The sequence below is a fragment of the Streptomyces sp. NPDC041108 genome (genome assembly GCF_055592645.1).
Window position 1 is genome coordinate 866345 of the sequence record NZ_JBVIYK010000001.1, and the last position, 56966, is coordinate 923310.

Consider the following 56966-nt stretch of genomic DNA (forward strand, 5'->3'; position numbering starts at 1 on the left):
CTGCCACCGGCGGAACAAGTCGTAGATCCGGCCCCACGGCCCGTACTCGACGGGCACATCCCGCCACGGAACACCGGTCCGAACACGGAACCGTATGCCGTCGATCAGCTGCCGCCGCGGCCAGACGGGCGGCCGCCCCACCTTCGTCCCCGTCGGCAACAACGGCTCCAGCACAGCCCACTGTTCATCCGTGAGATCTCCCCGCCCCATGAAACACGATCATGCATAGGTCAAGATCCACTTTCGATACACGGCCTAGGCGCCGCGGGAGCCGCGGCCCCCGCCCGGAACGTACGCCGGTACGTCAGCGGAGACACCCCGATCGCCGCGTGCAGATGCTGGCGCAGCGACGTGCCCGTGCCGAAGCCGACGAGTCCGGCGATCTCGTCGACCGGGAGGTCGGTGGACTCCAGGAGGTGACGGGCGCGGGACACGCGCTGCTGGACGAGCCAGCGGCCGGGGCTCATGCCGACCTCGTCGCCGAAGCGGCGGGCGAAGGTGCGCAGGCTCATCCGGGCGTGCCGGGCGAGGTCGGCCAGCGTCAGCGGAGCGTCCAGGTGTTCGAGCGCCCACTGCCGGGTGGCGGCGGTGCCGCTGGCCGGGTCCTGGGGGACCGGCTGCTCGATGTACTGCGCCTGGCCGCCCTCCCGCCACGGCGGCACCACGCACCGGCGGGCGACCCGGTTGGCGACCTCGCTGCCGTGGTCCCTGCGCACGAGGTGCAGACAGAGGTCGATGCCGGAGGCGGCGCCGGCCGAGGTGAGGACGTCGCCGTCGTCGACGAACAGGACGTCCGGGTCCAGGTCGACCTTCGGGAAGCGTTCCCGGAACGCCTTGACCAGCGCCCAGTGCGTGGTGGCGGGCCGGCCGTCCAGCAGCCCGGCCGTGGCCAGCACGAAGGCGCCCGTGCAGATGGACACCAGCCGGGTGCCGGGCCGGATCCGGGCGAGCGCCGCCGCCACGGGCTCCGGCAGTTCCGGCGACAGCAGCTGCGCCGCGGCCGGGGAGAGCCCGAAGGACGCGACGATCACGGTGTCGGCCGTCTCCAGCACCTCGGGGCCGTGATCGACGGCGATGGCGAAGTCGGCCGCCGAACGCACCGGGCGCCCGTCGGCGGTGCAGGTCAGCACCTCGTACAGGCCCTCGGTCGCGTCGAAGATCCGGCTCGGCACGCCCAGTTCGAAGGGGTAGACCCCGTCGAGAGCGAGGACCACCACACGGTGCGGGGATGTCATGCCGACCAGTGTGGCACGATCCCATCGAATGATGGCCATCGTGCCATTGTCGTGATCGCCGGCGCGCCGCAGGCTGGAGCGCATGACCGAAACCACCGAGCAGAACAGCGGCGCCGCCACCATGCGGGCCATGACCCAGGACACCTTCGGCGGCCCCGAGGTGCTGAGGGAGGCCGAACTGCCGCGCCCCGCCCCGCGCATGAGCGAGATCCTCGTCCGGGTGCACGCGGCCGGCGTCAACCCCACCGACTGGAAGAACCGCGCCTTCGGACTGTGGCGGCCGGAACCGCTGCCCGTCCTCGGCTGGGACGTCTCGGGGGTCGTGGAGCAGGTCGGCCTCGGGGTCACCCTCTTCAAGCCGGGCGACGAGGTGTTCGGCATGCTGCCCTACCCGCACCTCGCGGGTGCCTACGCCGAGTACGCCACGGCGCCCGCCCGGTCCTTCGCGCACAAGCCGGCCGGCCTCGACCACGTCCGGGCCGGTGCCCTGCCGCTGGCGGCGCTCACCGCGTACCAGGCGCTCGTCGACACCGCGGACGTACGGCCGGGGCAGCGCGTCCTGATCCACGCCGCCGCCGGGGGAGTGGGCCACCTCGCCGTGCAGATCGCCAAGGCACGCGGCGCGTACGTCATCGGCACCGCCAGCGCGGGCAAGCACGACCTGCTGCGCGAGCTGGGCGCGGACGAGCTGATCGACTACCGGACCACGGACTTCACCGAGGCCGTCGCCGACGTCGACGTGGTCCTCGACACCCTCTCCGGTGACGTCCGCAGCCGCTCCCTGGAGGTCCTGCGCGAGGGCGGAGTCCTCGTCACGATCCTCCCGCACGGCTACGAGGAGGACCGCGAGCGGGCCGAGGAGCTGGGCGTACGGCTGGAGCCGATGCTCGTCGAGGCGGACCACGCGGGGATGCGGGCCATCGCCGAACTGGTGGAGAAGGGGCAGCTGCGCCCGCTCGTCGACGCAACCTTCCCGCTCGCGGAGGCGGCCGAGGCGCACGCCCACGGTGAGACCGGCCGCACCACCGGGAAGATCGTCCTCACGGTCGGCTGAGTCCCCACCGCGCCGCGGTCCGGCGGGTCACGGTCCACCGGGTCACGGCCGCGATGGTCTCGTGCGCGGGCCCCTGAGCCGGGCCCCGCACGGGAGGGGCTCGCGGCGAGCCCGTCGGACGGCGGTCAGCTCGAGACGAGTTCCGGGGTCCGGCGCCCCGAGGGGGCCACCACGGCCACGCTCACCGGCTCGGAAACGGTCACCGTGGCCGGCCCCGTCTCGTCCCGGACCTCCCGGTTGCGGAACAGCCAGGCGACGTCCCGGCCGAACGACCAGAGCAGCGAGCCCAGCGCCAGCGCGACCAGGGCGAAGCCCGCCGCGTACGGCAGCAGACCGGAGGCGGCGACCAGCAGGAAGACACCCTGGACGGCGGCGACCGTCTTGCGGGCCATGCTGTGCGGGAGGGAGTTGTTCAGCCAGGGCGCCACCTTGGCGGCGGCGACGAAGACGTACCGCATGAGACCGATCAGCATCACCCACGGGCCCATCGACATGGCGACGTACACGCTCAGCACCAGGATCAGGAACGCGTCGACCTCCATGTCGAAGCGCGCCCCCAGCGCGGTCGAGGTGTTCGTGCGCCGGGCCACCTGGCCGTCGACGCCGTCGAGGATCAGGGCCGCGGCGGTCAGGGCGACGAACAGCGAGACCGGCGGCGAGCTCTGGAAGGAGTCGGCGACCAGCGCGGTCACGGCGCCGACGAGTATCGCCCGGCCGAGCGTGACGCGGTTGGCGGGGCCGAAGGTGCGGGTCCGGGTGCGCAGCAGCGCGCGGTTGAGGACGGCCCAGGTGGCGAGGCCGAAGGCCAGCCCGGTCAGCCAGCCCGCCGGGCCCAGTCCGATCGCCGTGCCCAGGAAGGCGAGAAGCAGCACCTGGGCGCCCGCGCCCACAGTCGTCTCCGAGAGCAACAGCCGGCCGTCGTATGTGTTGATCAGGGCCACCGCATACCTTCCGAACGTGTGACAAGTGGATCATCGCCGCGTACCGTGTCCGCGACTCCCACCGCTGCGTACGTGGCGAACCGCTCGACCGTTCACGGAGACGCACATGAAACCGACAGCCCGAGCCTTCTGGCTACGCTCCCCCGGGCACGGCGAGATCCGCGAGGAGACCCTCGCCGCCCCCGCTGACGAGGAGGTTCTCGTCCGCGCGCTCTACTCGGGGGTCAGCCGGGGCACCGAGACGCTCGTGTTCCGCGGCCAGGTGCCCGAGAACCAGCGCGCGGCCATGCGCGCGCCCTTCCAGGACGGTGACTTCCCCGCCCCCGTGAAGTACGGCTACCTCAGCGTCGGACGGGTGGAAGAGGGGCCGGACGCACTGCTCGGCAGGACCGTCTTCTGTCTGTATCCGCATCAGAGCCGCTACGTCGTTCCTGTGAGCGCCGTCACCGTGGTGCCGGAGTCGGTGCCCGCCGCGCGGGCCGTTCTCGCCGGGACCGTGGAGACCGCCGTCAACGCCCTGTGGGACGCGGCGCCCCTCGTCGGGGACCGGATCGCGGTCGTGGGCGGCGGCATGATCGGCTGCTCGGTCGCCGCGCTGCTCGCCCGCTACCCGGGCGTGCGGGTCCAGCTCGTCGACGCCGACCCGGCACGCGCCGGCATCGCCCGCGCCCTCGGCGTCGACTTCGCACTGCCCGGGGACGCGCTCGGCGAGTGCGACCTCGTCGTGCACGCCAGCGCCAGCGAGCAGGGGCTCGTCCGCTCCCTCGAACTCCTCGCCGCCGAGGGCACGGTCGTCGAACTGAGCTGGTACGGCGACCGCCGGATCGCCCTGCCGCTCGGCGAGGCCTTCCACTCGCGCCGGCTCACCGTCCGCAGCAGCCAGGTCGGCACCGTCTCCCCGGCCGGACGCGCCGGGCGGACGTACGCGGACCGGCTGGCGCTCGCGCTCGAACTCCTCGCCGACGCCCGTTTCGACGCGCTCGTCACCGGAGAGTGTGCCTTCGAGGAGCTCCCCGACGTCCTGCCGAAACTGGCGAGCGGAGAGCTGCCGGGGATGTGCCACCGGGTCCGCTACGACGCGGAGTGAGGCGAGGTCGTTCGTTCCGGGTTGTCCCACCCGCCCCTGAACTGCCCGAACGGAACACCGACCTCCAAAGAAACAGCAAAACTCGGCTGAACAACGGGTAGGGAGCAGCCGTACTACACGGCATGCCCCGGCCCGGGGGCAGACGTACCGCACTGGAGGGTCGTCCGTTGTTCAGCATCACCGTCCGCGATCACATCATGATCGCCCACAGCTTCCGCGGGGAGGTCTTCGGACCCGCGCAGCGCCTCCACGGCGCCACCTTCCTCGTGGACGCCACCTTCCGGCGCGCCGAACTGGACGACGACAACATCGTCGTAGACATCGGGCTGGCCACGCAGGAGCTGGGCGCCGTGGTGAGCGAGTTGAACTACCGCAACCTCGACAACGAGCCCGCCTTCGCCCACACGAACACCTCGACGGAGTTCCTGGCGAAGGTGATCGCGGACCGTCTCGCCGAGCGGATCCACAAGGGGGCCCTCGGGGAGAACGCCAAGGGCATCGCGGGCATCACGGTCACCCTGCACGAGTCGCACATCGCCTGGGCGAGTTACGAGCGTGCTCTGTGACCGACGTGACCATCGACCGGGCGGCCGTCGGCACCGCCCAGGCATACGGCAGCGCTGTCCAGGCAGACGGGGGAGAGCAAGTGCGGCTCGGCTACGTGCCCGTGCAGAACGCGGCGCTGAAGAACGCGGCGATCGTCCCCATGTCGCTGCGTTCGCTGCACTTCGTGATGCCGGGCGGCGTGGACGACCCGGCCCGCCCCAGCGGCGGCAACGCCTACGACCGCCGGATCTGCCTCGACCTGCCCGGCTTCGGCTGGCAGGTGCACAAGCACGCCGTCGACGGCGACTGGCCCAGCCCGTCCGAGGCGGCACGCGCCGAACTCGCCCGCACGCTGCGTGAACTCCCCGACGGCACGGTCGTCCTGCTGGACGGCCTGGTCGCCTGCGGGGTCCCCGAGATCGTCCTCCCCGAGGCCGAACGCCTGTGCCTGGCCGTGCTGGTGCATCTGCCGCTGGGCGACGAGACGGGCCTGGAGCCCGAGGTCGCCGCCGAACTCGACGCCAAGGAGCGGGCCACCCTGCGGGGCGTGTCCGCCGTGATCGCGACCAGCGAATGGGCGGTCCGCAGACTCGTGTCCCACCACGGGCTCGCGCCCGAGCGGGTCCATGTCGCCGCCCCGGGCGCCGACATCGCGCCCCTCGCCTCCGGCACCGACGGCGTCTCCCGGCTGCTGTGCGTGGCCGCGGTCACCCCGCGCAAGGGCCAGCACCGGCTGGTGGAGGCCCTCGCGACCGTCACGGAACTGCGCTGGAGCTGCGTCCTGGTGGGCAGCCTCGACCAGGATCCCGAGTACGTCGACCACATCCGCACGCTGATCGCGAAGTTCGGCCTGGAGGACCGCTTCCACCTGGCCGGACCGCAGGCCGGCGCCGAACTCGACGCCAGCTACGCCGCCGCCGACCTCATGGTCCTCACCTCCTACGCCGAGACCTACGGCATGGCGGTCACCGAGGCCCTCGCGCGGGGCATCCCCGTGCTGGCCTCGGACGTCGGCGGTCTCCCCGAGGCCGTCGGCCGCGCCCCCGACGGCGGCGTCCCCGGCATCCTCGTGCCGCCGGAGAACCCCGCGGCCATCGCGGCGGAGCTGCGCGGCTGGTTCGGGGAGGCCGACGTACGGCGCCGGCTGAAAGCCGCCGCGCGCGGCCGCCGGGCCGCGCTGGACGGCTGGGCGACCACGGCCCGCAGCCTCGCCCATGTACTGGGACGGCTGCGGCACGAACCCCGGAGGGCGGCATGACCACGTCCGCCGACATGACCGCGTCCGCGGGCGGCCCCCTGTCCGGGGGGCCCACCGCCGCGGCCGGCGCGTCCGCCGCCGGGACCGCGCTGAGCATGGCGGGGCGCGGCGGTGACACACCGGCGCCCGAGGGCCACCAGTACGCGCCGCAGTGGCTGGAGCTGCGCGAGAGCGCCGACGCCGACGCCCGCGCGGCGGAGCTGCTGGACCCGCTGCGCATCCGCCTGGCGAACCTGCCCGGGCGGGCCACCGCGCTGACCGTCCACGACCTGGGCTGCGGCACCGGCTCGATGGGCCGCTGGCTCGCGCCCCGGCTCGACGGCGCCCAGCGGTGGGTGCTGCACGACCAGGACCCGAACCTGCTGCGGCTGGCCGTCGCGCGGGCGCCCCGTGCGGCCGCCGACGGCAGCCCGGTCACGGTCACCACACGGCGCGGTGACATCGGGCGGCTGACGGCCCACGACCTGGCCGGTGCCTCGCTGGTCACCGCGTCCGCGCTCCTCGACGTCCTCACCCGTGAGGAGATCGAGGCGCTCGCCGCGGCCTGCGCGGGCGCCGGGGTCCCCGCGCTGCTGACGCTGTCGGTCGTGGGCCGGGTGGACGTCGCCCCCGCCCATCCCCTGGACGCCGAGATCGCCGAGGCGTTCAACGCCCACCAGCGCGCGAGCGAGCTGCTCGGCCCGGACGCCATCAACGTGGCCTGCGAGGCCTTCGCCCAGCAGGGCGCCACGGTCCGCGTCCACCCGAGCCCCTGGCAGCTCGACGCGCGCCACCCCGCCCTCATCGAGGAGTGGCTGCGCGGCTGGGTCGGCGCGGCCTGCGAGCAGCGCCCCGATCTCACCGCGCGCGCCGACGCCTACCTCCGCGACCGCCTGGACGCGGTCGCGGCCGGCGACCTCCGGGTCGTCGTCCACCACAGCGACCTGCTGGCCCTGCCCCGGCCCACGGGCGGGGTCTCATGACAGCGCCGGTGCAGGAGACGGTCCAGGCCCGCGTGTTCACACCGGGCGCCGGCCCGCGCGGGGCGGCCGCGGAGCCGATCGCCGTCGCGGCGGCCGGCTCCGGCTCCACCGTCCAGGACGGGCCCACGGCCTCGAAGGCCGGCGGCTCCGCGTTCACCCGCGTCCTGCGCACCCACTTCGGCACCCTCGCCGGAACGGTCATCCTCGTCGTCGTGTTCTGGCGGATGGGGACCGGCGTCTTCGTGGACGGGCTGCGGCGGATCGACGGCGGGACGCTGGCGGCGGCCGTCGCGATCGGGGTGTTCACCACGGTGTGCAGCGCGTGGCGCTGGTGCGCGGTGACGCGGGCGCTCGGCCTCGATCTCCCCCTCAGACCGGCCGTCGCGGACTACTACCGCGCGCTGTTCCTCAACGCGGCCCTGCCCGGCGGTGTCCTCGGCGACGTGCACCGCGCGGTGCGGCACGGCCGGGACTCCGGGGACATGGGCCGGGGCGTGCGCGCGGTGGTCATCGAGCGCACCGCGGGCCAGCTGGTGCTGGCGGTGGTGGGCGTAACGGTTTTGCTGGTGCTGCCCTCGCCGGTCCTGGAGCAGACCCGCCACGCGGCCGGCCTGGCCGGGCTCGTGGCGCTGGGCGCGCTCGCGATCCGGGCGGTGGTCCGGACGGTCCGGGGGCCGAGCACGGGCGAAGGCCGGGGCGGCCGGGTCCGGGCCGCCCTCACCGAGGCGCGCGGCGCGCTGCTGAACCGCGACAGCGGCCCCGCCGTGCTGCTCTCCTCGGTGGCGGTGCTGGCCGGATACGTGGCGACGTTCCTGCTCGCCGCACGCGTCGCCGGGTCCGCCGCGACCTCGCTGGAACTGCTGCCCCTCGCGCTGCTGGCCCTGATCGCCATGAGCCTGCCGCTCAACGTCGGTGGCTGGGGCCCCCGCGAGGGCGTCACCGCCTGGTCCTTCGGCGCCGCGGGCCTCGGCGCCTCCCAGGGCCTGACCGTGGCCGTCGTCTACGGTGTGCTCAGCTTCGCGGCCGCCCTCCCGGGGGCCCTCGTACTCGTCGGACGCTGGTACGGCTCCCTGCGGGCCCGCCGTCAGACGGCGGACGAGGCGGTCGCCGAGGACTCCCCGGGCGGAACCGTTCCCGTGTCCCAGGCGTCCGAGGTGACCAACGAGAAGTACGCGCCGAAGGAATGGACGAACCCTGCCAGCAACTCCTTCCCCTTCGCGGCGGATGCCAGGGACGGACGGCCGATGACACCGGAATCGGTGTAGGCCGACATACCGAGGGAGAGGAGATGACGGCGGTCGTCGGCAAGGAAATCGGTGGTCTCGTGACCGGGCCGGACCAATTCGGGATGGCAATGCAGAAGTATGGAGGTCTCTATTTCTCCCGCATGCATATCACTGAGCAGCGAGGTCTGTACGCCCGCCCGTTCACGGGCGGCTTCCCAGTCCTCCATCGCCGGGAAAAGCGCCATTCGATGTCCCGCCGCGGTGGATTCCTGGACGACGTTGCCCAGGACATAATTCCCGCCGTGACCGTTCACCACCACCAGAGCCTCGACGCCCGAGCGGCGCAGGGAAGCGGCGATGTCGCGGACCATCGCGTGCAGGGTCGTCGCGGAGATGCTGACGGTGCCGGGCCAGGCCGCGTGCTCGTGCGAGCAGGCGATGGTCACCGGCGGCAGGAGATGCACCGGATATGCGGCCGCTATCTCCCGGGATATGGCGCAGGCGACGAGCGTGTCGGTGGCCAGCGGCAGATACGGGCCGTGCTGCTCGTAGCTGCCCACGGGAAGCACCGCGACCTGTCGGCCGGCCGCCCGTGCCCCCCTCGCCCGGACGTCCGCGGTGGTGTCCGTCGGAACAAGACTCGAACTGCTCATCTTTTCACGGCCTTTCGTCTCTGCTGATGCTCCGTCATTTTCGCATGGCGCCAGGGCTTACCAGATTGGAACAGATCATGACAGAAAATGTTGGTGTACTCGGCACGAATGCCCAGTCCTCCGGCGCCGTACGTGTGGTGAACGCCCCCCTGCCCACGACGTACGGCGACTTCGAGGCCGTAGGTTATCTCGACCAGGACCGCGGCGAGGAACAAGTGGCACTGGTGTACGGCGACATCAGCGACGGTGAGGGAATTCTCATACGGCTGCACTCGGAGTGCCTGACCGGTGACGCGTTCGGTTCCCAGCACTGCGAATGCGGTGAACAGCTCGACAGCGCCCTGCGGTCGATCGTCGCCGAGGGCCGTGGCGTCCTCGTCTACCTGCGCGGCCACGAGGGCCGCGGCATCGGTCTGCTCGCCAAGCTGCAGGCGATGAAGCTCCAGGCCGAGGGCCTGGACACCGTCGAGGCCAACCTCGCCCTCGGCCTGCCGGTGGACGCCCGCGACTACCGGGTGGCCGCCGAGATGCTGCACGACCTCGGCGTACGGTCGGTCCGGCTGATGTCGAACAACCCGCGCAAGCGGGAGGCGCTGCTGCGCCACGGCATCACGGTCGCCGAGCAGGTGCCGCTGCTGATCACGCCGTGCGAGGACAACATCACCTACCTGCGCACCAAGCGGGAGCGGCTCGACCACTACCTGCCGCACCTGGACGCCGTGGTCCACTCCTCCTGAGCGCCGGGGTCCGCGCGGCGGCCGTCCCGGAGGGCGGCCCGAGGCTTCGGCAGCGGCCGCCGCGCCCGCCCGGACCGCCCCACGAACGGCGTCCCCGCACCGCCGGTACACGGGTGTTCCGCATGAACGTTCGCCCGTGGTGGAAGACCTGACTCGGTCGGGTCGTCCGGCCGGGGTCGGGCGAAGGGAGCGTTCGTGATCCGCAGCGCACGGGTCGTCGTCATCGGCGGAGGGGTCATCGGGACGAGCATCGCCCACCACCTGGCCGCCGCCGGAGTGGAGGACGTCGTCCTCGTCGAACGCGACGAACTGGCCTCCGGGTCGACCGCGAGGGCCGCCGGCGGCGTCCGCGCGCAGTTCTCCGACGAACTCAACATCCAACTCGGCGCCCGCAGCCTGGAGGCGTTCGGCCGCTTCCGGCAGGAACTCGGCCACGACATCGGACTGCACCGGGTCGGCTACCTCTTCCTCCTGACGACCCCCGACGAGGTCGCCCAGTTCGAGGCGGGCGTCCGGCTCCAGAACGACCTCGGCGTGCCCAGCCGCATGCTCGACCCGGCCGAGGCCCGGCGGCTCTCCCCACTGATCTCCACCGAGGGCCTGCTCGCCGCCGCGTTCTCGCCCGACGACGGACACTGCACGCCGGAGTCCGTGGTCCACGGCTACGCCGCCGGGGCCCGCCGCAACGGGGCGACCGTGCTGCGCAACTGCGAGGTCCTGGGCATCGAGACCTGGCGGGACACGATCACCGCCGTGGTCACGAGCAAGGGCCGGATCGTCACCGACACGGTCGTGTGCGCGGCCGGCGCCTGGTCCCGGTCCATCGGCGCCATGGTCGGCGTGGACCTCCCCGTGGAGCCCCTGCGCCGCCAGATCGCCGTCACGGAACCGGTCCCCGGCCTCCCGCCCGGCCTCCCCATGACGATCGACTTCACCAGCAGCCTCTACTTCCACACCGAGGGCCCCGGCCTCCTCGTCGGGATGTCCGACCCCGACGAACGGCCCGGCTTCGCCACCGACACCCACGACCGCTGGATCCCCCGTCTGTACGAGGCCATGGAGCGCCGCGCGCCCGCCCTGCTCGACCTCCGCCGCACGGGTGGCTGGGCGGGTCTGTACGAGATCACCCCGGACCACAACGCCCTGATCGGCGAGGCCGGTTCGTGCTCGCGCTTCCTGTACGCGACCGGGTTCTCCGGCCATGGGTTCCTCCAGGGCCCGGCGGTCGGAGAGGTGGTCCGCGACCTGTACCTCGGACGCGTACCCTTCGTCGACATCAGCCCGCTGAGCGTCGACCGGTTCACGGCCGACACCCTGCGCCCGGAGGCCAACCTCGTATGACCGCTCTCCACTTGTGGCTCCGCCACGAGACCCGCACCACCGAACGCCGCACCCCGATCGTGCCGTCCGACGCCCGGCGGCTCGTCGGGAGCGGAGTACGGATCACCGTCGAGGAGTCCGCCCGGCGGATCTTCCCCGTCGAGGAGTACCAGGAGGCCGGCTGTGCGGTGGCCGGCCCCGGCTCCTGGGTGTCCGCGCCGGCCGACGCGGTGATCGTGGGCCTCAAGGAACTCCCGGACGAACCGGCCGAGCTGACCCATCGTCACATCTTCTTCGGGCACGCCTACAAGGGTCAGCCCGGAGCACAGGCGCTGCTGCGCAGGTTCGCGGCCGGCGGCGGAGCGCTGCTCGACCTGGAGTACCTGGTGGACGAGCAGGGGCGCAGGCTCGCCGCCTTCGGCTTCTGGGCCGGCTATCTGGGCGCCGCGCTCGCCGTCCTGCACCACCGGGGCGCCCTGCGTGCGCCTCTCCGGCCGACCTCCAAGGAGGCGATGGAGGCCGAACTCCGGGCGTCGGAAGGCGACTTGACCGCACTGGTGATCGGCGCGCTGGGCCGCAGCGGGCAGGGCGCCCGGGCGGCGCTGGGCGAGGCGGGCGTCGAGCCGACCTGCTGGGACCTGGCCGAGACCCGCGACCTCGACCGGCGGGCCCTGCTCGCCCACGACCTGATGGTCAACACGGTGCTGACGACGAGCCCGGTTCCGCCGTTCCTGACGGACAAGGACCTCGACGGCCCGGACCGCCGCCTGAGGACGCTCTCGGACGTCACCGTGGACGTCGGCTCGCCCCTGAACGTGCTGCCGGTGTACGACACCACCACGGAGTGGGACCACCCCGTACGGCGACTGCGCGAGCACCCTCCGCTCGACCTCATCGCCATCGACAACCTGCCCTCCCTGCTGCCCCGGGAGGCGAGCACCGACTTCTCGGCCGCGCTGCTGCCGCAGCTGTCGGCCATCGGCACCGGCGGGGCGTGGGGCCGGTGTCTGGACCGATTCCGTGAGGTGAGCGCCGGACTGGGGCTCACGGAGAGGTAGGTGCCCCGATGACCGCCGAGGTGGTTCCCGCGAGCGGTACCGTCCACTGGGTCGGAGCCGGACTGTCCACGGGCAGCGGCCTGGCGGCGCTGTGCGACACCGCCGCCGGGGTACGGCTGTGGCACCGCAGTCAGGAGCGCGCCGGGCAGGCCCTGGCCGCGCTGGGGCTGACGGGCCGCGCCGAGCCCCGCGCGTACACCCTGCCGGCCCTCGCGGCCGAGCTGGCACCCGGCGACACCGTGGTCTCGATGCTCCCGGCGCCGGACCACGGACCCCTGCTCGGGGCCTGCGTCGGGGCGCGGGCCCACTTCGCCTGCTCCAGCTATGTCTCGGACGCGATCCTGGAGCGGGTCCCGGCGGCCCGTGCCGCCGGGGTCACCGTGCTCACCGAGGCGGGCCTGGACCCGGGCATCGACCACCTCTTCGCGCACAGCCTGATCGCCCGGGCCACCCGTGCGATCGGGCCGCAGACGCCCGCCTCCTACACCCTGACCTCGTACTGCGGCGGCGTCCCGGCCGTACCCAACGACTTCAGGTACCGCTTCAGCTGGGCACCGGCCGGTGTGCTGAACGCCCTCCGCTCGCCCGCCCGTTACATCGAGGACGGCGTCGAGACCACGGCCGACCGCCCCTGGACGGCCACCCGCCCCCATGTCATCGACGGCGAGACCTTCGAGGCGTACCCCAACCGCGACAGCGTGCCCTTCGTCGCCCAGTACGGACTCCCGCCGGCCTGGAAACCGCGGACCTTCGTCCGGGGCACCCTCCGCCTCGACGGCTGGCTGACGGCCTGGGCGCCGGTCTTCGCGGAGCTGGAGGCGGGCGACGACCGGCGCATCGCCGCCCTGGCCGGCGAACTGGCCGCGCGCCATCCGACCACCGACGCCGACCGCGACCGGGTCGTCCTCGCCGTCTCCCTCGACGTGCGGGCCGCGTCGGGCGCGCGCTGGTCCGGCCGCCACCTCCTCGACGCCGTCGGCACGAAGGAGGAGAGCGCGATGGCCCGCCTGGTGTCCCGCCCGCTCGCCCTCGGGGTGGGACACATCCTGGACGGATCACTTCCGGCGGGCCTGAGCCGGGCCGCGGAGACGGGAGAGCGGGCCCGGGCGTGGCTGGCCGAACTGGCGCGTGCCGGTGTGGAGTTCACCTAGTGACGTGAGTCGGGGATTCGCCGGCGGTGGGCAGCGCATCTCCGACTCACGTCACTGGCGGGGTGACGAGGGCCGAGGAGAGCCCGAGCGCCGGCCCGCGGTCAGTGCACCGCCTCGTGCACCAGTTTCCGCAACTCCGGATACACCGAGAACGACGACCGGCGCCGTACCTGCGTCATGAACTGCACCGTGAGGTCCCGCCGCGGATCCACCCAGAAGATCGTCGTCGCGGCCCCGGTCCACCCGAACGTTCCCGCCGAGGACGGGTACTCGGTGGTGGCGGGGTCGATGACGACGGACACACCGAGCCCGAAGCCGACGCCCGCGTTGCCCGGCTGCCGGTGGAAAGGACTGCCGTAGGTGTGGATGTCGACCCCTCCCGGCAGCTGGTTGGCGGTCATCAGATCGACGGACGCGGCGGAGAGCAGCCGTACGCCGTCGAGTTCGCCGCGCCGGCGCAGGAACTCGGCGAAGCGGTGGTAGTCCCGGGCGGTGGCGGCGAGGCCGCCGCTGCCGGAGAGGAAGCGCGGCCGGCCGCCGCGCAGCGGCAGCCCCGGCACGGGCGCGATCGAGCCGTCCTCCTGCTCGCCGTACAGCTCGGCCAGTCTGCCCGCCTGCTCGGGACCGACCTGGAAACCGGCGTCCGTCATGCCGAGCGGTCCGAGGATGCGTTCGGCGAAGAACGTGTCGAGGTCCTGCCCCGACACCACCTCGACGATCCGGCCGAGGACATTGGTGGAGACGGAGTAGTTCCACTGCGAGCCCGGCTCGAACTGCAGGGGCAGGCGCGCGTACTCCGCGCACGTCTGCGCGAGGGTCGCGCCCGGCCGGACGGAGTTCTCCAGACCCGCGTCGCGGTAGAGCGCGTCGACGGGGTGGTCGTAGTAGAAGCCGAACGTCAGGCCCGAGGTGTGGGTCATCAGATGGCGGACGAGGATCGGGCCCTCGGCGGGACGGGTCCGGACGTCGGCGCCCGACCCGGACTCGTACACGCGCGGCTCGGCGAACTCCGGGAGGTGGCGGGAGACCGGGTCCGCGAGCGACAGCTTGCCCTCCTCGACCAGTATCAGCGCGGCGACCGACGTGACGGGCTTGGTCATGGAGTAGACCCGCCACAGCGTGTCCGTCTCGACGGGGAGTCCCGCCTCGCGGTCGCGCTGCCCGTACGTCGTCAGATGGGCTACGCGACCGCCGCGTGCCAGGGACAGCAGATAGCCGGGCAGGCGGCCCTCGTCGACCTGCCGGGCCAGGTAGGTGTCCAGACGGGCCAGGGTCTTCGGGTCGAGGCCCGCCTCGTGCGGCTCGACCTCTCGGCGCAGTCGTTCCATGGTGGTTCTCCTCCGGTCGCCCGGGTCACGGCCCTTGTTCATCGCTGTTGTCCTCATCGTTCCGTACTGATCGCGTTCCATCCCTGGCGGGGCGGGCGGGTCGGGGCATTCGTAGGGCGAGAGGCGCGCCGAGCGCGGCCACGCCGGCCAGGAGCAGCAGGGCGGGGCCCGTACCGAGCGGCATGAGCGAGGTCGCGGCCGCCACCCCCAGCGCGGGGCCGACGTTCATCGCGGTCTGCTGCAGGCCGCCCGCCACCCCCGCCGACTCCGGCGGCGCCTGCCGGACGACGACGGCGGTCGCGGTGACCATCAGCGCGCCGAAACCGGCGCCCAGCAGCAGGAACCCGCCCCCGGTCACCACCGTGGACGAGCCCGGGCCGAGCCGGGACAGCGACAGCACACCGGAGGCCAGCAGCACCGTGCCCGTCAGGGCCGTGGGGCGGGCGCCCCACCGGCGCAGTGCGACGGCCGACAGCGGCGCCCCGAGGACCATCGTCACGCCGCCGGGCAGCGCGACGAGGCTCGTGCGCAGCGGGTCCAGGCCGAGTACGTCCTGCAGGACGAAGCTGCACACGAACAGCGCGCCGAGCATCGCCGCCGACGCGGCCACCAGCGCGCCGAGCGCCGCCCGCACGGGCGCCGCGCCGAGCACGGCAGGCGGCAACAGCGGGTCGGGCGTACGCCGTTCGCGCCGGACGAGGGCGAGGGCGGCCGCGGCCGCGATCAGCAGACCGAGCACGCCGGCCACGGTCCAGCCGTGCTCCGGCACCCCGGTCAGCGTGTGCACGAGCGCCGCCAGGACCACCGCGAGCAGCGCGGCGCCGGGCAGGTCGAGCCCGGGGCTCGGAGCCCTCGTCGTGTCCGGCACCCGCGGGGGGCGGACCGTCAGCGCCAGCAGGCCCATGACCAGCGCCGGAACGACATTGAGGAAGAACACCGCCCGCCAGCCCAGCTGGGCGACCAGCACACCGCCGACCAGCGGACCGGCGGCGACCGCCACACCGATCGCGCTGGTCCGCAGCGCGATGGGCATCCCCAGCCGGTCGGGGGGATACGCGGCCCGCAGCATCCCGAGGGTGGCGGGCTGCAGCAGCGCGCCGAAGACACCCTGGACGACCCGCAGCCCGATCACCCAGCCCACGCCGGGCGCGAACCCGATGGCGGCGGAGGCCGCGCCGAACCCCAGCACGCCCCAGGCGAAGACGCGTCGATGTCCGAACCGGTCGCCCAGCCGCCCCGCGAACACCAGCAGCCCCGCCACGGCGATCAGATAGCCGGTACTGGTCCACTGCACCTCGGTGAGGGTGGCGTCCAGATCACGGCGCAGCGTCGGCTGGGCGATGGTCAGGACGGTGCCGTCGATGGCCACCAGCACGGCACCGAACACGCTGTTGGCGAGGGTGAGACGACGGTGGGGTACGGATACCGGTGTGTCCGGTCCGGCGCCGGTCCGCGCGGTGGTCGCCGTCATCGGTCCTCGCTCCCCAGGTGCGCGTCCAGCGCGGTGCGCAGCAGGGGAGCGACGGCGTCGGCGCCCGTGGTGAGTTGCAGGCTGCCCCAGGTCCACAGCTGGGCGATGCCGTAGAGGTTCGCCAGCAGTGCCCCCGCGACCAGCCGGGCGTCGGCGTCGGGCCGGGCACGCCCGACGAGGTCCACCAGCAGGCCGAAGATCGGCAGGCTGGTGTCGCGCAACCCCAGCCCGTCGCTCTCCAGTAGATCGTGACGGAACATCAGCTCGTGCATGCCCCGCCGGGTGAGTGCGAAGTCGAGGTACACGCGGCCCAGCGTGGCGATCTGCTCGCGCGGGCTCGCCGTGCCGTCCCCGAGCGCGGCCGCCCCCCGGGCTGCGAGGTCCTCGAAGCCCCGGCGCGCGATGGCGGACAGCAGCTCCAGATGGGTGGGGAAGTAACGGCGGGGCGCCCCGTGCGACACCCCCGCCCGCCGCGCGATCTCCCGCAGGGAGAGCGCCTGGACGCCCTCCGTCGTCACCAGTTCGACCCCGACCTCGACCAGCCGGGACCGCAGTCCCGTGTTCGGCTCGCTCATAGACACTGTCTACCAGCAGGTTGTAGACAGTGTCTACTTGTACTTGTACTTCTACTTCTGCCTCTGCCCCTGTCTCTGGTTCTCGCCGTCCGTCGCGGAGCCGCCCGCCGTGTCGTCCGGCCCGTGGCTGGCCGCCGCGCCGGTGCCCGCCTTCTCCAGGACGCAGAGCCGGCCTTCGTCGGGATCGCCGATGTAGGTCCACAGGACCGGGTCCTTCGACGTGCCCCGGGCCTCGTAGCGGGCCCAGATCCCGGAGGGGGCGAACGTGAGGTGGACCGTCGAGACGGGATCTCCCGTGTCGATGTCGTCCCCGGTGTCGTCGTGTTCCCAGCCGCCCTCGCCGGGGACCGGGGCGGCGACCTCCTCGAAATGGTCGTCGTCGTTGTCGCCGAAGTCGCCGCAGACCGCGTCCGACCCGAACGTCCCGTCCTCCCTGAGCGTCAGCCGCCCGCCCCGCTCGTCGACCCAGGTGCCGGTGACCTCGGCCCGGCTCAGCGCGAGCGGCTCCCCGTCGGGAACGGGGACCGACAGGCGGCTCACCACCAGCAGCAGGGTGAACGCGCCCGCCACGACCAGCAGAGGCAGACCGCAGCCGACCACCCCGGCCAGCGGCACGAGCAGCGCGATCCTCCAGCGCCGCCGGCTCGTTTCGGCCGACGGCCATCCCTGCCACGGAGGAGGTGTGGCTCTGTACGGATCCTCGGTACGTCTCATCCTTGCCCCCGGTAGCGGTGCCGCGCGGTCGCGGCGGTGCGGCCATCATGCCCCCGACCTGCGAAGCTCCCCGTGCAGGGGTCGCTCTCGCGGAGTCCGGGGGCCCGGGAGTCCGGGAGTCCGTAGAGCGCACGCGTCCCCGGACACCTCGGGGGTGTCCGGGGACGCGGGGGCGCCTTCCTGGGCCGGGCTCAGGCCGCGACGCGCTCCCGGTCGTTCTTCTCGCGCGGGGTGCGGACACCGAGGAGGTCGGTCGGGATCCGGTGGGTCTCCCGGGCGGTGAGGGCGGCGATGACCGGCGGGACGCACAGGGCCGCGGTGAACAGGGCCACGGCGAACCAGTCGTCGCCGTCCGGGCCTGCGATCTGCGCGGCGAAGGTGACGGCGAAACCGGCGACGGCGAAGCCGATCTGGGTGCCGATGGCCATGCCGGACAGCCGGACGCGGGTGGAGAACATCTCGCCGTAGAAGGAGGGCCAGATGCCGTTGGCGGCGCTGTAGACGACGCCGAAGGTGATGATGCCGAGGACCAGGACCAGCGGGTAGGCGCCGGTCGAGATCGCCCACAGGTAGACGAACATCATCACGGCGCTGCCGCCCGCGCCGATCGCGAAGACCGGGCGGCGGCCGATGCGGTCGGAGAGCGTGGCCCACAGCGGGATCGCGGCGAGCGCGACCAGGTTGGCGAGCGCGCCCACCCACAGCATGGAGGAACGGGACAGGCCGACCGACTCGCTCGTGCCGTACGCCAGCGCCCACACGGTGAAGATCGTGGAGACCGAGGCGACCAGCGCCCCCGCGACGACCCGCAGCACGTCCGCCCAGTGTTCCCGCATCAGGATGGCCAGCGGCAGCTTCGCGACGCCCTCGGACTCGGTCTGCTGCGTGAAGGCCGGGGTCTCCTCCAGGGTGCGGCGGATGACGTAGCCGGCGACGGCGACCGCGATGCTCATCCAGAACGGGACGCGCCAGCCCCAGGACAGCAGCTGGTCCTCGGGGAGCGCCGCGATCGGGATGAAGACCAGGGTGGCGAGCAGTTGCCCGCCCTGGGTGCCGCTGAGGGTGAAGCTCGTGAAGAAGCCGCGCCGGTCCGACGGCGCGTGTTCCAGCGTCATGGAGTTCGCGCTGGCCTGCTCGCCGGCCGCCGAGATGCCCTGCAGCACGCGGCAGAGCACCAGCAGGACCGGGGCGAGGGTGCCGACCTGGTCGCGGGTGGGCAGGCAGCCGATCAGGAAGGTCGACACACCCATCAGGATCAGTGTGAAGACCATGATCTTCTTGCGGCCCAGCCGGTCGCCGAAGTGTCCGAGGACCAGCGCGCCGATCGGCCGGGCCGCGTACGCGACGCCGAACGTGGCCAGCGACAGCAGCGTCGCGGTGGCCGGGTCGGACTCGTCGAAGAAGACCGTCGGGAAGATCAGGGCGGCGGCGCTGCCGTAGATGAAGAAGTCGTAGTACTCCAGGGCGCTGCCGATCCAGGCGGCCGTGGCGGCCTTCCGGGGCTGGCCGGGCGGTGCGGCGGGGACGGACACGGCGTACTCCTTCGAGGGCTCTCCACCGTAGGCGGAGTGGGGCGGAGGAAAACAGGGGGTGCTGGCGGGGGGAGAGGTGCCGGATCCCTGGGGGTGACGGGGCGGCCGCGCCGGGTGCGACCCGGGCTAATTAACCCACTGGGTAGTTAGTAGCGGTTGGCTACGGATGTTGCGCCGACGTTTCCCGGGTGTCAAGAGGTCGCGCCGAAGGATCTTCCCGGCGTGGGGCGGACGCGGACCGGCGCGGGCCGACGGGAACCGGGCCGAGATCGGCCGTGAGTCGGGCCGCGACCGGTCGGGAACGGGCGAGATCGGCCGTGAGCCGAGCCGAGCCGTGACCGGCCGCGAGCCCGCGGGGGCCGTTGCCCCGGCGGGGCGGCCTCAGTCCGCCGCGCGGTCCGCCGTCAGATACGCGATCACCATGTCGCCGAGCATCGTGCGGTAGTGCTCGCGCTGACCGGGATCGACCAGGTCGCGCCCGAAGAGGGCGCCGAAGGTGTGCCGGTTGGCGACCCGGAAGAAGCAGAAGGCGCTGATCATCGCGTGCAGGTCGACGGCGTCGACATCGGCCGTGAACAGGCCCGACTCACGGCCCGACGCCAGGATCCGGCGGATCACGTCCAGCGCGGGCGAGCCGATCCTGCCGAGCATCTCGGAGGAGGCGATGTGCTCGGCCTCGTGGATGTTCTCGATGCTCACCAGGCGGATGAAGTCGGGGTGCGCCTCATGGTGGTCGAACGTCACCTCGGCGAGCCGGCGGATGGCCGCGACCGGGTCCAGGTGCTCGACGTCCAGCTCCTGCTCCGTCTGCCGGATCACGGAGTACGCCCGCTCCAGCACGGCCGTGAAAAGCTGCTCCTTGCCGCCGAAGTAGTAGTAGATCATCCGCTTGGTGGTGCGGGTCCGGGCGGCGATCTCGTCGACGCGTGCACCGGCGAACCCGGAACGGGCGAACTCCGCGGTCGCGACGTCGAGGATCTCGGCCCTGGTGCGGACGGCGTCACGGATGCGCCCGTTCGGTCGTGCCGGTTCTTCGACGCTGGTCATCGCGTTCCTTCGGGCAAGGGGCCAGTCTCCGCGATTGTAGAAGCCCGCGTCCTGCGGCCCGGCGCCGAGTTGCCGTCCCGCCCCCGGTCCGCCAGCCGCGTTCGTGGCCGGGCCTTCCCAGGGTCGGCCCGAGATGCTATGACTAACGTACTAGTTCGTACATTAGCCAGCTCAGGAGGCCCCGCCGTGCCCCAGGACTCGAACCCTGCCGCCGAGCAGGACTCGTATCTCGTCGGCCTCATCGGCTCAGGTATCGGGCCCTCGCTCAGCCCTGCCCTGCACGAGCGGGAGGCCGACCGGCAGGGCCTGCGCTACGTGTACCGCCTGATCGACATCCACGAGCTCGGGGTGGGGCCGGAGGCGGTCGGCGACCTCGTCCGCGCCGCCCGCGACCTGGGCTTCGACGGGCTGAACATCACCCACCCGTGCAAGCAGCTCGTCATCGAGCACCTCGACGGCCTCGCCCCCCAGGCCGCCGCCCTCGGCGCGGTCAACACCGTCGTCTTCGAGGACGGCCGCGCCGTCGGCCACAACACGGACGTCACCGGCTTCGCCGCCTCCTTCGCCCGCGGCCTGCCCGACGCCCCGCTGGAGAAGGTGGTGCAGCTGGGTGCCGGGGGAGCGGGCGCGGCCGTCGCCCACGCCACGCTCACCCTCGGCGCGGAGCACGTCACCGTGGTCGACGCGATGCCCGACCGGGCCACCGGCCTCGCCGCCGCCCTCAACCGCCACTTCGGCCCGGGACGGGCCGCCGCGTCGACGCCGGACGCGCTGCCCGGACTGCTCGGGACGGCCGACGGGATCGTCCACGCGACGCCGACGGGGATGGCCGCGCACCCCGGACTTCCGTTCGCCGCGCAGCTGCTGCGTCCCGGGCTGTGGGTCGCGGAAGTGGTGTACCGGCCGCTGGAGACCGAGCTGCTGCGGGTCGCCCGGGGGCTCGGCTGCGCCACCCTGGACGGGGGCGGGATGGCGGTGTTCCAGGCGGCCGACGCGTTCCGGCTGTTCACCGGGCGTGAGCCCGACACCTCGCGGATGCTGGCGGACATCGGTGAGCTGGCCGGGGTCGCGGGGGCGCGCAACTGAGCGCCGGGACGGCCGGTCCGGCGGGCCGGCCGCGGATTCGTCGTGGCTGGTCGCGCGGTTCCCCGCGACCGCTTCACGGGGCTTGAGCACGCCCCTCGTTCCAAGGAGTTCCCCATGCGTACGTCCATCGCCACCGTCTCCCTCAGCGGATCCCTCACCGAGAAGCTCACCGCCGCCGCGCGGGCCGGCTTCGACGGGGTGGAGATCTTCGAGAACGACCTGCTCGCCAGTCCGCTCACCCCCGAGGAGGTGCGGGCGCGGTGCGCGGACCTGGGGCTGGGCATCGACCTCTACCAGCCGATGCGGGACATCGAGGCCGTACCGGCGGACGTGTTCGAGGCGAACCTGCGGCGGGCGCGGCACAAGTTCGAGCTGATGGGGCGGCTCGGCTGCGACACGGTGCTCGTCTGCTCCAGCGTGCATCCGCTCGCCGAGGACGACGACGCGCTCGCCGCCTACCATTTGCGCCAACTGGCCGAGCTTGCGCAGGAGTTCGGCATCCGGGTCGCATACGAGGCGCTGGCGTGGGGGCGGCACGTCAGTACGTACGACCACGCGTGGCGCATCGTGGAGGCGGCCGGCCATCCGGCGCTCGGCACCTGCCTGGACAGCTTCCACATCCTGGCCCGGGGCTCCGATCCCAAGGCCGTCGAGGACATCCCCGGCGAGAAGATCTTCTTCCTGCAGCTCGCCGACGCGCCGCTGATGGCGATGGACGTGCTGCAGTGGAGCCGGCACTACCGCTGCTTCCCGGGACAGGGCGGCCTGGACGTCACCGCGCTGGTGAGGCACGTCATGGCGACCGGCTACGACGGCCCGCTCTCGCTGGAGGTCTTCAACGACGTCTTCCGGCAGGCCGAGGCCGGCCCCACCGCCGTGGACGCCCACCGCTCGCTGCTGATGCTCCAGGAGGCGGCGGGCATCGCCACGCTGCCGGAGCGCGTGGTGCCCACGGGTGTCGCCTTCGCCGAACTGGTCACGCCCGACGCCGAACCGGTGGGCGCGCTGCTCGACGCGCTCGGCTTCGCCCGCACCGCCCGGCACCGCAGCAAGCCGGTCGACCTGTGGCAGCAGGGCGACGCCCGGGTCCTGGTCAACACCGGCCCGGCCGCCCGGCGCGACGGCACCCGGCTCGCCGCGATCGGACTGGAGTCACCGGACCCGGCCGGCGCCGCCCGCCGCGCCGAGGCCCTGCTCGCACCGGTGCTGCCGCGCCGCCGCGCCGCCGAGGACGTGGCCCTCGACGCGGTGGCCGCCCCCGACGGCACGGAACTCTTCTTCTGCGCGACCGACCGCCCCGGACTCCCCAGCTGGACCGGGGACTTCCGGCCCGTGGACCACACCGGGGCCGCGGGCCACGTCGGCCGCTTCGACCACCTCGCCCTGACCCAGCCCTGGCACCAGTTCGACGAGGCGGCCCTCTTCCACCGCACGGTGCTCGGCCTGCGGCCCGGCGGCAGCGTCGACGTCGCCGACCCCTACGGCCTGTTCCGCAGTCGGCCGGTCACCACCGAGGACGGCACCGTCCGGATCGTCCTCGGGGTCGGCCCCGCCCCGAGCGAAGGCGCCGCCCGCTCCCAGCACCTCGCCCTCGCCACGGACGACGTGGTCGCGGCGGCCCGCGCCTTCCGCGCGGCCGGGGGCCGGCTGTTGGCCGTCCCCGCCAACTACTACGACGACCTGGCCGCACGGTTCGCGTTCGCCGACGGTGAGCTGGAGACGTACCGCGAACTCGGCATCCTCTACGACCGTGACGCGGACGGCGAGTTCCGCCACTGCTACACCGAGACCGTCGGCCGGGTCTTCTTCGAACTCGTCCAGCGGGACGGCGGCCATCAGGGCTACGGCGCGTCCAACGCGCCCGTGCGCCTCGCCGCCCAGCACGCCGGGCGGCCGGTCGGGCAGCGGGAGTCACGGGCGGGAGTCACTGGCGGCTGACGGTGCGCGTCACACCCGTGACGACCGTCGTCGCGAGGATCCAGCCGGTGATGACGAGCAGGTACGACAGCCACTGTCCGGGCCCCTCGGGCGCGTATGCCCGTTCCTGTCCGAAGTCGATGATCGGCAGGAGGAGGTCGAGGGTGTAGACGACCGCGTTGAACGGCGGGGCCTCGTCCGCCTTCAGCGGGCTCGGCGGGTGCACCGTGTACGCGACGGACCCCACCGCCATCAGCGACAGGATCCAGACGGCCGCGCGCAGCGGACGGAAGCCGTAGCCGACGGTGGCGTCCTGGGCGTACCCCCAGAGCCGCCCGTACCAGCGCAGCGTGGCGCGATGCCGGCGCTGCTTCGCGAGCTGGACGCGCCGGGCCGCGTCCTCGTCGCCGATCCTGCGGTACGCGGCGGTCAACTGCTCGTAGGAGTACGGCAGATACGCCTCCCCGTCCCGCTCCAGCATGGGCAGCCGCCGCTGGGCGGGCTCGTGCGGGATGAGGGAGGTGTAGGTGAGGCTGTTCAGCAGGACCCTCTCCGGAAGCATGTCCGGCTCCAGCACCAGCACCTCTATCTGGGCGCGGCGCATGTTGAGGACGCCCTCCATCGCGGGGCCGTCGCGCAGCCACAGTTCGCTGATGACGGAGCTGCTCACCCGCAGCGCCACGGCTCCGGGATTCGACAGCCGCGCGTACGCCAGGTCCAGTTGGCCGCCGATCCGGGCGCCACGCAGGTCGACCCGGCCGCGTACGTCCGCGTGGCGGAGCACGACATCGGACTCCGTGGAGAGTGTCTCCGCGGCGAGCGCGGTGCCGTCGGGCCGGTGCAGGCGGGCCCGTCCGAGGTCGACCGTGCCGGCGACATGGGCGCCGCCGAGCCTGACCTCGCCCTGCGCGCGGAGCCCGGGGGCGCACAACTCCTCGCCGATCTCTGCCTGGTTGAGCCGTAGCGCGGGCTCCTCGTCGGACGCGGTGAACTCGGTGCGCTCCATGAACAGGGTCCCGGAGATCTGTGCCCCGGTGAGCCGGACCGGGCCCCGGAAGCGGCACTCGGACAACCGCAGCCCGCCGTCCACCCGCACGCGCGCCGAACGCATTCCGGGCAGTACGGACCGGGTCAGGTTGAGGTAGGTGAACCGTGCGCCGGAGAAGTCGGGGACCTCGTCGAAGTGGCAGCCGCTCAGCCGGACGACGTCGTCGATCGCCGCGTACTTCAGCTCCAGCCCACCGGTGATCCGGGCGCCCTCGATCTTGAGGGCGGCGACCTCGCCCTCCTGCTGCGGAGCGGTGAGCAGCAACGCCCGCAGCACCCGGGCCCGTACGGTCCGCTCGGGGCCCCAGCCGGAGCCGTCCGCCACGCTCCCGCCCTCGCCCGTTCCCGGACCGGCGGTGGTGAAGTCCACCGCCGCGCCGAGCGGAAAGGCGTCCCACACCCGCTGCTCGGCCGCCGTCAGATCGTTGATCATCATCAACGGGCATCTCACCCGCAACGCCTGTACCTGTCAACCACGCCCAGCGGCCGCAGACTTCGCCAGCTCGCCCGCTACGAGGTGAGCTCCTTGGTGATGCGGTCCAGCATGAACGCGGAGGACTCCTTCGCGCGTTCCTCCCAGGCGAAGACGCAGGCCGTGGCGACGCCGTCGAAGGCCGGCTCACGCAGGGTGCCGAAGAAGGCGTCCCGGTCGACCTCGCCCTGGCCGATGTCCAGGTGCTGGTGGATCCGGGCGGTGATGCCGGGCGGGTTGAGGGTGTACCGCAGCCCGCTGGAGCCCTCGTGGTTGAAGGAGTCGGCGATGTGGACGTGCCGGAGCCTGTCACCCGCGTAATGCATCATCGCCGCGATGTCCGCCGTCGGATCCGCTCCGGAGAGGTGGAAGGAGTGCGGTACGGGTGGAGGACCAGACGGATGTCGTACTCGTCGAGCGCCCTCCTCGCGCGGTTCCCCGCGCCCTGGCGGGGCGCGGGGAACTCTCCGTTCGTCGTTGCGAGGTGCCGCCGCCTACTCGGTCGACTCCTCCACCGCGTGCCCCCCGAACTGGTTGCGGAGCGCGGCGATCATCTTCATCTGGGGGGAGTCGTCCTGACGGGAGGCGAAGCGGGTGAACAGCGAGGCGGTGATCGCCGGCAGCGGCACCGCGTGGTCGATGGCGGCCTCGACGGTCCAGCGTCCCTCGCCCGAGTCCTCGGCGTAGCCGCGCAGCTTCGCCAGGTGCTCGTCCTCGTCGAGCGCGTTGACGGCCAGGTCCAGCAGCCAGGACCGGATGACGGTCCCCTCCTGCCAGGAGCGGAACACCTCCCGCACGCTCGTCACCGAGTCGACCTTCTCCAGCAGCTCCCAGCCCTCGGCGTACGCCTGCATCATGGCGTACTCGATGCCGTTGTGGACCATCTTGGAGAAGTGCCCGGCGCCCACCTTGCCCGCGTGGACGTAGCCGTACGGCCCCTCCGGCTTGAGGGACTCGAAGATCGGCTGGAGCCGCTGCACGTGCTCCTCGTCGCCGCCCACCATCAGCGCGTAGCCGTTCTGGAGCCCCCACACGCCTCCCGAGACACCCGCGTCGACGAAGCCGATGCCCTTGGCACCCAGCTCGGCGGCGTGCTTCTCGTCGTCCGTCCAGCGGGAGTTGCCGCCGTCGACGACCGTGTCACCGGGCGACAGCAGCTCCGCCAGCTCGTCGACGACCGACTGGGTGGCGCCGCCGGCGGGCACCATCACCCAGACCGCGCGCGGCCCGTCGAGGCGCTCGACCAGTTCGGCGAGGCTGCCCACGTCGGAGACGTCGGGGTTGCGGTCGTAGCCGACGACGGTGTGGCCCGCGCGGCGGATCCGCTCGCGCATGTTGCCACCCATCCTGCCGAGACCGATCAGACCGAGCTGCATGTCAGTTCACTTCTCCCTGGGCGTCGGAAACGTTCCGGAGGGGCTTGTCGTCGGTGCTCCCGCCGCCGCGCAGGGCGACGGCGTACATCTCGTCGGCGTCCAGGCGCCGCAGTTCCTCGGCGATCAGCTCGGAGGTGGGGCGCACCTTCAGGGCGAGGGTCCGCGACGGCTGGCCCGGCAGCGTGAGCGTGGCGAGCGGGCCCTCGGGGCGGTCGATGACGACCTCGCCCCGGGCGGTGCCGAGGCGTACGCCCGTCACCACCGGCCCGGCGGTCAGGACCCGCTCGACGGACACGCCGAGCCGGGCCTCCAGCCAGCGGGCCAGCAGTTCGGCGCTCGGATTGTCGGCCTCGCTCTCCACGGCGGCCGAGGTGATGGTCTCCTTGGCCTGGTCGAGGGCGGCCGCCAGCATGGAACGCCACGGCGTCAGCCGGGTCCAGGCGAGATCGGTGTCGCCCGGCGTGTAGGAGGCGCTGCGCTGCTCCAGGGCGGCGAGCGGGGACTCCACGGCGTACATGTCGGTGATCCGGCGCTGGGCCAGCGCGCCGAGGGGGTCCTTCGCCGGGTTCTCCGGCGCGTTCACCGGCCACCACACCACCACCGGCGCGTCCGGCAGCAGCAGCGGCAGGACCACGGAGTCGGCGTGGTCGGACACCTCGCCGTACGTCCGCAGCACGACCGTCTCGCCGGTGCCCGCGTCGGCGCCGACCCGTACCTCGGCGTCCAGGTGCGACTTGGTGCGGTCCTTCGGGGTGCGGGCGTGCCGCTTGATGACGACCAGGGTGCGCGAGGGGTGCTCGTGCGAGGCCTCCTCGGCCGCCTTGATCGAGTCGTACGCGTTCTCCTCGTCCGTCACGATCACCATCGTGAGGACCATGCCCACGGCGGGCGTGCCGATGGCCCGGCGGCCCTGCACCAGGGCCTTGTTGATCTTGCTTGCCGTGGTGTCAGTCAGGTCGAATTTCATGGCCTGCGCCAGCTCCGTCCGTCTCGTGCGAGCATCTCGTCCGCTTCCTGTGGGCCCCAGCTGCCCGAGGCGTACTGCGCGGGCCTGCCCTGCTTGGCCCAGTACTCCTCGATCGGGTCGAGGATCTTCCAGGACTCCTCCACCTCCTGGTGGCGGGGGAAGAGGTTGGCGTCGCCGAGCAGCACATCCAGGATCAGCCGTTCGTACGCCTCCGGGCTGGACTCGGTGAACGACTCGCCGTACGCGAAGTCCATGGTGACGTCCCGGATCTCCATCGAGGTACCCGGCACCTTCGAACCGAAGCGCACGGTCATCCCTTCGTCCGGCTGCACCCGGATGACGACCGCGTTCTGCCCCAGTTCCTCGGTGGCGGTTGAGTCGAACGGGGAGTGCGGGGCACGCTGGAAGACCACCGCGATCTCCGTCACCCGCCGGCCCAGCCGCTTGCCGGTCCGCAGATAGAAGGGCACCCCCGCCCAACGCCGGTTGTCGATGCCGAGCTTGACCGCCGCGTACGTGTCCGTCGTCGAGGAGCCGTCGATGCCCTCCTCCTCCAGATAGCCGGGCACCCGCTCACCCCCCTGCCAGCCGGCCGCGTACTGCCCGCGCACGGTGTGCCGGCCCAGGTCGTCCGGCAGCCGTACGGCCCTGAGGGCCTTCAGCTTCTCGGTCAGCAGCGACTCCGCGTCGAACGCGGCCGGTTCCTCCATGGCGGTCAGGGCCAGCAGTTGCAGGAGGTGGTTCTGGATGACGTCACGGGCCGAGCCGATGCCGTCGTAGTACCCGGCGCGACCGCCGATGCCGATGTCCTCGGCCATCGTGATCTGGACGTGGTCGACGTAACTGCGGTTCCACAGGGGCTCGTACATCTGGTTGGCGAAGCGGAGCGCCAGGATGTTCTGGACGGTCTCCTTGCCGAGGTAGTGGTCGATGCGGAACACCTGCTCGGGGTCGAACACGTCGTGCAGGACCGCGTTCAGCTCGCGGGCGCTGGCCAGGTCGTGACCGAACGGCTTCTCGATGACCGCGCGCCGCCAGGAACCCGCGGGCGGAGTGGCCAGCCCGTGCTTCTTGAGCTGCTTGACGACCTTCGGGAACATGCTCGGCGGCACGGAGAGATAGAAGGCGAAGTTGCCGCCCGTGCCCCGGGAGGTGTCCAGCTCCTCGACGGCCTCGCGGAGCCGTTTGAACGCCTCGTCGTCGCCGAAGTCGCCGGGGATGAACCGCATCCCCTCGGCGAGCTGCTGCCAGACCTCCTCACGGAACTCGGTGCGGGCGTGCTCGCGGACCGCGTCGTGCACGATCTGCGCGAAGTCCTCGTCCTCCCAGTCCCGGCGCGCGAAGCCCACGAGCGAGAAGCCCGGCGGCAACAGACCCCGGTTGGCCAGGTCGTACACGGCCGGCATCAGTTTCTTGCGGGACAGGTCACCGGTCACCCCGAAGATGACGAGCCCCGACGGGCCCGCGATCCGGGGGAGCCGGCGGTCCTCCGCGTCCCGGAGCGGGTTGTGCCACTCGGCGGTCATTCCCCATCAACTCCCTTGCTGTTCAGCGACTTCGCCACCACGTCCGACAGGTCCTGCCACGCCGCCCCGAACGCGGCGACGCCCTGGTTCTCCAGCAGTCCCACGACCTCCTCGTAGGAGACACCGAGCGCCTCCACGGCCGCCAGGTCCGCACGGGCCTGTGCGTACCCGCCGCTCACCGTGTTCCCACGGACGACGCCCCGTTCGGCGATGGCGTCGAGCGTGGCCCCGGGCATCGCGCTGACGGTGCCGGGCGCGACCAGCTCCTCCACGTACCGGGTGTCCCGGTGGGCAGGGTCCGTCACGCCCGTCGAGGCCCACAGTGGGCGCTGCTTGTTGGCGCGGGCCCCGGAGAGGGCGGTCCACCGGCTGCCGGGGTGCTGAGTGCCGTCGGCCTCGCCGAACACCTCTTCGTACGCCTCGTGGGCGAGCCGCGCGTTGGCGAGCGCGGCGCGGCCCCTCAGGCCCAGTGCCTCCGGCGTGCCGAGCAGGGTCAGCCGCCGGTCGATCTCGGCGTCGAGGCGGGAGACGAAGAAGGAGGCGACGGAGTGGACGGCGGACAGGTCCAGACCCGCCGCCCGCGCCTTCTCCAGGCCCGCCAGATAGGCGTGCATCACCTCGTAGTGGCGTTCCAGCGAGAAGATGAGGGTGGCGTCGACGCTGATCCCGAGCCCGACGGCCTCGGTGATCGCCGGGAGGCCCGCCTTCGTCGCCGGGATCCTGACCATCAGGTTGGGGCGGTCGACGAGCCATACGAGCTGCCTGGCCTCGGCGACGGTCGCGGCGCAGTCGTGGGCCAGCCGGGGGTCGACCTGGACGGACACCCGGCCGTCCCGTCCCGCCGTCGCGTCGTACACCGGGCGCAGCACGTCGGCGGCGGCGCGGGCGTCGGCGGCCGTCATCATCCGGACGGCCTCCTCGGACGTCACCCCGCGCACGGCGAGCTCGTCGAGCTGGTCCTCGTAGCCCTCTCCGGAGCCGATCGCGGCCCGGACGACGGACGGGTCGGTCGTCACACCGACGACGTGCCGCTTCTCGACGAGCTTCGCGAGGCCGCCGGAGGCGACGCCGGTGCGGGAGAGGCCGTCGAGCCAGACGGAGACGCCCTCGTCGGCTAGGCGCTTCAGGGGATCCGCGACGAGGGCCGTCACGGCTGTTTCGGTGCTCACAGTGATCATCTTCCTTCAGGCGCTCGCGTCAACCGCGGACGGCGGCGAGTGATTCCCGCGCGGCGGCGGCGACGTGCTCGGAGGTGAAGCCGTACGCGGCGAACAGCGTCTCCGCGTCGGCGGAGGCACCGAAGTGTTCGAGGGAGACGATGCGGCCGTGGTCACCGACGTAGCGGTACCAGGTCAGACCGATCCCCGCCTCGACCGCCACGCGGGCCCGCACGGACGGCGGCAGCACACGCTCGCGGTATTCGCGCGGCTGTTCCTCGAACCACTCCACCGAGGGCATCGACACCACCCGTGTCCCGACGCCCTCCGCCTCCAGCCGCTCCCGGGCGCCGACGGCCAGTCGCACCTCGGAGCCCGTGGCGATCAGGATCACCTCCGGGGTCCCGGCCGAGGACTCCTGGAGCACGTAACCACCTTTCGCTGCATCGGAGTCGGGCGCGTACGTCGGCACGCCCTGGCGGGTGAGCGCCAGACCGTGCGGGGCCGGGTCGGTGGCGTGCCGCTTCAGGATCTCGGCCCAGGCGATCGCCGTCTCGTTGGCGTCGGCCGGGCGGACGACGTTCAGGCCCGGGATCGCTCGCAGGGAGGCCAGATGTTCGACGGGCTGGTGGGTGGGGCCGTCCTCGCCGAGGCCGATGGAGTCGTGCGTCCACACGTATGTCACCGGCAGGTGCATCAGCGCGGACAGGCGCACGGCGTTGCGCATGTAGTCGGAGAACACCAGGAAGGTGCCGCCGAAGATGCGGGTGTTGCCGTGCAGCGCGATGCCGTTCATCTCCGCGGCCATGGAGTGCTCGCGGATGCCGAAGTGGATCGTGCGGCCGTACGGGTTCGCCTCCGGCAGCGGGTTGTCCGCCGGCAGGAACGAACTGGTCTTGTCGATGGTGGTGTTGTTCGAACCGGCGAGGTCGGCGGAGCCGCCCCACAGCTCGGGGATCACCGCGCCGAGCGCCTGGACCACCTTGCCGGACGCGGCACGCGTCGCCACCGAGGTGCCCTCCTCGAAGACGGGCAGCGCCCGCTCCCAGCCCTCGGGCAGCCGGCCCGCGACCACCCGGTCGAAGAGCCCGGCCCGCTCGGGGGAGGCGGCACGCCACTCGGCGATCCGCCTGTCCCAGGCGGCGTGCGCCTCGGCGCCCCGGTCGAGGGCCCGCCGGGTGTGGGCGAGCACGTCGTCGGCGACGTCGAAGGTCTTCTCCGCGTCGAAGCCGAGGACCCGCTTGGTGGCCGCGACCTCGTCCGCGCCGAGCGCCGAGCCGTGCGCGGCCTCGGTGTTCTGCGCGTTCGGGGCCGGCCAGGCGATGATCGTGCGCATCGCGATGATCGAGGGACGCGCGGTCTCCTCCCGGGCGGTCAGCAGCGCGTCGTACAGGGCGTGCACGTCGACGTTGCCGTTGAAGGCCGGCTCGATCCGCTGCACGTGCCAGCCGTAGGCCTCGTACCGCTTCAGCACGTCCTCGGAGAACGCGGTGGCCGTGTCGCCCTCGATGGAGATGTGGTTGTCGTCGTACAGGAAGACCAGGTTGCCCAGCTTCTGATGACCCGCCAGCGACGACGCCTCGGCCGAGATGCCTTCCTGCAGGTCCCCGTCGGAGACGATCGCCCAGATCATGTGGTCGAACGGGGACGTCCCCTCGGGAGCGTCCGGGTCGAACAGACCGCGCTCGTAGCGGGCGGCCATCGCCATGCCGACGGCGTTGGCGGCGCCCTGGCCCAGCGGCCCGGTGGTGGTCTCCACCCCGGCCGTGTGCCCGTACTCGGGGTGGCCCGGCGTCTTCGAGCCGTGCGTCCGGAACGCCTTCAGGTCGTCCAGCTCCAGCTCGTACCCGGCGAGGTGGAGCTGGGTGTAGAGCGTCAGGGAGGTGTGGCCGGGGGAGAGGACGAAGCGGTCGCGGCCGGTCCACTCGGGATCGGCGGGATCATGACGCATCACCTTCTGAAAGAGTGTGTACGCGGCGGGCGCGAGGCTCATCGCCGTGCCCGGGTGCCCGTTGCCGGCCTTCTGCACGGCATCGGCGGCCAGCAGACGGGCGGTGTCGACGGCGCGCCGGTCGAGTTCTGTCCAGTCCATGTTCAAGAAGTCCTCGATGAGACGGCGGAATTGCTCTGACGCTTCCAAAAGTAAAAGTCTGACTTTTAAGAGGGAAGGTCGTCGTGTGCCAGCCTTCGGTGAAACTGGGACACCGACGGCCAGTGGGCGGCGAGCACTTGACGGCGAGGGGCATGACGGGGCGACCAGGCAGGGACGACATGGCGCAGAGAGACTTCCCTGACGGCGGCCGGATCAAGACGTTCCCGTTCCCCGCCGGCCACGGCCTCTCCGGTGTCGGTATGCGGGTGGGCCCGATGGACGACCGCGAGCTGTGGCGCGCGGACATGCTCTGGGAAGGGGTCCACCGCATCGACTTCCACGTGGTACTGCTGCTCGACGACGGTCCGGTGCGCCACATGATCGACTTCACCGAGTACGAGGTGGGCGTGGGCGACCTGGTGTGGATCCGTCCGGGGCAGGTACATCGGTTCTCACGCGTGAGCGAGTACCGCGGCACCGCCCTCACCATGCAACCGGGCTTCCTGCCGCGCGCGACCGTCGAGGCGACCGGCCTCTACCGCTACGACCTGCCGCCGCTGCTCCGCCCCGGTGAGGATCAACTGGCGGGCCTACGAGCCTCGTTGGCCCAGCTGCAACGCGAGTACCGCGACACGGCCACGCTTCCGCCGGGCCCGCACGCCGCCGTACTGCGGCACTCCCTGACGGCCTTCCTGCTGCGCCTCGCCCATCTGGCCGCCGCCTCGGCCGAGTCGGCGAGTCGGCCCGACGACACCACGTTCACCCGCTTCCGGGAAGCGGTGGAGCGGGACTTCGCGGCCAACCACAGTGTCAGCGCCTACGCCGATGCCCTCGGCTGCTCCCGCCGCACCCTCGTCCGCGCGGTCCGCGCCGCGACCGGCGAGACACCCAAGGGGTTCATCGACAAGCGGGTCGTCCTGGAGGCCAAACGGCTGCTGGCCCACACGGATCTGCCGATCGGCCGCGTCGGTGTGGCCGTGGGTTTCCCCGACGCGGCCAACTTCTCCAAGTTCTTCCATCTGCACACCGGGACCACGCCGGTGACGTTCCGGGCGGAGATGGGGTGACCCGGCCGGACGTGAGCCCGGGGGGCCCGTAGGAAGGGGCTCCGCGCAGCGGCGCGGAGCCCCTTCCTCGTACGGGCCGACCAGCCGCTCAGCGGCCGAAGTTGAACCAGTTCACGTTCACGAAGTCCTGCGACTGGCCGCTGCTGAAGGTCAGATAGACGTCATGGGTGCCGGTGATCCGGCTGATGTTCGCGGGCACCGTCCGCCAGGACTGCCAGCCCCCGGTGGCGGCGATCGAGAAACTGCCCACCGGCGCGTTCGCCCGGCTGTCGAGCCTGACCTCGACCAGGCCGCTCACCCCCGAGTTGGCGCCGGAGGCCACCCGGGCGACGAACTGTGTCGCGCCGGTGGAGCCGAAGTTCACGTTCTGGAAGAGCGCCCAGTCGCCGTTGGCCAGCGAGCCGATGTTCTGGCCGCCGCCGGTGTCGGTCGTGGTCTCGGTGAGGGTGCCGCTCTGGCTGTTGTACGACTCGGCCTGGATGGCGCTGTACGCGTCGCGCGTACCCGTCGGTGGCGGAGTGGTGGTGCCGCCGCCGGCCGACAGTACCTGGACGTAGTCGACGACCATGGGGACGCCGGAGCGGGTGTCGCCGTCGAGGCCGCCGCCGAACGCGTCCGGGAAGGCGCCGCCCATCGCCACGTTCAGGATGATGAAGAAACCGTGGTTGGTAGCGTTGGACCAGGTGGTCGCGTCGACCTGGTTGGCGTTGACCGAGTGGAACCGGGTGCCGTCGACGGAGAACCGGATCGTCTCGGGGGTCACCGAGCGGTCCCACTCCATGGTGTACGTGTGGAAGCCGGACTGGCAGGTCGTGCCCGGGCAGGCGGTCGAGTTGCCGATGCCGGTCGTCTCGTTGCACGGGCCGCCGGGGTTGGTGCCGCAGTGGATCGTGGCCCAGACCTGGTTGCGGCCCTGCACGTTCTCCATGATGTCCAGCTCGCCGACGCTCGGCCAGTTCTGGTAGTTGCCCCGGTAGGGGGCGCCCAGCATCCAGAAGGCCGGCCAGTAGCCCTCGGCGGCCGTCCCGGTGACGTTCGGCATCTGGAGCCGTGCCTCGACCCGCAGTCTGCCGCCCGCCGGGGGCTGGAAGTCGGTGCGGTTGGTCTCGATCCGGCCGGAGGTCCACCGGCCCGCCGAGTCGCGGACCGGGGTGATGCGCAGGTTGCCGTTGCCGTCGAGGGAGACGTTGCTGGTGCTGTTCGTCATGGTCTCGACCTCGCCGGTGCCCCAGTTGGCGGGTCCTCCGGGATACGAAGTCCCGGTGGCGTACTGCCAGTTGGAGGTGTTGACGCCGGTGCCGGCCGTGCCGTTGAAGTCGTCGACGAAGACCTGGGTCCAGCCTGCGGGCGGTGTGGGGGCGGCGCCCTGCGCGGTCGTCGCCCACGCCGTGGCCAGCGCCAGCGCGCCGGCCATGGCGAGGAGGACGCGCCTGAGCGGGCGGCGACGTCCGAGGGGTATGCCGGAGGGTTCACTCATAGCGGCCTCTTCGGGTGTACGGAGTGAAGTGCGCGGGTGGGGGAGCGCTCCGCGGAGTCCGTCCTGAGAGCGCTCTCAGATGAAGAGCGTGCGGTCAATGTGCGCTGTGGCGCTGCGGTCGTCAAGAGTTGAAGCGGAGAAAGTCCTTGAGGGCGGGCCGAGTTCACCTCTTTTCCGCGAGGGGGATGCGGCGTTCACACCCAGGAGGGGCCGCGTCAGAGGACGGGCGGCACGGAGCCTCGGGGTGGACGACCTGGCAGGTCGCACCGGAACGGCGGTGTGCCGGCGCGATGTGAATGCCCGCGGCGCCGATCGCCCGCCTCGCGTCCCGCGAGGTGCGGCGGAACGGGCCGCCGCGGGATGCGGGGCCCTGCCCTTCTTCCGGCGTCCTCTATGCCCGCGTCTTCGCCTTCGCCCGGATCGTGTCGATGACCGCCTGGACGGCGGTGACGAAGTTCTGGGGGTCGTCCAACGCCTTGAACCGCGGGGCCAGTCGGGCGATGTGGGGGAACTTCTCGGGCGGCAGGTTGAGGTAGTCCGTCTTCCACGCCCGGAGATCCGCGTCCCGGATCTCGGGGGACAGGGACGCCAGACTCGCGTCCATGGCGCTGTAGGACAGCACCAGATCGGCGAAGACGCGGTAGTAGCGGGCCGCGTCGTCGTCGTCGAGACCCGCGCGGCGCATGCAGTCCAGTTTCCGTTCCACGGTACGGAACTCGTTCTCCCGGCGGGCGGTACGCGCGGCCGCGAGGGCGCCCACCCGGGGGTGCCGGAGGAACGCCCGGTGGGTGTGGACCGCGATCTGCATCAGGTCGTGGGCCCAGTCGTCCGTCGGCGGCGGGGTGTGCGCCAGCGCCTCTTCGTGCAGGGCGTCGATGAGGGCCAGCAACAGCTCGTCCTTGTTGCGGAAGTGCCGGTAGATCGCGGTCGGATGAGCGGTCAGCTCGCGGCCGAGCGCCGAGAACGTCAGCTTGTCCATGCCGGACGAGTCGGCCACCCGGAACGCGGCTTCGACGATCGTCTCCTGGCTCAGGGTGCCGCGGGGCAGCCGGGGCCGGCGCGTGGCCTTGCCCGTACCGGCGTCACTGGTGGTCATATGTCCTTCCCCATGTCGGTTCTCCTCCATAGTGGTGCACCGCAACCGCAGGGTCAGCCCGCGACGGCCGAGCCGTCCGCCCGCGGGTCGGTGGCCGCGACCAGACGCGGACCGGCGGTGTCGTCCGCGCGGCGGACCAACTGGCCGTGCCCGACACCGTCGTCGTGCGTGCCGATCAGGTCGACGGCGAACCCCGCGCCCTCGATCGCGCCGACGCCCGGGCGGGGCATGTCCCGCTCCGCCTTGACGGTGCCCGCGCCCTCCGTCACCCCGGCCTCCATGGCCCCGAGGACCCAGCGCGGCGCCGACACGGCACGCGCCGGGGAGGCGCCCGCGGCGAGCTGCAGGGCCAGATGGGTGTGCACCTGCGGCTGCGCGCGTCCTCCCATGACGCCGTGCGCTCCGACGAGCGTGCCGGTCTCGCGGACCAGGACGGGCATCAGGGTGTGCAGGGGACGCTTGCCGCCGGCGAGCCGGTTCGGCGACGCCGGGTCCAGCGAGAACGATGCACCCCGGTTGTGCAGAACGACACCCGTGCCGGGATCCAGCAGCGCCGCGCCGAAGCAGTGGAACACGCTCTGGATCAGGGAGACCCAGGTGCCGTCGCGGTCCGTGACGACGACGGCGACGGTGTCGCCGGATGCCTTGGGCCGGCCGAGCAGTTCGACCGGTGTGCCCGCCATGGCCCGCTCGGCGAAGCGTCGCACGTACGGGGCCGACAGCAACTCCTCGGCAGGGGTGGCCTCCCCCCACTCCGGGTCGCAGCAGAAGCTGTCGCGGTCGGCGGCGGCCTGGGCGAGCACGGACGCCACCACGCCCGCGTCGCGGCCCAGTGGGTCGAGCGGCCCGCGCACCGAGCGCACCACGTCGAGCGCGCGCAGGCCCTGGAGGAAGTACAGCCCCTGCGAGTTGTCGCCGCCGGAGAGGTACTCGACGCCGTCGTACACCGCCCCGTGGGTCCCCGACAGCCGGACCGTGTGCTCGGCGAGATCCTCGACCGTCATGGCCGAGCCCCGCTGGGCGAGCAGTTTCACCAGGCTCAGGCCCACGTCGCCGCCGTACAGGGCGGACGGTCCCTGCGCGGCGATCGAGGCGAGCGTACGGGCGAGGGCGGGCTGCCGCAGGGTCCGGCCGGCCCGCAGGACGTCACCGTCGGCGAAGAACACGCCGAGCATCCCCGGGTCGCGGGCCAGGATCTGTCGTTCCCGGCGCAGGTCCAGAGCCAGCCCGGGGGCGACGGGGACGCCGTCGCGTGCGGCCGCCTCGGCGGGAGCGAGCGCCGCCGCGAGCGGGCGGGTCCCCCAGGTCCCGGCGAGCGCGGCCCAGCCGGCCACCGCGCCGGGGACCGTGACCGGGAGCGCGCCGAGGACGGGCATCCGCTCGTACCTGTCCGTCATCTCCCGCACGTCGACGGCTCGCGGTGCCCGGCCGCCTGCGTTGACGAACCGGACCTCGCCGTCGGCGGTGCCCACCAGCGCCAGGAGATCGCCGCCGACCGAACACTGGTTGGGGTAGACGACGGTCAGCATGGCGGCGGCCGCGAGCGCGGCGTCCACCGCGTTGCCACCGCCGCGAAGTACGTCGGCCGCGACGTCGCTCGCCGTCGAGTGCGGTGTCGCGACGGCCCATTCGCCGCCCGTGGCGGAGAGCCGACGCTCAGTGAGTACGGACATGGTTCCCTTCCCCAGCGCCCACGCGGATCCTCCGAGGGTGCCGTCGGCCTCCGCCCCGGCCCCGGCGTCGAGAGCCGTGGACGAGGCCGCTCCCCGGGCGGATGGTCGTTAACCGCCCTGTTACGGGAGATTCCTTGACAGCTTCCGAGCGTCCGCCCTAGCTTCCCTCATAGTCAACGGCATCGACTATCGCATTGACTAAGAGCCCACGCAACCACGGAAACCCCCTGAAGGAGGCCGGCAATGGCAAGATCGTTCCGTCGTGCCAGTCGTACGACACTCCCGGCGGCCTGTGCCGCCGTCGCGGCCGCGGCCGTGCTCGCCGGGTGCGGCGGCGCCACGGAGGCCGCGCCCTCGTCCGCGGCCTCGCCCGTGGTCGACCTGCCTGCGGGGACCCTGGTGAAGGACGGGCAGATCACCTACTGCTCGGACATCAGCGCGCCACCGCTGACCTACTACGACGCGGCGCAGAAGCCGGTGGGCGCGGAGATCGAACTCGGCGACGCGCTCGCGGACCGGCTCGGCGTCGAGGCGAAGTGGGCCAACACCGCGTTCAACGGCATCATCCCCGCGCTGCAGGCCAAGCAGTGCGACGCGATCATCACCCAGCTCTACATCAAGCCCGAGCGGGAGAAGGTGGTGAACTTCGTCCCGTACATGTACGCCTCCAACACCCTTGTCGTGTCCGCCAAGAACAGCGAGAGCATCAAGAGCGTGGCCGACCTGTGCGGCAGGAAGGCGGCGGCGCAGACGGGTACGACCATCGCCGACCATCTCGCCGACCAGTCGAAGAAGTGCCGGGCGGACGGGAAGCAGAAGGTCGACATCCGGCTGTTCAACAAGGACACCGACGCCCTGCAGCAACTGCGCCTCGGGCTGGTCGACAGCTACGGAACGACCCTGGAGACCGCCGCCTACGTGATGAAGCAGCAGCCGGGCACCTTCGAACTCGCCGGTGAGCCCTTCAACCGCATCAAGGTGGGGGCCGCGACCCGCAAGGACGACACCGCGCTGCACGACGCCCTCACCAAGGCGTTCGCCGCGCTCCGCAAGGACGGCGAGTACGCCGCCATCCTCAAGAAGTGGAACCTGACGGGCGACGACATCGCCGGTTAGCACCCCGCCCGTACGACCGGTGGGGCCGTCCGGCCGCCGTTCGTACCGGCCGGCCGTGGTCCGGCCCGGCCGCATCCGCATCCAAGCAGGGAGAGGACGACGTGATCGACACGTCCTTGCTCGCCGATCCGGCACCGGTGGCCGGCTTCGACTGGCCGTTCTTCTGGCACTATCTGCTGTCCCCTTCGGGCATCTTCCTCGAAGGGCTGTGGCGCACCGTGTACATATCGGTCGTCGCCCAGTCGCTCGGTGTGCTGCTCGGGCTCGTCATCGCGCTGGCCCAGCGCAGCCGCTTCGCCGCGCTGCGCCGGTGCGGCCGGGCGTACGTCTGGCTGATCAGGGGCACGCCCCTGCTGGTCCAGCTGGTCCTCGTCTACAACGGCCTCGCGGCGGCGGGCGTCTACCGGTTCACCGACGTCCAGGTGGGGGGCCTCGTCCTGCTCGGTGTCGTGCAGGCGGCCGTCCTGACGCTCGCGGTGAACGAGGCCGCCTACATGGCCGAGATCATCCGTGCCGCGCTCGACGCCATCGACCGGGGCCAGACCGAGGCGGCGCAGGCGCTCGGTATGACTCCCTCGCTGACCATGCGTGTGGTGCTGCTGCCGCAGGCGCTGCGGATCGTCGTTCCGCCGCTGGGCAACGAGTTCAACCTGATGATGAAGTCGACGTCGCTGCTGTCGGTCATCGGGCTGCAGGAGATGTTCCTGACGGCCCAGTCGATCAACTCGGCCACCTTCAAGACGTTCGAGATCTTCCTCGTCGCCGCGTGCTACTACCTCGCTCTGACGACGGTCTGGTCGTTCGTCCAGCGGTTCATCGAGCGCAGACTCGCGGACCCCGGGACCGTCCCGCCTCCCGGCCCCTCCCTGCGGGAGCGGTTCGTCGGCGGCGGCAGGGGCGGCGGCCCCGCACCCCGGGAGAAAGAGGCTGCGGGCAAGGAAGCCACACTCACCGGCAAGGAGGCGTACTGACGTGGAACCGATCGCGAGGGCGGCAGCGGTGAACGACCCGCAGGACCGTGCCACACCGGTCCGCACGGGCCCGGTCGGCCCCGCGGACCCGTCGGCGGTGCTGTCGGCGCGCGGGGTGGTCAAGGCGTTCGGCGACACGCGGGTGCTCGACGGTGTGTCCATGGACGTCCGGGCCCGCGAGGTGGTGGTGGTCGTCGGGCCGTCGGGCTCGGGGAAGACCACGTTTCTGCGGTGCCTCAACCATCTGGAGAGCATCGACGAGGGAGAGATCCTCGTCCAGGGACGCCGGGTCGGGTACAAGGACGGCCGGGACCGGCTGGTGGAGGAGCGGCCGAGGGCGATCGCCGAACGCAGACGCACCATCGGCTTCGTCTTCCAGCGCTTCAACCTCTTCCCCCACCTCACCGCCCTGGACAACGTGGCCGTCGCCCCGGCGAAGGTCCTCGGCGTGCCGAAGGACGAGGCGAGGGAACGGGCGCACGCCCTGCTGACCCGGGTCGGCCTCGCGCACAAGGCGTCCTCGCGGCCGTCCGTCCTGTCCGGAGGCCAGCAGCAGCGGGTCGCCATCGCGCGCGCCCTCGCGATGAAGCCGGAGCTGATGCTGTTCGACGAACCCACGAGCGCGCTCGACCCGGAGATGGTCGGCGAGGTCGTCACCGTGATGAAGGAGCTGGTCGAGGACGGCCTGACGATGATCGTCGTCACCCACGAGATGGGTTTCGCGCGCTCGGCCGCGGACCGGCTCGTCATGTTCGACCAAGGGGTGATCCTGGAGGAAGGGCCCCCCGAGAAGCTCATGACGGACCCCGAACACCAGCGCACGCGCGCGTTCCTGCGGCGCATCGACGGGCACGGTTGAGCGGCGGCCGACGCCGCTGCCGGCCGCCCCGTTTATTCGATGGCTCCGCCAGGGGGCATCCCGTTACCTTGCCTCATGGCCAAGACTCACGGTACGTGCACGGACCGGTTCGCCGCGGTGCGGGAGGCGCTCTCCGCCTCGCTGGACGACAAGGACGTCGGGGCGTCGGTCGCCGTGTACGTGGACGGCGAGCCGGTGGTCGACCTCTGGGGCGGCTACGCCGACGCGGCGCGCACCACAGCGTGGGAGCGGGACACCCTCACCCATGTGTGGTCCACCACCAAGACGATGACCGCCCTGTGCGTGCTGATGCTCGCCGACCGGGGCGAACTGGACCTGGACGCGCCGGTGGCGACGTACTGGCCCGAGTTCGCGGCGGCGGGCAAGGAGGACGTACGCGTCAGGCATGTGCTCGCGCACACGGCCGGCCTGCCCCGCTTCGAGGCGCCCACGACGCTGGAGGACCTGTACGACTGGCCGACCGCCACCTCCCGGCTCGCCGCGCAGGCGCCGGCCTGGAAGCCCGGCACCGAGGCCGGCTACCACGCCGTCACCCAGGGGTATCTGCTCGGGGAGATCGTCCGCCGGGTCACGGGCCGCAGCCTGGGCACCTTCCTCGCCGAGGAGGTCACGGGCCCGCTGGGCGCCGACTTCCACATCGGGCTCGCCGCCGAGCACGACCACCGGGTGGCGCCGGTCATCCCGCCGCCCTCCTCCCCGCCCCCCAGCGGCCCGCGGCCCAACCCGGCCATCCCGGGGGGCACCGCCAACACCACGGCCTGGCGCCGCGCCGAGATCCCGGCCGCGAACGGTCACGGCAACGCCCGCTCGGTCGCCGCCGTGCAGTCGCTGCTGGCCTGCGGCGGGGCGGCGCGCGGGGTCCGGCTGCTGTCGGAGAAGGGATGCGAACGTGTCCTGGAGGAACAGTTCGACGGCACGGACAACGTCCTCGGCGTCCCCATGCGCTACGGCATGGGCTACGGCCTGAACGGAGGCCAACTGCCCAACCCCCGCACCTGTTTCTGGGCCGGCTGGGGCGGCTCGATCGTCCTGGTCGACTTCGACGCCCGGATGTCCGCGGCGTACGTGATGAACCAGATGATCGACGAGGGTCTCACCGACGACCGTGCCTTCATGATTCTCGCGGCCGTCTACGAGGGACTGGCGGCCTGATCCCCGTACGGCCCACCCCTACGGCCTCGTCCGCCCCTCCCGCACAGCGGCGGGGCGGACGTCAGGAAGGGGACGCGTCCCGGCCCGGGATCAGCGACCCCCTGCGCGGTTCGTCCGGCTGCCAGCCCAGGGCGCGGGAGATCCCGCGTGCCGCCACCCGGACCGCCGGCGACAGCACGGGTACCTGGGCGCCCGCCTGCGGCACCACCACCGACACGGCCGCGACGACGGAGCCGCCCGGCCCGCGTACCGGCGCGGCCACCGACAGCGCGTCCTCGGTGACCTGACGGCTGCTCACGGCCACCCCCGTACGCCGGACTTCGGCGAGCACCCGCCGCAACCGGGGCGCGTCGGTGAGGGTGTACGGCGTGAAGGAGGCCAACGGCCCCTGGCAGTAGGTCTCCTGGGAGCCGGTGTCGCCGTGGGCGAGGAGCGCCAGACCCACTCCGGTGGCGTGCAGCGGCCAGCGGCCGCCGACCCGGATGTGGACTCCGACGGCCGAACGCCCGCAGAGCCACTCGATGTAGACGACCTCGTCGCCGTCGCGCACCGCTAGCTGCACGTTCTCGTGCGTGGCCTCGTACAGGTCCTCCAGGTACGGCAGCGCGATCTGGCGCAGCGCGAGCCCGCGCGGGGCGAGCGCCGCCAGCTCCCACAGCCGCAGGCCGACGTGGTAGGTCCCGGACGCGTCCCGCTCCAGCGCGCCCCACTCGGTGAGCGCGCCGACCAGCCGGTGGGCCGTGGTGAGGGACAGTCCGGCCCGGCGGCCGATGTCGCTCAGCGAGAGGGCGGGGTGCTCGTGGTCGAAGGCGGCCAGGACGGCGAGGAGCCGGTCCGGCGCGGAGCGGGCGGCTCCCGCGGCCGGCCGGGGCGCGGTCCCCGGCGGCGAGGGCTGCCGCGGTCCCGGTCCCGGCCACGGGAGGGCGTCGGTGGTCATCGGCATGGCGTCACCCCAGTCCGGTCTCGGCGACCTTCTGCAGCAGCACATGGAGGGTCTCACGCTCGTCGGCGTCGAGGGGGTCCAGCAGCTCGTTCGTGACGCGTTGTCCGGCCTCGTCGGTGTCGCGGAGGAAGGACCGGCCGTTCTCGGTCAGGACGACGATCCGGCTGCGGCGGTCGTCGGGGGAGGGGCGCCGCTCGGCGAAGCCCAGCTTCTCCAGGTCGTCCACCAGACCGACGATCGCGCTCGGGTCGTATCCGAGCGACGCGCTCAGCTCGCGCTGGAGCGCTCCCGGGGACGTGGCCAGGAAGCGCAGCAGCGCGTAGTGCCGCAACCGCAGCCCCGACTCCTGGAGGGAGGAGTTGAACAGCTGCCCGGACCGCATCCCCAGGCGGTACAGCAGATAGCCCGTGTCGGCGTGCAGGGCGCGCATCCAGGGCTCGCGCGCGTCGATCGGGGCGGTGTCCTGCGTCTGCTGGCGGGCGATGGCGGGCTCCCTGGTCGAGGCCCCGGGCGGGGGGCGAGCTGGCGTACCGCCCCAGCATGACGCAACGCCCGGGGAACAACAACTATTGACGTCAACAACTATTGCTCTTAGCTTCGATCTCACAGCCGCAGTCGGCGGGCGCTCCCGGCGTCCGCCGTCGCCCCCCACCCGAAGGGATCCCCTCGTGCCCAGCATCGATCTCACCGGCAAGGTCGCCGTTGTCACGGGCAGTGGCCGTGGCCTCGGCCTGGCCTACGCACAGGCTCTCGCCGCCGCCGGCGCCTCCGTCGTCGTCAACGACATCGACGAGGCCGTGGCCGAGGCGGCCGTGAAGTCCATCACCGAGGCGGGCGGCAGGGCCGTGGCCGAGGTGGTCCCGGTCGGGACGACCGAGGCGGCCGACCGGCTGGTGGGACGCGCGGTGGAGGAGTTCGGGCGGCTCGACGTCCTGGTCACCAACGCGGGCATCCTGCGCGACAAGGTGCTGTGGAAGATGTCCGACGACGACTTCGACGCGGTGATCACCACCCATCTCAAGGGCACCTTCACCTGCGCCCGCGCCGCCGCGATCCGCATGCGGGAACAGGGCGAGGGCGGCTCCCTGATCCTCGTCGGCTCCCCGGCCGGCCAGCGCGGCAACTTCGGCCAGACGAACTACGCCGCCGCCAAGGCCGGCATCGCGGCCTTCGCCCGCACCTGGGCGATGGAGCTGGGCCGCGCGAACATCACGGTCAACGCGATCGTCCCGGTCGCCGCCACCGCGATGACCGAGACCATCCCGGTCTTCGCCCCGTACGTCGAGGCGCTGCGCGAGGGCACGCCGTTCCCGGACTTCCTGCGCAAGGGCGAGGGCTTCGGCACCCCCGAGGACTGCGCGGCCCTGGTCCCCTTCCTCGCCTCCGAGGCGGCGCGCGGTGTCACCGGCCAGGCCATCGGCATCGGCGGCGACAAGGTGGCACTCTGGTCGCACCCGCAGGAGATCAAGGCGGCGTACGCGAACGGCGGCTGGACCCCCGAGGCCCTCGCGGACGTCTGGCCGACCTCGCTGGGCGCCGAGCCGCAGAGCGTGGGCATCCCCGCCCCGAAGATCCCGGAGGCGTGATGAGTGCCGCAGACCCCGTGATGAACGTGGACGACCTGGTCGCGATCGACGTCCACACCCACGCCGAGGTGTCCTCCAAGGGCAACGCCTCCCTGGCCGACGACCTGCACGACGCCTCCTCCGCGTACTTCAAGGTCGAGGGCAAGCGGAAGCCCACCCTGGAGGAGACGGCCGCCTACTACCGTGAGCGGAGGATGGCCGCCGTGATCTTCACGGTGGACGCCGAGTCCGCGACCGGCACCGAGCCCGTCCCCAACGAGGAGGTCGCCGAGGCGGCCGCCGCCAACGCGGACGTGCTCATCCCCTTCGCCTCCATCGACCCCTTCCGGGGCAGGGCGGGCGTGAAGCGGGCCCGCCGGCTGGTCGAGGAGTACGGGGTGAAGGGCTTCAAGTTCCACCCCAGCATCCAGGGCTTCTTCCCCAACGACCGCTCGGTGGCGTACGACCTGTACGAGGTCATCGAGGAGACGGGCACGATCGCCCTCTTCCACACCGGCCAGACGGGCATCGGGGCCGGGGTCCCGGGCGGCGGCGGCATCCGCCTGAAGTACTCCAACCCGCTGCACGTCGACGACGTGGCCGCCGACTTCCCGCACCTCAAGATCATCCTGGCGCACCCGTCCTTCCCCTGGCAGGACGAGGCGCTGGCGGTGGCCACGCACAAGCCGGGCGTGCACATCGACCTGTCCGGCTGGTCGCCGAAGTACTTCCCGCCGCAGCTCGTGCAGTACGCGAACACCCTGCTCAAGGACAAGGTCCTCTTCGGCTCCGACTACCCCGTCCTCACCCCCGACCGCTGGCTCGCGGACTTCGAGAAGCTGCCGATCAAGGACGAGGTCAGGCCGAAGATCCTGAAGGAGAACGCCGCCCGGCTGCTCGGACTGACGAAGCCATGACCGTGGCCGTCACGACGACGCCATGACGAGACCGTGAGGGACACCCCCATGTGCAAGGACGGACAGGGGAACAGACATGCGCAATGAGGGACTGGGGTCGTGGCCGGCCCGCCGTGCCCGCAAGACGCCGCAGCGCACCGCGCTGATCCACGGCGACACGAGCATCACCTACGGGGAACTCCACGAGCGCACCACACGGCTCGCCCACGCGCTGCGCGCCGCCGGCGTCCGCCGCGGCGACCGGGTCGCCTACCTGGGGCCCAACCACCCCTCGTACCTGGAGACGCTGTTCGCCGCCGGTACCCTCGGCGCGGTCTTCGTCCCGCTCAACACCCGCCTCGCGGGCCCCGAGATCGCCTACCAGCTCGCGGACTCCGGGGCCAGGGCGCTGGTGTACGGGCCCGCCTTCACCGGGCTCGTCGCCGGACTGCCGGGCGACGGCACCGACGTGCGGACGTATCTGGAGACCGGCGCGGAGTACGAGGCTCTCCTCGCGGGGGCCGAGGCCGAGCCGATCGACCAGCCCGTCACCGCCGACGACACCTGCATCATCATGTACACCTCGGGGACCACGGGCCGCCCCAAGGGTGCGATGCTCACCCACGGCAACATCATCTGGAACGCCGTCAACGTGCTCGTCGACCAGGACGTCATCACCGACGAACGCGCCCTGGTCTCCGCCCCGCTGTTCCACACGGCCGGGCTGAACATGCTCACCCTGCCCGTACTGCTCAAGGGCGGCACCTGTGTCCTGGTCGAGTCCTTCGTCCCGGACGCCACCTTCGACCTGATCGAACGCCACCGGATCACGTTCATGTTCGGCGTGCCCACCATGTTCGACCAGATCGCCCGGCACCCGCGCTGGGCCGGCGCCGACCTGTCGTCGCTCAGGATGCTCTCCTGCGGCGGCTCCCCGGTGCCGACCCCGCTCATCGCCAAATTCCAGGAGCGCGGACTCACCTTCCTCCAGGGCTACGGCATGACGGAGGCGGCCCCCGGCACGCTGTTCCTGGACGCGGAGCACGCCGTGAGCAAGGCCGGGTCGGCGGGCGTACCGCACTTCTTCAGCGATGTGCGGGTCGTCCGCCCCGACATGACCCCCGTCGACGTCGACGAGCCCGGCGAGGTCGTGGTCCGCGGACCCCATGTCATGCCCGGCTACTGGGGCCTGCCCGAGGAGACGGCCGCGGTCTTCGCAGACGGCTGGTTCCGCAGCGGGGACGCGGCCCGGGTCGACGAGGACGGCTATGTCTTCATCGTCGACCGCATCAAGGACATGATCATCTCCGGGGGCGAGAACATCTACCCCGCCGAGATCGAGGACCAGCTCCTCGCCCACCCCGGCATCGTCGAGTGCGCGGTCATCGGCGTGCCCGACGACAAGTGGGGCGAGGTGCCGCGAGCCGTGGTCGTGCCCCGCGAGGGCTGCGCCCTGGACGCCGACGAGGTGCTGGCCTCACTGGCCGGGCGGCTCGCCAAGTACAAGATCCCGAAGTCGGTGGTGATCGCGGACGAGCTGCCGCGCACCGCCTCCGGAAAGCTCCTCAAGGCCCGGGTGCGCAAGCGCTACGGCACCGACTCCTAGCCAAGGAACATCATATGAGCATCACCGTGAACGGCATCGACGAACTCAAGAAGCTCGCCGGAAGCGACCTCGGCACCAGCGAGTGGATCGAGGTCACCCAGGAGCGCATCGACACCTTCGCCGACGCGACCGGGGACCACCAGTGGATCCACGTCGACCCCGAGAAGGCGGCCGAGGGCCCCTTCGGCGCGCCGATCGCCCACGGCTACCTCACCCTGTCGCTGTTCATCCCCCTGTTCACCGAGCTGCTGGACGTCGAGGGTGTGTCGACGAAGGTCAACTACGGCCTGAACAAGGTGCGTTTCCCGTCGCCGGTGAAGGTCGGCTCGAAGATCCGCCTGGTGGGGAAGCTGGCCTCGGTCGAGGACGTGCCGGGCGGCGTGCAGATCACGGTCGACGGCACGATCGAGATCGAGGGCGCGCCGAAGCCCGCGGCCGTGCTGCAGAGCCTGTCCAGGTTCTACGCGTAAGGGTTCGTGGGGAACCGCGCGTCCGTCGTGGCGGGTCGCGCGGTTCCCCACGCCCTTGAGGGGCGCTCCCGCTCAGCCTCTCACCACGTCCACGAAGATCGGGTTCGAGTAGAACCACGTGTCCTGCCACGGGTCGCCGTTGCCCGGCTCGTGGGGGATCGGGCCGTGCGGGTCCACGGCGGCGCCCAGATACCCGGCGCCGTTCCGCCTGCCGTCGCTGCCGCGCAGCCGGACGTAGAAGGACTCGTCCCCGGCCGTGACCGGGACGCGCAGGGTGTACGTGCCCTTGCGGCCGCTCACGTCCTTCGTGTGCACCACCCTCGTGTCCGGGGCCTTCCAGGCGTCGCGGTCGCCCACCGGACCGCGCACCGCACCCCGGATGACGTCCACGTGGGCCAACTCCGGCAGGATCCCCTGAGGGTTGGCGCGGGACGCGGTCGTCACCGTCACCTCCAGGGTGAGCTTCTCCCCCTTGCGGACCCGCAGCCGGCCACCCAGGGTGACGCCCCGGCCGGGGCTGCGGTCGCGCTTCACGCGGACGTCGAGACCGTCGAGCAGATGGCCGTGGTCGACCCATACGCGGCCCGCGCGCAGGCCCCTCGTCACCGCGCTGTAGCCGTAGCGGGTGACGCCCACGTGGGTGCGGCTGAACTGGCCGGGCCAGAAGTCGCTGCCGGGCTGCGGGGTACCGGTGTCCACCGGGTCGGGCAGCTTGCCGGTGTTGTCGAAGTTCTGCCCGGCGGGCCAGTCGCCGTTGCGCCAGGTGTCGAAGACGATCCGGTGCGCGTCCGAGTTGGTGGTGACCGAGAACAGCCTGCCCTCGGCCAGCATGGCGTCCCACAGGCCGCCCACCGTCGCCGTCGCCCAGTCGAAACCGCCGTACGTGAGGAACGCCTGCGCCGGGTAGCCGGGCCAGGACTGGGCCGACGGCTTGTTCTCGTACTCGCCCCGGATCGAGGTGGCTCCCCGCCAGCCGGGGATCGCCGCCCCCTGGGCGCCGGGGGCGCCCTCCATGCCGATCATGATCTCGGGGGCCGCGTCCCGCCAGTTGCGCAACTCGTGCGGGGAGTCGATGCCCAGACGCAGCGGGTGGTTGGCGAGGACCAGCACATCGTCGACGTAGCCCGACCGCCGTTGCTCGGCGAGCCACTTGATCGCCTTGACCGCGTGCGCCTCGTTGCGGGCGGTGTCCGCGCCGCCCGCGGAACCGTCCGTGTAGTTCAGCAGCTTGCCGTCGTAGGCCCGCTCGAAGGCGGTGAGGAGGTCGACCTCGTGCCGCCCGGGGGTCGTGAAGACCGTGCAGTGCTCGGCGGCCGGGATGTACCACTCCAGCCCCTGGAAGATCAGCTGCCGGGGGTTCTCGGCGCGGGCCCTGAGGATCTCCTTGTGCTCCAGCGCGGCGCCGAAGTCGGCGTGCCCGAAGTTGGAGTGCTCGGTGAACACCATCCAGTCGAGGCCGTACTTCGCGCCCGCGGCGGCCAGTTGGGAGAACGTGTACTTGGCGTCGTGGCTGTAGACCGTGTGGATGTGGTGGTCGCCGACGAGGTAGGCGAGGCGCGGGTCCTCACCGCCGTAGGGGCGGGGGCTCGCCGCGGCCGGTGTCGTCAGGGAGCCCGCCGCGCCCATCGCGAAGGCGGCGCCGAACAGGCCCGCGCCGCGCAGGAGCCCACGGCGCGACACACCCTGTGCGTCGAGGTCGGCGGGGGAGACGGACGGGTCGGCCCAGGCGGGCAGCCGCTGCTCGTGTGTGCCGGACAGGCCGGAGGGGTCGGACATGATGGGGGTCCCTTCGCGTCTCAGTGGTTCATGAACGACTCGACGGGCAGGGCCCGTTCGACGATGCGGACGTCACCGAGCCGCCCGTGCAGGATCTGGTCGATCTTCCCGGCGTACTCGTAGCCGCCGAGGATCCACGGCAGTCCCACCGAGGCCAGTCCGACGGCGGAGGCCCTCGGGTTGCGCACGACCGGGCAGCCCTCGACGTAGAGCGTGGTGTGCTTCCCGTCGTTGACGATGCCGAGGTGCCACCACGTCTCCAGCGGGGTCTCCTGCCCCCAGTTGGTCGCGATGCCCTGCTGGTTGAGCGGGCGCACCGCCCACTGCGGCTCCCGGTCGTTCGACAGCGACAGCGTGGCCAGCGGCTCGTCGGGGTCGTCGGCGGTTTTGCCCGCCGCGCCACCGGTACCGGTCCGGCCGAGAATGCCGGCCCAGGCGTGGTTCGAGGGGTTCCAGTCGGCGGGCAGCCGGTAGAACGCCTCGATGGTGTAACCGTCCCTGAACGTGCTGGAGTTCAGCGGCGCTCCGTCGACCGTCCGCAGATAGGCGCCCTTCAGCGGGGGCTTGCCGCCGTGGAACTCCAGGCTGCCGTGGCCGGGCTGATCCGGGTGGTGGTCGGCGGACCAGGTGAGCGTGCCGCCGCCGACGGTGACCAGGCCGAGGTCGTTGCCGTGGCCCGAGCGGTCCCGGACCGTGCCGCTGACGGCGGCCCCGTCCTGCCCGCCGTCGAAGCGCCAGTACGCGACCGTGCCCGGTATCAGCATCCTCGACACGGGACGCGACGCCCGCGCGGGCACCGGCGCGAAACCGGCGAACCGCTTCTCGAAGTCGATCTCGACCGTGAACCGGTCGGCGTCGCCGGAGAGTTCGCTCTCCTGCCGCTCCAGCTCGTTGAGCCCCTCGGCGGCCCGGCCCAGGATCCACGGGGAGACCGTCTCCACGTCGATGGTGTTCCGGTCGAGGTCGAATCGGTAGAGGCGGATCATCGCCGCGCCGCCGAAGTACCGGTTCTGGTAGTTCGTGAGATGCAGATGGACATCGTTGTCAGCGGTGTTCCTCCGCGTCGCGCGCGCCGCCGGCCAGTAGTGCCCGTTGAGGGTGAGGAAGATCTGGTCGTGGTCCTTGACCAACCGGTCCCACAGCGTCTGCCCGTACGGGGAGAGGGAGTCGTCGCCGTCGACCAGCTCGTGCGTGGTGAGGACGACCGGCGTCCTCGGATGCCGGGCCAGGACGTCCGTCGCCCAGGCGAACCCCTTCGCGGACAGCCGCCAGTCCAGGGCGAGCACCATCCACTCCCGGCCGCCCGCCTCGAACAGGTGGAAGGAGTTGTAGCCGTCCGGTGAGGCCCCGCCGAAGGTGGGCCTCCCCTTGAAGCGGTCCGGCCCGAACGCGTCGAGGTACGGGGTCGCCCCCCGCTGGTCGTCGGTGGAGGAGCGCACGTCGTGGTTGCCGGCGAGGACGCTGTAGCCGACGCCCTTGCGGTCGAGCAGCCGGAACGCCCGGCCGATCGCCGCGGTCTCCTCGGCGGTGCCGTTCTGGGTGAGGTCGCCGAGGTGGGACAGGAACACGATGTTCTCCTCCTCACCGTGCTCCAGGAGGTACTTCAGGGACGCCTCGACGGGCTTCCTGTCGATGCTCGGTCCGTCGAACAGGTACTGGGTGTCGGGCATGACGGCGAGCGTGAAGCGGCGGCTCGCGGGGTCGGGCTTCGGGCGCCGTGGCGCCGCCTGTGCCGTGGCGGCGGGCAGTGCGACGGTCGCCGCCGCGCCCAGCAGGGCCGTGGCGCGCAGGAAGTTGCGTCTGCCCGAGTGGGCGTGGGCGGACTCCTGCCCCGGTTCGTGCGAGATGCACACAGTTGACTCCGTAGAAAGGGTTCGTGGGTCAGAGCGCCCGCAGCGTCCACGACCAGCGGTGGATGCCCGGGGGGACGAGGTACGCGGGCGAGGTGTCGGGCCCGCAGGATGCGGTGCCGAGGCCCCGGTGCGCCGCGTCGATGTGGACGACGCAGCCCGGCCGGGGTGTCAGTTCGTCGTGGTGCGCGGCGGCCGTGAGGTCCTGTGCGCGATGGCGGGTGACCGAGACCTGCCGGGGGCCGTCCAGCCGTACCGTCAGGGCGTGGCCGCCGCCGGAGAGCGTGAAGTGCCGTACGCCGTGCCGGCCCCCGCTCTCCTGCGGCCGCAGATAGGGGGTGAACAGCGCGTCCACGGGGGCCGAGTGGTGGCCGACGGGCGCCCCGGCCGCCCGGTCCGGGTAGCTCTCCCAGGGGCCCTGCCCGTACCAGGCGAGCTGGTCGAAGCCGTCCACGGTCTCGAACACCGTGCCGACGCGGGCCACGTCCGTCAGCTCCGCGGGCAGCACCGCCGTCTCCTCGACGAGGACCCGGCCGTCCACCAGCGCCGTGCACGCCTGCTCGTGCTCGACGACCCCGGCGCCCGTCGCCCACCGGGACCTCACCCGCACGGTCGAGCCCTCGCGCTCCACTCCGACCAGTTCGCGCTCGGCGCGGTCCAGCCCCAGTGCGCGCCAGCGCTCCGCCATGCCGCCGAGGACGTCGTTGTCGGTCGGAGCCCGCCACAGGCTCAGGACCGGCGGGGAGGCGAGCAGCGGGTGCAGCAGCAGCCCGGCCTCGTCCGTCTCCGGAGGCGGGACGTGCCCGGGGTCCTCCTCAACGCCCACCACCGGCTCGCCCTCCTCCGCCGGATACCAGCGGACCTGCGGGCAGCACACCTCGGTGCCGCGCGCCGCCCAGGGCTCGTCGGCGGCCGTCGTCACCCGCAGGGTCAGCCAGATCTCGCCGGCCCCGCCCGCCGGCTCGGGCCGGTCGATCACGGCCGAGCCACCGGGCGGTACGTCGGGCAGCCGGGCGGGCAGTGTCCAGGTGCCGCCGTCGGCCGCCGCGAACTCCCACTCGGCGGCCAGCCACGACAGGTCGCGGAAGTGCTGCCGGTTGTGCACCCGCAGCACCCGCCAGGTGCCCTCGCCCTCCACGGACAGCCGCACCGGGGCGGCGATCTCCCGGTGCTCGAACATCACCGGCTTGGGCGTGCGGTCGGGGAAGACCACCCCGTCGGCGATGAAGGCGCCGTCGTGGATCCTCTCGCCGAAATCGCCGCCGTAGGCCCAGCGCAGACCGGGTCCTGCGACCCCGTTCTCGTACAGCCCGGCGCCCCCACGCCCGGCCGGTCGTCCGTCGTTCACACGCTGGAGGATGCCGTGGTCCCAGAACTCCCAGATGAACCCGCCCTGAAGACCCGGTGTGGCCTCGATGGCCGCCCATGTGTCGGCCAGCGTGCCGTTGCTGTTGCCCATGGCGTGCGAGTACTCGCACTGGATCAGCGGCCTGGTCTGCTCGCCCGACAGCGCGTGCGCCACACAGTCCTCGATGGGCGCGTACATCGGGCAGGCGATGTCGGAGGCGTCGTCCGTGGCCGCCCAGTCCAGCTTGGCCGCCCCCTCGTACTGCACCGGCCGCGTCGGGTCGTGCCGGCGCACCCAGCCCGCCGCCGCGTCGTGGTTGGCGCCGTAGTCGGACTCGTTGCCCAGCGACCAGATGATCACCGAGGGGTGGTTCTTGTCCCGCAGGACCATGCGCGAGACACGGTCCGTGAAGGCGTGCAGATAGCGCGGGTCGTCGGCGATCTCGTGGGCGTGGTCGTGGGACTCGATGTCCGCCTCGTCCACCACGTAGAAGCCGAGTTCGTCCGTGAGGTCGTACAGGGCCGGGTCGCCCGGGGAGTGGGAGGTGCGGATCGCGTTGAAGCCGAACCGCTTCAGCGTCACCAGGTCCGCGCGCATGTCCTCGTACGACACCGTCCGCCCCGTCAGCGGGTGGAAGTCGTGCCGGTTCACGCCCCGGACGTAGACGCGCTCCCCGTTGACCAGCAGGTCCCGGCCGCTGATCTCGACGTCGCGGAAGCCGATCCGGTGGCGGGAGGTGTCGGCGACCGTGCCGTCCGGGCGGTGCAGCCGGACGGTGAGGCCGTACAGCTCGGGAGTCTCGGCGGTCCAGGTCCGCACGTCGGGGACCACCGTGCCCATACGTGCCTCGCCGAGGAAGTCGGAGACCCGCTCGTCCTCGGCGTTGAGCCGGTCGAACTCGCGGTCCTGGGTCAGCTCGACGCCGTCCAGATCCCCGCTGACGTACCACCCGGCGGGCAGCGCGCCCGTCCCGGTCCCCGCCGCCGAGCGCACCCGGCAGTCCACCCGCAGCTCCCCGCCGGCGTCGGCCCGCACGCCCACGTCCGCGAGGTACAGCGGATCGGTGGCGTACAGCAGCACCGGGCGGGTGATCCCGCCGAGCCACCACTGGTCCTGGTCCTCGATGTGCGAGGCGTCGGACCACTTCACCACCGTGAGCCGCACGGTGGCCCGCTCCCCGGCCCGGACCAGCGCGGACAGGTCGAACTCGGCGGCCAGACGGGAGTCCTTGGACAGTCCGGCGGGCCGCCCGTCGACATGGACGAGCAGCACGCTCTCGGCCGCGCCGACATGCAGGACGATCCGGCGTCCGGCCCAGTCGGCGGGGATGCCGACCTCCCGCTCGTACACCCCGGTCGGGTTCTCGGGCGGCGAGCCCGGCGGGAACTCGGGCCACGGCATCCGGACGTTGGTGTACTGCGGCGGGTCCTGCGCTGCCTGGAGCGCCCAGGAACCGGGGAGTTCGGCCCAGGACCAGCCGGGGCCGGGCTCCCGGTCGGGTGAGGACAGCAGCTGGAACCGCCACCGGCCGTCGAGCGACAGCGCCCGCTCGCGCCGGTCGACGGCGTTCATGGGCAGCCTCCCCCAGGAGGTCACCTCGGGTGCTTCCCAGGGGCGCAGGGCGAAGAGTGCGTCGGTCATGACCGTTCCGAAGGAGAGGAGGACGAGGGGGAGGAGGACGAAGGAGAGGAGGAAGGGGCGGCGGTGGCCGGCGGCCGGGGCAGGACACGGCCCCGCAGGCCCCAGGCGGGGTCGACGGGGATGCCGAGCCGGTCCAGGACGGTGGGGGCGATGTCGATCAGGCGTGGCGAGTCCAGGCGGGTGCCGCCGGGTGCGCCGCGCTCGGCGAGGACGACGAAGACCTCCCGCTCGGCGCGGGTGTCGCCGCCGTGGCCGCCGGAGTCGAGGTGACCGTGGTCGGTGGTGATCAGGACCGTCCAGCGCTCGTCCGCGCGTCCGGGATCCGCGCGCCGGGCGGCCAGGGCGTCCAGCAGCCGCCCGAGATGGGAGTCCTGGGCGAGCAGGGCCCGGTCGTAGGCGGGGCCGAGCGGGCCCGCGGCATGACCGGCCTCGTCGGTGGCGCCGAAGTACACGAACAGCGCGTCCGGATCGTCCTCGGTGAGCCAGCGCACGGCGGTACCGGCGACGAGGCGGTCCGCGTCCGCGTAACCGTCGCGCTCGCCGTCGTACGCCACACGCCGGCCGACGGCGGGGCCCAGGGTGCCGCGGTGCACCAGTTCCGGCCAGGACACCACGGCCGCCGTACGCAGTCCGGGCCGCGCGGCGGCGGCACGGCTGAGGAAGTCGGGGTGGCGGTCGTAGTCGGCGCCGGTGAAGTCGTTGCCCGTCACCCCGTGGCGGTCGGGCCACACTCCGGTCAGCACGCTCGACCAGCCGGGACCGGAGTCGGTGTAGGCCATGCTGGTGGACGGCCCGCCCTCGGCCTGTCCGTCCGCCTCGCCGTAGGGCAGCAGGCTGCTGCCGTGGGCGCCCGCGGCCATGAGGGCGTGCAGCACCGGGGCCGTGGCCGGCGGGCGGTACGGGGCAGGGGGCCCGTCGGCCCCGGGCCGGGGGAGGGGCAGACGGTCGAGGCGCAGGCCGTCCATCCCCACCACGAGCACCTTGCCGCGCCCCGGCCGCCCGGAGCCGTCGGCGTCCGCCATCTCGTCCCTTTCTCGAAGAGCGGTTCAGCTGCCCTGGACGGCGCCCTCGGTGGCGCCCGCGATGAACCCGCGCGCGAAGATCGCGAAGACGGCGACCAGCGGGAGGGAGGCCATCAGGACACCGGCCATGACCATGCTGTAGTCGGTGTTGTGGCCTACGTTGAGCTGAGCCAGCTCCACCTGCAGCGTGACGTGCTGGGGGTCGGTGAGCACGATCAGGGGCCAGACGTAGTCGTTCCAGGCGCCGACGAAGGCGTAGATGGCGAGGAAGGACATCGCGGGCCTGATCATCGGCAGCGCGACGTTCCAGTACTGCCGGAAGAAGCCGGCGCCGTCGATGCGTGCCGCGTCCAGCAGTTCGTCGGGCACCCCGGTCTCGATGTACTGGCGCAGCCAGAAGATGCCGAAGGCGTTGGAGAGGGCGGGCCAGACCAGCGCCTTGAGCATGCCGACCCAGCCGATCTCGGACATCAGGATGAACTGCGGCAGGACGGCCAGTTGCAGCGGCAGCATCATGAACACCAGCAGCAGGCCGAAGAGCATCCTGCGCCCGGGGAACTCGAACTTGGCGAAGGCGAAGGCCGCCAGGGAGTCGACGAACAGCACCAGGACCGTGGTGACGGTCGCGACGAGGACCGTGTTGAGCATCGACCCGAAGAAGTCGACCGTGTCGAGCACACCCCGGACGTTCTCCAGCAGATGCGAGCCGAAGGTCAGCTTCGGCGGGCTCTTGTAGATGTCCTTGGTGGTGTTGGTCGCCATCACGATCGTCCACACGAACGGGAAGACCGAGACCAGCACGGCGACGACGAGGAAGAGGTGCGCGGACAGGCCCCTGGGGCGGCGGGACCGTTTCGCGGCCGGGACCGGCCGTGGCGTAACGGCTGTGGTCATGACTTCCTTCCTCGCTGCACGATCCGCCAGTTGACGACGACGAGCACGATGATCAGTACGAAGAAGGCCCACACGATGGCCGCGCCGTAGCCGTAGTCGTTGTCCAGGAAGGCCGACTGGTAGAAGTACAGCAGCGTGGTCAGGCCCGCCTGGCCCGGTCCGCCGAGGTTCTGGTTGGCGGCGTTGCTGGCGAAGAGGACCTGGGGTTCGCTGAAGCTCTGCAGGCCGTTGATGGTCGAGATGACGACGGTGAACAGGATGATCGGCCGCAGGATCGGGATGGTGATCTGGAAGAACGTGCGGATCGGCCCGGCGCCGTCCATCCTGGCGGCCTCGTAGACGGACTGCGGGATGGCCTGGAGGCCGGCCAGATAGATGATCATGTTGTAGCCGGTCCACATCCAGGTCATCAGCAGCGCGATGACCACCTTGATCAGCCACGGATCGCTCAGCCACGGCACGGGGGAGATGCCGACCGTGCCCAGGATCGCGTTGACCAGACCGAAGTCGTTGCTGAAGACCGCGCCGAAGAAGATCGCCACGGCGACGATCGACGTCACGTTCGGCACGTACAGGGCGATGCGGTAGAAGCCCTTGAAGCGGCGCACCGAGTGCAGCAGCGTCGCCAGCACCAGGGCGCCGAAGAGGGTGGGCACGGTGGAGAGCACCCAGATCGCCAGCGTGTTGCGGATCGACAGCCAGAAGACCGGGTCGCTCCAGAGGAACTCGAACTGCTGCAGGCCCACGAACTGCTTGGTGCCGAGGCCGTCGTAGCGCTGGAAGGCCAGATACAGGGAGTAGAAGACGGGGACGAAGGAGAAGGCGAGGAAGATCAGATAGAAGGGCGAGATCGCCAGGTACTGCCGCCAGTACGACAGCACCCCGCGGCGGGTGGGCCGCGCCACGCCCGCGGGCGGGGTGCGCCGCGGGCGGAAGCGGGCCGGGCCCGGCCCGCCACGGTGTTTCGGCACCGTGGCGGGGCCGGTGACCGGAGGTGACGTCACCTCAGTTCACCCCCTGCCGCCTGGCGATCTGCTTGGCCTGGGAGACCGCGTCCTTCCAGGCGTCGTCGGGCTTCTTGCCCTTGGCCTCGATGCCGGTCAGCTCGGCCATGAAGGGAGCCATGACCGCCGAGTCGGCGGGTGCCTCGTAGCTCACGGGGATGGCCTCGGCGGCCGGGCCGAAGACCTCGATGATCTTCTGTCCGCCGAAGAAGGCGTCGGGGCCCGTCATGGCCGGCATCGCGTAGGTGGCGGGGGAGGCGGGGAAGATGGCGGCGTCGGTGAAGCTCTTGGCGTTGTTGTCCGGGCTGAGGATCCAGCTGATGATCTTGAACGCCTCTTCGGGGTTGCGGCACTGCTTGGGCAGGGTCAGATAGGAGCCGCCCTGGTTGGCCGGTCCGCCCGGGGTCGCGCAGACACGCCACTTGCCCTTGGTGCCCGGGGCCGCCGACTCGATGTCCAGCGCGTGCCAGGCGGCGCCGAGTTCGGTGTTCAGGCTCTTGCCGACGGCGGCGTTCCAGCTCTGGTCGTTGATCTTGGCATCGAGGCCGAGGGTGTAGGCGCGGACCGCGGTGTCCCAGGCGGCGCGGATGTGGTCCTGGTCGCCGATGAAGTGGTTGTCCTGGTCGACGAACCGCTTGGTGCCCTGGCCGACCGCGATGTTGAACACCGAGCCCATGTTGTTGACCAGGAAGGTGCCGGGCAGCGCCTTCTTCAGCTCGGTGCCGAGCGCGAAGTAGTCGTCCCAGGTCTTCGCCTCGGCCGCGACCTTGGCGGGGTCGCTGGGCAGCCCCGCCTTCTCGAACTGGTCGGCGCGGTAGAAGAGCGCGGTGGGGCCGATGTCGATCGGGAACCCTATCTGCTTGCCGTCCTCGGTCTGGGCGAGCTTGGTCTTCCACTCCAGGTACTGGGACGAGATCTTCTTGAAGCCCAGGTCGTTCAGGTCGAGGAAGCGGTCGGCGTTGGGCAGGAAGGAGGCGATGTCCT

The 56966-nt window shown here is 72.0% G+C and carries 48 protein-coding genes and 2 pseudogenes (2 of these 50 running past the window's edge); 21 read left to right on the plus strand and 29 right to left on the minus strand.

Features of this window, described 5'->3' with window-relative positions:
- Both ACZ6BB_RS03605 and ACZ6BB_RS03610 read right to left on the minus strand, forming a co-directional pair.
- Positions 1-210, minus strand: the 5' portion of a protein-coding gene (locus ACZ6BB_RS03605; protein WP_471613669.1) for an IS5 family transposase. Its footprint begins 666 nt before the window's first position; only the first 210 of its 876 coding nucleotides appear in the window; its start codon is at positions 208-210; its stop codon lies beyond the left edge, outside the window.
- Between the two features lie 20 nt (positions 211-230).
- Positions 231-1235: a GlxA family transcriptional regulator gene (locus ACZ6BB_RS03610; protein ID WP_471613670.1), complete on the minus strand. Its 1005-nt coding sequence runs from the start codon at positions 1233-1235 to the stop codon at positions 231-233.
- Between the two features lie 82 nt (positions 1236-1317).
- Between ACZ6BB_RS03610 and ACZ6BB_RS03615 the strand changes: the two genes are divergently transcribed.
- On the plus strand, positions 1318-2289 hold the full coding sequence (locus ACZ6BB_RS03615; RefSeq protein WP_471613671.1) for an NADP-dependent oxidoreductase: 972 nt from the start codon (positions 1318-1320) through the stop codon (positions 2287-2289).
- Positions 2290-2414: 125 nt separating this feature from the next.
- Here ACZ6BB_RS03615 and ACZ6BB_RS03620 read toward each other — a convergent pair whose 3' ends face one another.
- Entirely contained in the window at positions 2415-3230 is an 816-nt protein-coding gene (locus ACZ6BB_RS03620) for a CDP-alcohol phosphatidyltransferase family protein (RefSeq protein ID WP_471613672.1), read from the minus strand.
- 106 nt (positions 3231-3336) lie between these two features.
- On the opposite strand from ACZ6BB_RS03620, the gene ACZ6BB_RS03625 reads away from it, so the two are divergent.
- The 5 genes and pseudogenes from ACZ6BB_RS03625 to ACZ6BB_RS03645 form a co-directional block, all read left to right on the plus strand.
- Positions 3337-4317 carry a zinc-dependent alcohol dehydrogenase gene (locus ACZ6BB_RS03625; RefSeq protein WP_471613673.1) on the plus strand — a complete coding sequence of 327 codons (981 nt, stop codon included), beginning with the start codon at positions 3337-3339 and terminating at the stop codon, positions 4315-4317.
- Positions 4318-4484: 167 nt separating this feature from the next.
- Positions 4485-4883, plus strand: a complete 399-nt coding sequence (locus ACZ6BB_RS03630) for a 6-pyruvoyl trahydropterin synthase family protein (protein WP_005484824.1) — start codon at positions 4485-4487, stop codon at positions 4881-4883.
- A complete protein-coding gene (locus tag ACZ6BB_RS03635) occupies positions 4880-6121 on the plus strand; it encodes a glycosyltransferase family 4 protein (protein WP_471613674.1) in 1242 nt (413 codons plus the stop codon). Before ACZ6BB_RS03630 ends, ACZ6BB_RS03635 begins: the two co-directional genes overlap by 4 nt.
- A complete protein-coding gene (locus ACZ6BB_RS03640) occupies positions 6118-7083 on the plus strand; it encodes a methyltransferase domain-containing protein (RefSeq protein WP_471613675.1) in 966 nt (321 codons plus the stop codon). Before ACZ6BB_RS03635 ends, ACZ6BB_RS03640 begins: the two co-directional genes overlap by 4 nt.
- A gap of 224 nt (positions 7084-7307) precedes the next feature.
- Positions 7308-8048, plus strand: a pseudogene (locus ACZ6BB_RS03645) (lysylphosphatidylglycerol synthase transmembrane domain-containing protein); the annotation flags it as partial.
- 119 nt (positions 8049-8167) lie between these two features.
- Here the strand turns inward: ACZ6BB_RS03645 and ACZ6BB_RS03650 are convergent.
- Entirely contained in the window at positions 8168-8962 is a 795-nt protein-coding gene (locus tag ACZ6BB_RS03650; RefSeq protein WP_471613676.1) for a creatininase family protein, read from the minus strand.
- Between the two features lie 77 nt (positions 8963-9039).
- Here ACZ6BB_RS03650 and ribA point away from each other — a divergent pair, with 77 nt between their 5' ends.
- From ribA to ACZ6BB_RS03670, 4 genes are all read left to right on the plus strand, one after another.
- Positions 9040-9699: a GTP cyclohydrolase II gene (gene ribA / locus ACZ6BB_RS03655; protein WP_471613677.1), complete on the plus strand. Its 660-nt coding sequence runs from the start codon at positions 9040-9042 to the stop codon at positions 9697-9699.
- A 195-nt stretch (positions 9700-9894) separates the two neighbouring features.
- Positions 9895-11040, plus strand: a complete 1146-nt coding sequence (locus ACZ6BB_RS03660) for an NAD(P)/FAD-dependent oxidoreductase (RefSeq protein ID WP_471613678.1) — start codon at positions 9895-9897, stop codon at positions 11038-11040.
- Positions 11037-12077 carry a saccharopine dehydrogenase gene (locus ACZ6BB_RS03665; protein ID WP_471613679.1) on the plus strand — a complete coding sequence of 347 codons (1041 nt, stop codon included), beginning with the start codon at positions 11037-11039 and terminating at the stop codon, positions 12075-12077. Before ACZ6BB_RS03660 ends, ACZ6BB_RS03665 begins: the two co-directional genes overlap by 4 nt.
- A gap of 8 nt (positions 12078-12085) precedes the next feature.
- Complete coding sequence (locus tag ACZ6BB_RS03670) at positions 12086-13228, plus strand: saccharopine dehydrogenase family protein (RefSeq protein ID WP_471613680.1); 1143 nt, start codon at positions 12086-12088, stop codon at positions 13226-13228.
- Between the two features lie 101 nt (positions 13229-13329).
- On the opposite strand, the gene ACZ6BB_RS03675 is transcribed toward ACZ6BB_RS03670, so the two are convergent.
- The 6 genes from ACZ6BB_RS03675 to ACZ6BB_RS03700 all read right to left on the minus strand — a co-directional run bounded on the left by ACZ6BB_RS03675 (position 13330) and on the right by ACZ6BB_RS03700 (position 19895).
- The gene (locus ACZ6BB_RS03675; RefSeq protein WP_471613681.1) at positions 13330-14556 is read right to left on the minus strand and encodes a serine hydrolase domain-containing protein; all 1227 of its coding nucleotides are present in this window, start codon (positions 14554-14556) and stop codon (positions 13330-13332) included.
- A 25-nt stretch (positions 14557-14581) separates the two neighbouring features.
- The gene (locus ACZ6BB_RS03680) at positions 14582-16027 is read right to left on the minus strand and encodes an MFS transporter (RefSeq protein ID WP_471613682.1); all 1446 of its coding nucleotides are present in this window, start codon (positions 16025-16027) and stop codon (positions 14582-14584) included.
- The gene (locus tag ACZ6BB_RS03685) at positions 16024-16602 is read right to left on the minus strand and encodes a TetR/AcrR family transcriptional regulator (protein ID WP_471613683.1); all 579 of its coding nucleotides are present in this window, start codon (positions 16600-16602) and stop codon (positions 16024-16026) included. Before ACZ6BB_RS03685 ends, ACZ6BB_RS03680 begins: the two co-directional genes overlap by 4 nt.
- Positions 16603-16653: 51 nt before the next feature.
- The gene (locus ACZ6BB_RS03690; RefSeq protein ID WP_471613684.1) at positions 16654-17217 is read right to left on the minus strand and encodes a hypothetical protein; all 564 of its coding nucleotides are present in this window, start codon (positions 17215-17217) and stop codon (positions 16654-16656) included.
- A 290-nt stretch (positions 17218-17507) separates the two neighbouring features.
- The gene (locus ACZ6BB_RS03695; RefSeq protein WP_471613685.1) at positions 17508-18848 is read right to left on the minus strand and encodes an MFS transporter; all 1341 of its coding nucleotides are present in this window, start codon (positions 18846-18848) and stop codon (positions 17508-17510) included.
- 381 nt (positions 18849-19229) lie between these two features.
- Entirely contained in the window at positions 19230-19895 is a 666-nt protein-coding gene (locus tag ACZ6BB_RS03700) for a TetR family transcriptional regulator (protein WP_467344770.1), read from the minus strand.
- A gap of 186 nt (positions 19896-20081) precedes the next feature.
- On the opposite strand from ACZ6BB_RS03700, the gene ACZ6BB_RS03705 reads away from it, so the two are divergent.
- Both ACZ6BB_RS03705 and ACZ6BB_RS03710 read left to right on the plus strand, forming a co-directional pair.
- Positions 20082-20981, plus strand: coding sequence for a shikimate dehydrogenase (locus tag ACZ6BB_RS03705; protein WP_471613686.1), 900 nt, complete (start codon positions 20082-20084; stop codon positions 20979-20981).
- A gap of 114 nt (positions 20982-21095) precedes the next feature.
- On the plus strand, positions 21096-22919 hold the full coding sequence (locus ACZ6BB_RS03710; RefSeq protein WP_471613687.1) for a bifunctional sugar phosphate isomerase/epimerase/4-hydroxyphenylpyruvate dioxygenase family protein: 1824 nt from the start codon (positions 21096-21098) through the stop codon (positions 22917-22919).
- Here ACZ6BB_RS03710 and ACZ6BB_RS03715 read toward each other — a convergent pair.
- From ACZ6BB_RS03715 to tkt, 7 genes and pseudogenes are all read right to left on the minus strand, one after another.
- Positions 22906-24381: a pentapeptide repeat-containing protein gene (locus ACZ6BB_RS03715; protein WP_471613688.1), complete on the minus strand. Its 1476-nt coding sequence runs from the start codon at positions 24379-24381 to the stop codon at positions 22906-22908. The two genes, ACZ6BB_RS03710 and ACZ6BB_RS03715, sit on opposite strands and share 14 nt — an antisense overlap.
- Positions 24382-24455: 74 nt before the next feature.
- Positions 24456-24797, minus strand: a pseudogene (locus ACZ6BB_RS03720) (TIM barrel protein); the annotation flags it as partial.
- A gap of 114 nt (positions 24798-24911) precedes the next feature.
- Positions 24912-25793 (minus strand): phosphogluconate dehydrogenase (NAD(+)-dependent, decarboxylating), encoded by an 882-nt coding sequence (gene gnd / locus ACZ6BB_RS03725; protein WP_471613689.1) that lies wholly within the window; start codon positions 25791-25793, stop codon positions 24912-24914.
- 1 nt (position 25794) lies between these two features.
- Complete coding sequence (opcA, locus tag ACZ6BB_RS03730; protein ID WP_471613690.1) at positions 25795-26760, minus strand: glucose-6-phosphate dehydrogenase assembly protein OpcA; 966 nt, start codon at positions 26758-26760, stop codon at positions 25795-25797.
- On the minus strand, positions 26757-28286 hold the full coding sequence (zwf, locus tag ACZ6BB_RS03735; protein ID WP_471613691.1) for a glucose-6-phosphate dehydrogenase: 1530 nt from the start codon (positions 28284-28286) through the stop codon (positions 26757-26759). Before zwf ends, opcA begins: the two co-directional genes overlap by 4 nt.
- A complete protein-coding gene (tal, locus tag ACZ6BB_RS03740) occupies positions 28283-29464 on the minus strand; it encodes a transaldolase (RefSeq protein WP_471613692.1) in 1182 nt (393 codons plus the stop codon). Before tal ends, zwf begins: the two co-directional genes overlap by 4 nt.
- A 19-nt stretch (positions 29465-29483) precedes the next feature.
- Positions 29484-31535 carry a transketolase gene (gene tkt, locus ACZ6BB_RS03745; RefSeq protein ID WP_471613693.1) on the minus strand — a complete coding sequence of 684 codons (2052 nt, stop codon included), beginning with the start codon at positions 31533-31535 and terminating at the stop codon, positions 29484-29486.
- A gap of 179 nt (positions 31536-31714) precedes the next feature.
- Between tkt and ACZ6BB_RS03750 the strand changes: the two genes are divergently transcribed.
- Positions 31715-32602, plus strand: coding sequence for a helix-turn-helix domain-containing protein (locus tag ACZ6BB_RS03750; protein WP_471613694.1), 888 nt, complete (start codon positions 31715-31717; stop codon positions 32600-32602).
- Between the two features lie 88 nt (positions 32603-32690).
- On the opposite strand, the gene ACZ6BB_RS03755 is transcribed toward ACZ6BB_RS03750, so the two are convergent.
- The 3 genes from ACZ6BB_RS03755 to ACZ6BB_RS03765 form a co-directional block, all read right to left on the minus strand.
- Complete coding sequence (locus tag ACZ6BB_RS03755; RefSeq protein ID WP_471613695.1) at positions 32691-34079, minus strand: glycoside hydrolase family 16 protein; 1389 nt, start codon at positions 34077-34079, stop codon at positions 32691-32693.
- A gap of 391 nt (positions 34080-34470) precedes the next feature.
- On the minus strand, positions 34471-35175 hold the full coding sequence (locus ACZ6BB_RS03760) for a TetR/AcrR family transcriptional regulator C-terminal domain-containing protein (RefSeq protein WP_471613696.1): 705 nt from the start codon (positions 35173-35175) through the stop codon (positions 34471-34473).
- Between the two features lie 53 nt (positions 35176-35228).
- Positions 35229-36848, minus strand: a complete 1620-nt coding sequence (locus tag ACZ6BB_RS03765) for a gamma-glutamyltransferase family protein (RefSeq protein ID WP_471613697.1) — start codon at positions 36846-36848, stop codon at positions 35229-35231.
- Between the two features lie 243 nt (positions 36849-37091).
- Between ACZ6BB_RS03765 and ACZ6BB_RS03770 the strand changes: the two genes are divergently transcribed.
- The 4 genes from ACZ6BB_RS03770 (at position 37092) to ACZ6BB_RS03785 (ending at position 40967) form a co-directional block, all read left to right on the plus strand.
- Positions 37092-37964, plus strand: coding sequence for an ABC transporter substrate-binding protein (locus ACZ6BB_RS03770; RefSeq protein ID WP_471613698.1), 873 nt, complete (start codon positions 37092-37094; stop codon positions 37962-37964).
- A gap of 101 nt (positions 37965-38065) precedes the next feature.
- On the plus strand, positions 38066-38935 hold the full coding sequence (locus tag ACZ6BB_RS03775; RefSeq protein ID WP_471613699.1) for an amino acid ABC transporter permease: 870 nt from the start codon (positions 38066-38068) through the stop codon (positions 38933-38935).
- A gap of 97 nt (positions 38936-39032) precedes the next feature.
- Positions 39033-39794: an amino acid ABC transporter ATP-binding protein gene (locus tag ACZ6BB_RS03780; protein WP_471614114.1), complete on the plus strand. Its 762-nt coding sequence runs from the start codon at positions 39033-39035 to the stop codon at positions 39792-39794.
- Between the two features lie 75 nt (positions 39795-39869).
- Positions 39870-40967 (plus strand): serine hydrolase domain-containing protein, encoded by a 1098-nt coding sequence (locus ACZ6BB_RS03785; RefSeq protein ID WP_471613700.1) that lies wholly within the window; start codon positions 39870-39872, stop codon positions 40965-40967.
- A 61-nt stretch (positions 40968-41028) separates the two neighbouring features.
- Here the strand turns inward: ACZ6BB_RS03785 and ACZ6BB_RS03790 are convergent, their stop codons facing one another.
- Together ACZ6BB_RS03790 and ACZ6BB_RS03795 are read right to left on the minus strand one after the other, a co-directional pair.
- Positions 41029-41910, minus strand: a complete 882-nt coding sequence (locus ACZ6BB_RS03790; RefSeq protein WP_471613701.1) for an IclR family transcriptional regulator — start codon at positions 41908-41910, stop codon at positions 41029-41031.
- Positions 41911-41914: 4 nt separating this feature from the next.
- Complete coding sequence (locus ACZ6BB_RS03795) at positions 41915-42340, minus strand: MarR family winged helix-turn-helix transcriptional regulator (RefSeq protein ID WP_471613702.1); 426 nt, start codon at positions 42338-42340, stop codon at positions 41915-41917.
- A gap of 238 nt (positions 42341-42578) precedes the next feature.
- Here ACZ6BB_RS03795 and ACZ6BB_RS03800 point away from each other — a divergent pair, with 238 nt between their 5' ends.
- From ACZ6BB_RS03800 to ACZ6BB_RS03815, 4 genes are all read left to right on the plus strand, one after another.
- Complete coding sequence (locus ACZ6BB_RS03800; RefSeq protein ID WP_471613703.1) at positions 42579-43496, plus strand: SDR family NAD(P)-dependent oxidoreductase; 918 nt, start codon at positions 42579-42581, stop codon at positions 43494-43496.
- A 20-nt stretch (positions 43497-43516) separates the two neighbouring features.
- The gene (locus ACZ6BB_RS03805; RefSeq protein WP_471614115.1) at positions 43517-44392 is read left to right on the plus strand and encodes an amidohydrolase family protein; all 876 of its coding nucleotides are present in this window, start codon (positions 43517-43519) and stop codon (positions 44390-44392) included.
- Positions 44393-44468: 76 nt separating this feature from the next.
- Positions 44469-45977: an o-succinylbenzoate--CoA ligase gene (gene menE, locus ACZ6BB_RS03810; protein ID WP_471613704.1), complete on the plus strand. Its 1509-nt coding sequence runs from the start codon at positions 44469-44471 to the stop codon at positions 45975-45977.
- A 14-nt stretch (positions 45978-45991) separates the two neighbouring features.
- The gene (locus tag ACZ6BB_RS03815) at positions 45992-46447 is read left to right on the plus strand and encodes a MaoC family dehydratase (RefSeq protein ID WP_239758770.1); all 456 of its coding nucleotides are present in this window, start codon (positions 45992-45994) and stop codon (positions 46445-46447) included.
- A gap of 72 nt (positions 46448-46519) precedes the next feature.
- Here the strand turns inward: ACZ6BB_RS03815 and ACZ6BB_RS03820 are convergent, their stop codons facing one another.
- The 7 genes from ACZ6BB_RS03820 to ACZ6BB_RS03850 form a co-directional block, all read right to left on the minus strand.
- Positions 46520-48223 carry a PHP domain-containing protein gene (locus tag ACZ6BB_RS03820; protein ID WP_471613705.1) on the minus strand — a complete coding sequence of 568 codons (1704 nt, stop codon included), beginning with the start codon at positions 48221-48223 and terminating at the stop codon, positions 46520-46522.
- Between the two features lie 20 nt (positions 48224-48243).
- A complete protein-coding gene (locus ACZ6BB_RS03825) occupies positions 48244-50076 on the minus strand; it encodes a LamG-like jellyroll fold domain-containing protein (protein ID WP_471613706.1) in 1833 nt (610 codons plus the stop codon).
- A gap of 28 nt (positions 50077-50104) precedes the next feature.
- Entirely contained in the window at positions 50105-53062 is a 2958-nt protein-coding gene (locus ACZ6BB_RS03830) for a glycoside hydrolase family 2 TIM barrel-domain containing protein (protein WP_471613707.1), read from the minus strand.
- Positions 53059-54084: an alkaline phosphatase family protein gene (locus ACZ6BB_RS03835; RefSeq protein ID WP_471613708.1), complete on the minus strand. Its 1026-nt coding sequence runs from the start codon at positions 54082-54084 to the stop codon at positions 53059-53061. Before ACZ6BB_RS03835 ends, ACZ6BB_RS03830 begins: the two co-directional genes overlap by 4 nt.
- A 24-nt stretch (positions 54085-54108) precedes the next feature.
- Positions 54109-54978: a carbohydrate ABC transporter permease gene (locus tag ACZ6BB_RS03840; protein WP_471613709.1), complete on the minus strand. Its 870-nt coding sequence runs from the start codon at positions 54976-54978 to the stop codon at positions 54109-54111.
- Positions 54975-55859 carry a carbohydrate ABC transporter permease gene (locus ACZ6BB_RS03845; RefSeq protein WP_471614116.1) on the minus strand — a complete coding sequence of 295 codons (885 nt, stop codon included), beginning with the start codon at positions 55857-55859 and terminating at the stop codon, positions 54975-54977. Before ACZ6BB_RS03845 ends, ACZ6BB_RS03840 begins: the two co-directional genes overlap by 4 nt.
- A gap of 124 nt (positions 55860-55983) precedes the next feature.
- Positions 55984-56966 carry the 3' portion of an ABC transporter substrate-binding protein gene (locus ACZ6BB_RS03850; protein ID WP_471613710.1) on the minus strand. The gene runs 298 nt beyond the window's last position, so 983 of the gene's 1281 nt are visible here — the last part of the coding sequence; its start codon lies off the right edge, out of view — the gene reads right to left on this strand; its stop codon occupies positions 55984-55986.

Coding starts and splice junctions, on each gene's coding strand:
- ACZ6BB_RS03670 (WP_471613680.1), top strand. CDS start 12,086: ATGACCGCCGAGGTGGTTCCCGCGAGCGGTACCGTCCACTGGGTCGGA.
- ACZ6BB_RS03710 (WP_471613687.1), top strand. CDS start 21,096: ATGCGTACGTCCATCGCCACCGTCTCCCTCAGCGGATCCCTCACCGAG.
- ACZ6BB_RS03650 (WP_471613676.1), bottom strand. CDS start 8,962: ATGAGCAGTTCGAGTCTTGTTCCGACGGACACCACCGCGGACGTCCGG.
- ACZ6BB_RS03675 (WP_471613681.1), bottom strand. CDS start 14,556: ATGGAACGACTGCGCCGAGAGGTCGAGCCGCACGAGGCGGGCCTCGAC.
- ACZ6BB_RS03790 (WP_471613701.1), bottom strand. CDS start 41,910: ATGCCGATGACCACCGACGCCCTCCCGTGGCCGGGACCGGGACCGCGG.
- ACZ6BB_RS03715 (WP_471613688.1), bottom strand. CDS start 24,381: ATGATGATCAACGATCTGACGGCGGCCGAGCAGCGGGTGTGGGACGCC.
- ACZ6BB_RS03765 (WP_471613697.1), bottom strand. CDS start 36,848: ATGTCCGTACTCACTGAGCGTCGGCTCTCCGCCACGGGCGGCGAATGG.
- ACZ6BB_RS03700 (WP_467344770.1), bottom strand. CDS start 19,895: ATGACCAGCGTCGAAGAACCGGCACGACCGAACGGGCGCATCCGTGAC.
- gnd (WP_471613689.1), bottom strand. CDS start 25,793: ATGCAGCTCGGTCTGATCGGTCTCGGCAGGATGGGTGGCAACATGCGC.
- ACZ6BB_RS03770 (WP_471613698.1), top strand. CDS start 37,092: ATGGCAAGATCGTTCCGTCGTGCCAGTCGTACGACACTCCCGGCGGCC.
- ribA (WP_471613677.1), top strand. CDS start 9,040: ATGACAGAAAATGTTGGTGTACTCGGCACGAATGCCCAGTCCTCCGGC.
- ACZ6BB_RS03815 (WP_239758770.1), top strand. CDS start 45,992: ATGAGCATCACCGTGAACGGCATCGACGAACTCAAGAAGCTCGCCGGA.
- ACZ6BB_RS03610 (WP_471613670.1), bottom strand. CDS start 1,235: ATGACATCCCCGCACCGTGTGGTGGTCCTCGCTCTCGACGGGGTCTAC.
- ACZ6BB_RS03795 (WP_471613702.1), bottom strand. CDS start 42,340: ATGCGCGCCCTGCACGCCGACACGGGCTATCTGCTGTACCGCCTGGGG.
- ACZ6BB_RS03805 (WP_471614115.1), top strand. CDS start 43,517: ATGAACGTGGACGACCTGGTCGCGATCGACGTCCACACCCACGCCGAG.
- ACZ6BB_RS03625 (WP_471613673.1), top strand. CDS start 3,337: ATGAAACCGACAGCCCGAGCCTTCTGGCTACGCTCCCCCGGGCACGGC.
- tkt (WP_471613693.1), bottom strand. CDS start 31,535: ATGGACTGGACAGAACTCGACCGGCGCGCCGTCGACACCGCCCGTCTG.
- ACZ6BB_RS03835 (WP_471613708.1), bottom strand. CDS start 54,084: ATGGCGGACGCCGACGGCTCCGGGCGGCCGGGGCGCGGCAAGGTGCTC.
- menE (WP_471613704.1), top strand. CDS start 44,469: ATGCGCAATGAGGGACTGGGGTCGTGGCCGGCCCGCCGTGCCCGCAAG.
- ACZ6BB_RS03640 (WP_471613675.1), top strand. CDS start 6,118: ATGACCACGTCCGCCGACATGACCGCGTCCGCGGGCGGCCCCCTGTCC.
- ACZ6BB_RS03685 (WP_471613683.1), bottom strand. CDS start 16,602: ATGAGCGAGCCGAACACGGGACTGCGGTCCCGGCTGGTCGAGGTCGGG.
- ACZ6BB_RS03615 (WP_471613671.1), top strand. CDS start 1,318: ATGACCGAAACCACCGAGCAGAACAGCGGCGCCGCCACCATGCGGGCC.
- opcA (WP_471613690.1), bottom strand. CDS start 26,760: ATGAAATTCGACCTGACTGACACCACGGCAAGCAAGATCAACAAGGCC.
- tal (WP_471613692.1), bottom strand. CDS start 29,464: ATGATCACTGTGAGCACCGAAACAGCCGTGACGGCCCTCGTCGCGGAT.
- ACZ6BB_RS03785 (WP_471613700.1), top strand. CDS start 39,870: ATGGCCAAGACTCACGGTACGTGCACGGACCGGTTCGCCGCGGTGCGG.
- ACZ6BB_RS03665 (WP_471613679.1), top strand. CDS start 11,037: ATGACCGCTCTCCACTTGTGGCTCCGCCACGAGACCCGCACCACCGAA.
- ACZ6BB_RS03840 (WP_471613709.1), bottom strand. CDS start 54,978: ATGACCACAGCCGTTACGCCACGGCCGGTCCCGGCCGCGAAACGGTCC.
- ACZ6BB_RS03680 (WP_471613682.1), bottom strand. CDS start 16,027: ATGACGGCGACCACCGCGCGGACCGGCGCCGGACCGGACACACCGGTA.
- ACZ6BB_RS03760 (WP_471613696.1), bottom strand. CDS start 35,175: ATGACCACCAGTGACGCCGGTACGGGCAAGGCCACGCGCCGGCCCCGG.
- ACZ6BB_RS03755 (WP_471613695.1), bottom strand. CDS start 34,079: ATGAGTGAACCCTCCGGCATACCCCTCGGACGTCGCCGCCCGCTCAGG.
- ACZ6BB_RS03820 (WP_471613705.1), bottom strand. CDS start 48,223: ATGTCCGACCCCTCCGGCCTGTCCGGCACACACGAGCAGCGGCTGCCC.
- zwf (WP_471613691.1), bottom strand. CDS start 28,286: ATGACCGCCGAGTGGCACAACCCGCTCCGGGACGCGGAGGACCGCCGG.
- ACZ6BB_RS03830 (WP_471613707.1), bottom strand. CDS start 53,062: ATGACCGACGCACTCTTCGCCCTGCGCCCCTGGGAAGCACCCGAGGTG.
- ACZ6BB_RS03750 (WP_471613694.1), top strand. CDS start 31,715: ATGGCGCAGAGAGACTTCCCTGACGGCGGCCGGATCAAGACGTTCCCG.